The sequence below is a fragment of the Chryseobacterium sp. MMO-72 genome, assembly GCF_037146035.1.
GTDB lineage: Bacteria > Bacteroidota > Bacteroidia > Flavobacteriales > Weeksellaceae > Chryseobacterium > Chryseobacterium indicum.
In genome coordinates, this window is the sequence record NZ_JBBCWG010000005.1 from 115,344 (window position 1) to 171,652 (window position 56,309).

A 56,309-nucleotide genomic window follows, 5' to 3' on the forward strand; every position below is an offset into this window, starting at 1 on the left:
GAAGTGGACTCATTGTTCTTTTGGTTGTTGGTTATCAGTTGCCGGTTGATGATCTTGGTTTCTAACTCTTTTTTCTTGGCTCTCAGTTCTATCATCCTGCTTATTCTTTTTCACTTTCACTTCATCGGATTTTTTTATCTTATACGGTATCAGACAATTTAAGGATTGCTGAATATGAGCATTGTGAAGCGTATTTACATACATCTCAAAATTCTTTTTGTACGTGTACATCTTGATCTGTGTAACTTCGTTCTGCAAAAGTTTTTCGATTTCTTTTTTTCTGAGCTGCTTGGCAAAAAAAGATTCACAATTAATCGGATATTCGTTTTTTAAGGTGATGACTTCTCCCGATTTAAACTGAATGTCCACATTTTTTTCTTTTTTAATGCAGATATTGTCTTCAAGAATCCGCAGGTACAAATACAGTTTATTTTTCCTTTTACCAAACTGCAAAGTAACATACACCAATTCTTCGTTATTTACCCTCAACTCTATGGGTGGAGTGCTTGCAAAAAAACGCTTATCCAGACGTTGTTTAGTCTGGGTAATTTCGCAGTCAAAAGGGACAAACGATGCAGAATCTGCAGGCTTGCTCTGAGCACGAAAAAGAGATGCCCAGAATAGAAAATTCAAAAAAAAGAAATGATGGAATTTCATAGGTATATTATTGTGCCTGATACAATTGTCTGCAAACCTCCAAATCTGTTTTCATTTTGTCATATTCCGCTTTCAGAGTTTTATTGATGGTACTTAAACTATCCATTAAAACCTGATTGCCCGAAAGCTGCTTGATTTGTTTTTTCGCATCAATCAAATCCTTGTACGTCATAATGGTATTGTTGTACATATTTTTATTTTTCAGGGTATCTTTCGGCAACTGTTTGTACATATCTGCCAAAATAGAAAGAGAGAGTTTTTCGTTGAAAAAATCATTCTGCTTCGGCATTCCCATAGAATCTACCGCTGCTTTTACTTTTTCCAGCTGAAAGGAAAATTTATCCTGAATCTCCATTTCTTTTTGCATTTTAACATTTTCTTTCTTAAGCAAACTGTTTTCCTTAAACGGAAAGTAAGCATTGAAAAATACCGCCGAAACCAAAACAGCGACAGTAATGATGAAAAATAATACGAAAAACCAATAGGCGCTCCTCCGCTGTGTCTTATTTAGAACTTCCATAATTTATGATTGATAATTGATAAATAATGATTGATGATTAAACCTTAAACCTTGAATTTTAAACCGTCTAGTCTGCCAAAAATGTACGGCTTCGTTTGGCATGAATAACGGCTTCCTTATCGTCTGTATTTTCAGATACAAAGATGCTTCCGTCCCGCTTTTTACCAATGTAATCCAGTCTGCTTAAGATTGAAAACAGGTCTTCCAGTGTTTTCATAAACCTTGTAATTTTTGCAATCACGATATCCATCTGGTTGTGGTTGTAATCGGTATTGATGGTTTCTGAAAAAATCACTTCAAAATCTCCCTGGCTTACATTGCACCATTCCGCGAAATAATTCAGCAGCTCTTCTTTGCCTGCTCCACTGCGGGCATCAATAAAATTCTTCAAAACCCTTGCTAATGCAACTACAGATAATAGCATATTGGCCGGTGGTGTATGGGGAGACATCCATCGAAGCCTGTTAATTTCCGTTCCAAGATAGTTCAAGGTTTTATCGGACATCTTTTCCATCATCAGCGCTAAATCTGTAGATTGCTTTTTGGAATGAATTTTCTGGGCTATCTGTACCGAATACAATTCAATCTGTCCGTAAAAACGATCAATCTCGGTGTACAGTTCCTGCAATTTCTGATGACTGGAAACACTTGTACTTGGCGGAATATAATGGTCATCAATTTTAGATTCTCCTGCATTAACCAATATTTTTCCAATCGTCAGATAATTGGCTCCGAAACCAATCGTACTTTTCAGTTCATCTTCAGGGATTAAATTAAGAGAATATTCCGGATGAGTATAAGGATAACGAGGCGGATTTTCTTCAGGATCCGGCTCTCCATAAGGTGTTCTTTTAAAGTGGTTCACCGAAATACACGCAAGTAAAACAGCACTTTCATTCTCTTTCAGTTCGCGGACTGTTTCAGGATAGGGAATGGATAAACTCAAACTTTCTGATGTTCCGATGTCTATTCTTGAACCATTGGGCGTGATGGCATGACATTCTTCTACTTTTATTCTTAGTAATTTGTGGTTATCTATAATAAGATTCATCTTAATAGGCTCTGCCACCGGCAATAACCCATAATTTATCATTGAAGTATGAATTCCCACAGAATCCCGGACGGAATCGCTCACAAAATTCTGTACTTCTAAAAAGTGGTTTTTATTGATTTTCATCCCGTCGATCCAGTTTACGGGAAAATGGTTTAATTTTTCTATCATTTTGTTTATGGTTTAATTGTCTTTTACACGTTCATTATCCTTCTCCTGATCGTATTCAAAATCTGTTTTCCGGTTTACTTTATTTTCTCCTAAAACCTGGTCGGTCCTCATACAGAAAATAACACTGTTTTCTTCAATGCCGTTCATATAAAGCGTCAGATTAGGATCGATATATTTGGTCGTTTCATACCATTTGGGTTGCAGGAAGAACACCCATTCAAATAATCCGTTTTCGTCTTCGACCTGTATTTTTTCTTCCGGATGCCTTTCGTTATAATCTATTACAAAATTGTAAAACAATCTTCCAAAGTCTATTCTCGTAGGTCCCTTTCCCCGGTAAACACTATATTTGGAAGCGTTTTTATCTTTGTCCATCAGAAAGGTAAACACCACCAGATCTCTCATTTCTTCATCGCTTACCCCCGCTGCTTCTTTGTAATTTTCAGGAAACTGCCATGTAACATACACTTTGGGAGGAATAGCCATAGCTCTGTTAAAGGTATCATTCAAAAATGTAGGAATAAAAAACACAATAAAATGCCCCAACATAAGATAGGTAAGTTCCGTTCCGTTAAGAAATGAATAAATGAGCATAAACGGAACTGACGAAAAGAATACAGCAAGCAAAGCAAATAAATATTCCATGCCGGCTTTTTTGAAACCAAACTTGTCAAAATAGGCTCTGTAAGCATAACAGTGAATAATGCCGATAATCAATGAACAGATTTGATAAAAAATAAATTCATATAAATGATTGTCTGAAAAGAGTTTGTTGTATCCCAATAATGAAATAATAGCATATACAAATGTCATCGAAAACAGATAGATGTAGAATTTTGATTTGTATTTCTGCTTAAACTCAGCGGTTTTCTGTGAGAAAATCATGGAAAGTATGATGCAGAATGCAATGGCAACGAGAACGATGACCAAAAGCTGCGGATCGAAAAGATTGGTGAAATATTTTTTTATCTTGCTCATATACATGTGTTATATCCTAAAATAGGTCCGGTTTGGTGATCAAATTCAAATTTTTGTTTTTCTTCGGGAAGCAAAATGATTGTCTTTATTTCTACTTCTATAGGAAAGAAATGTTCATAAAACATGTCTAAAAACTTTTTCTTGTTTCCCTTATGGATAAATTCCGTGAAGGCAGCATTTTTTAAAGGACCTATGGTAATATCCAAATGCCTGGAATAATCGTCGTAGCTATTTCCGGTAATAAAATCCAGCCCCAACCTGCTTTCGCCTAGTAAGATTCCCTGATCCTCATCAGAATATTCCTGATATTCACGATCTCCTATTTTTACCTCTTCTTCCAGTAATACAGAAAGGATTTGACCAGCCAAAGGGATGTCTCCAACAATTTTATAAGCGAAAGGCAGTAATCTGATGAACTTTGAAACCAAAAATGGTGGAAAATCCCGGCTGATGTTCCAAAAGTCATAGAACATGGCGGGAGCGTGACTCCCATTGAGCTCATGAAGAAAAGCGCTTTCGAATGTTTCTATCTCTAAGCCATATCTAAAGTATTCGTTCTCGAAAGGCTGAAAAAAATTTCTTGCCGCCTTTTGCTGCTTTTTTCGATTCCTGTATTCTTTAATCATCGAATCGACACCTTTACCGGGTGTGTCGTTTTTTGATTGATGCGTTACTCCTTCAGGAAGCATATCGTAAATGCTGTCTCTCGAAAGAATGAATTTTAGCAGCTGCGTAGTGTCATAATCAAAATCCACAACCTCGGTATTCAAAATATCAAAGCGGTAAGCACGACTGAACTGCCCGTCTTTTTGAATAATATACTGGTCAGAATCAATATCACCAGCTCTTAACAAATCGCTGATGATCACTTCCGCTTTTACGTCATGATTAAATCCGGTGATCAGTTGTGAAAGGTATTCTAAATGCTCCATGGTTATTCCTTTTCTTTGAGTCTTCCTGCTGCAACGTATCTTAACTGAAAATATTCATCATTGAAGTTATAAATATTTAAACCTCTAGCCGTACACGCCAGAATACGATCATTATGAAGATAAATTCCTACATCGGAAATAGGATGAAATTTATCATACCGGAAGAATAAAATATCTCCTTCTTTCAAAAAAGTACGCCCTGTAAATAATTGTAAGGATTTGGAACGGAAAATCCCGTCCGGAGTTTTAGGAAAAGTTTTCTTGTAAATATCACTGTAAAGTGCCTGAACGAAATATGAAGCCTCCACGCCGACCTGTTTTTCCAGTGTCTGCTTCCGGTAAGGGGTTCCAATCCATTCATCCAGATAAGAATACAATTTGTAATCCCTGATTTCCTTAGGCATTACTTCCATAATAATGGAGTATTTTTCCTTTATACGAAGGGTATCATCGTTTAATCCCTGCGGATTATCATCGACCACAGAATAAGCCAAAGACGTTTTTTCTTTCTCGTTAGATTTCGAAGTGGCAAAATCCTCCGATGAATATTGGTACGGTATTTCGTAAATGTATTTTTTGCTGTTACAGGAACTCAAAACGATCCCCATAAAAAGAATAAGAAATAATTGTTTTTTTTTGCTATTCATCTGTCTATATATTTTATAGTTCAGATGTCACGCCTATCATCCTTGTTTTAATATAAAATCATGGCCCATAGTCGTTTCATCATTTTTAAGTGTTTTAACAAATGTATTAATTTTTCTGAATAAAAAAACACTTTTTAGTGAAAAAAGTTGTGCGAAATTAAAATGCTGAATATATTTGTATGAATACAAAAAGCATGATGAAAAAAATAAAATTCAACTTTCTTCCGAATATTGACCCAAGAATCTATCTCAGTTTTGGTCTTGTATTTCTTTTAAGTCTTATCTTTTTTATTTACCAATACTTCCGCCATATCGATTGTGAGAACGCAAAATATATTATTCATGCAGACGAGTTCTTAGTGAATCGTGTCGTAGAGTTTTATGACAATACGGAAGGAGCAACTTCATGGAAGTGGGATTTTGGAGACAGCACCACTGTGGACAACCGGCAGAGAACTTTCCACCAATATAAAAAACCCGGTCAGTATATTGTTAAACTGACCATTAACGGATCGTGTACTCACGAAAAACTGGTAACCATATCAAGCATCAGCCAACAAAATGGATATTTGCCTGTTATTATGGCTCCCGATGTTGCATTTGTAGGAGAAGCTGTTCAGTTTAACGCAGAAAAAGAAGATGGGGAATCGTGGGAATGGAGTTTTGGAGAAACGGCGGCAACAGATGCTTTGGGAAAATCTCCTGTTTATAAATTCAAGACAGTGGGAGACAAAAAAATAACCCTCATCGTCAATGGTGATGTTGAGCATACTGCCGTGAAAACGATTTATGTAGCTCCCAAAACCATCCGTGCAAAACAAAAAATTGACATGAAGTCTTATGAATTCGAAAAACCTCATGCCGCTTTTTCTCTTCCGCAGGGAGAAGCTCAAAAAGATCCTTTGGTAGATATGCTACAATATATTCCGGTTTCTCCAAAGACAAAATCGAAAAAAGACTCCCTTATTGCAGAGAAAAAGGCTCCGGAAATTTCTAATGAACAGTTTCAGCTGTTGCTGAACCAAGTGGCTGCACAGACCAAAACCAAAGATGATTTCAAAGAGTATCTATGTGGAAAATATGACATTCCTGTAGTGGTTAATAATGACAAATTAGTTCCTTTTGATCAGTTCTGTCAAAATATTACAGGTAAAAAAATTAAAATATCGGCGCTAAGGCTCAATAAAAATAAAAAAAACTGTATTCAGAATATCAACATCCAATATAAGGTCAAAAAATATCTGATCTGGATGAAAGAGTAAAAAATTAAAACACAAAAACGATGAATCACGAAGAAGTTACCTATAATCAGGAAGTTACCAAAGCAATCAATATTGCACAAAAAATAGGAAGAGAAAACCTAAACGCTTATTACACCGGAGCACATCTTATAAAAGCCATGCTTACCCGAGATTTGTCCTTACAAAAACATCTGGAAGCTCTCGGAGTTGATGTGTTTTATCTCGAAGAATGGGCAGAAGTACGAATAGAAGAACTCCCGAAATCTCCCAATAAATATTCTTGCGAACCCGATGAAATTATCGACGAGATTTTCGCAGAAGCCGATTCGGTGAGAGAATTACTCGCCGAAGAAGAAATCTCACTGTTTGCCGTGATGGTTGCCATCAGCTCGCCCGGAGTCGCCTTCAGCTTCGATCAGATGAAAACTTTCCCGGTTTCAAGAAATGAATTATTAAAAGACATCTCCACTTTTGGAGCTTCAGAAATAACAGGAACCACAGAACTTCCAAAAAAAACAAATAAAGGGTTTGTTCAAAAATACTGCATCAACAAAAAAGAGCAGGTAAAAAAGAAAAACAAAAAAGAACTTTTGGTCGGTAGAGATACCGAAATCAATAAAATCACCGAAATTCTTTGCCGTTTCAGCAAACAAAATGTACTGATTATCGGTGATCACGGGGTGGGAAAAACCGCTTTGATAGAAGGTTTCGTGCAGAAAGTTTTATTGAAACAAATTCCGGATATTCTTTCCGGTCTGGAAATTTTTGAGCTGGATATGGGAGCACTCATTGCAGGTGCTTCATACAAAGGCGAGATAGAAGATCGGATTAAAAACATTGCCCAGGAATTAAAATCGATCCCCAAATCGGTGCTCATTATTGAAGAATTTCATTCTCTTTTCGGAAGCCACGGAAGCGATTCGGGCATTGTCAACCTTTTGAAAAGTGAGCTTTCCAATGGTTTAACGCTTATTTCTACTTCAACCATCGAAGAATACACCAAAAAAATTGAAAAAGAACAAGGGTTGGCAGGAATGTTTGAGTTGTTGAAACTCGAAGAATCCAGTGATGAAATTCATCTCAGAATGCTGAAACAGACTTTGGAAGAGTATCAGATTCATCATAAAATTACCATTGATGATCAAACCATGAAAGAAGCCATTCGTCTTTCCCAGCGTTATATGAAGGAGAAAAGTTTGCCCGCGTCTGCAATTGATTTAATAGATCACACCATGTCTGTCCTTAAAACGGCAGGAGAATCTTTTTTAAAGGAAAGAAACCATTTGGTGACTAAAATCATACATCTGGAAGACAATACCCATAATTATATAGAAGAAGAACGAAAAATGCACGCGGATTGGTTGTTGAAAGACCTTATTGAAAAAACAAAATACCTGATCAGCACTGCCGATGCGCAGCAAGAAGAAAACGAACTTCCAAAATTTGAAAATGCCGATGAAATCTTAAAATTTTCCCGGGAACTGATTGAAAAAACAGAAAAAATTGCTCAGGAAAAAAGAACGCATATCACAGAATTCGATTTGGGGTTAATTATTTCTCAAAAAACAAATATCCCGATTGGGAAACTGAAAGAAGAGGAAAAACAAAAACTCAACGATATGGAAGGTGTTCTTGCCAAACGTGTGGTAGGACAAGACCATGCCATTACCATAGTTTCGGAAGCGGTTTTGGAAACCCGATCCGGATTGAGTAAAGCCGGACAACCCATCGGTTCATTTTTCTTTTTAGGACCAACAGGAACAGGAAAAACTGAATTGGCAAAATCGTTGGCAGAATTTCTTTTTCAAGATGAAAATGCCATCATCCGTTTCGATATGTCAGAATTTAAAGAAGAACATTCTGCTGCGCTTCTTTACGGTGCTCCTCCGGGATATGTCGGTTATGAAGAAGGCGGGCTTTTGGTGAATAAAATCCGCCAGAAACCCTACTCAATTGTTCTTTTTGATGAAATTGAAAAAGCACATGCTTCAGTTTTTGATGTATTTCTTCAAATTATGGATGAAGGAAAACTCCACGACAGACTCGGAAAAGAAGGTGATTTCTCCAATGCCATTATTTTATTTACCTCGAATATCGGTTCAGAATTTATTGTAGAATCATTCGGAAAGGGCGAAATCCCGCCATCTTCAAAATTATTGGAAATGATGAGCCGCTTCTTCCGTCCAGAATTCTTGGGAAGATTAACAGAAACCATTCCTTTTGCACCAATAAGCAAAGATAATGCCCTGAAAATATTTGAAATCCACCTGAGAAAAGAGTTGTTGGATTTAGCGAAAAATCTGAATATTGAACTCATCATCAGTCAGGAAGCGAAAGAGTATCTTTCTACAGAAGGGTACGATATAAAATACGGCGCTAGACCTTTAAAAGGGGTGATTCGTGAAAGATTAAGAAGACCCCTGGCGAAAAAAATCGTTGCCGGAGAATTTAAAGAGGGAGACAAAGTGGAAGTTACTTTGGAAGGAGAAGAAATTGTATGGAAGAAAATTCAGGAGAGTCTTGAAAAAGACAGCAATCAGTAATTTTGAAACATTAAGCGCATTATTGTAGTTTAGGTGAAAAAGATCAGAATCAGGTAAAAGCAAAAAGCTATAAACAAAAAGAGTCAGTCTCACAACTTTATGATGTGAATTAAGATTCCATTGTAAGAAAACTATTCTCCATCATGGAATCAAAAAAAACATTAAAAAAGATCGTCTTTACCAGTTGTGAGACGAATTCTTTATATATCAAAACACAGTAATCCAGATCCTTATTTTATTCTTTTATCAAGGATAAAATAAAAATAGAAAAATGTAATTGTAATGTTGTTCTTTCTGATTTTTGCATTTCAATCTATTATTCAACTAAAAATCTCCCATTGGAAAACCAAGGGAAATCGTGTTCATGTAAGGCTATTCTTTAAGACAGAATTCATGCAGATAGTATTCTATGGTATCCCAGTTGATGCCTTCTTCAGGGTTATATTCTGCAATCATCCGGTATAGGGCTTTCATAAATTCACCCCTTTCAAACAAAGACTGTCCGGCAATTTTTTCCAGTTCTTTTGCCTTCTCTTCAAAATGCTCTTCTTTCCAGATGAAAACAGTTTCCAGATGGGAGAGTCTTTCTACAATCTCCTGATGTCCCATATTCGGAAATACAGAAGTTCCCACTTTTTCAGAAACAATAATAAACTACCCCGAGGCAAGCCTCGAGGTATTCTCTTCGAATAAAGATGAAAATGGTATGAAAATTCATCGTTTTTCCTTGCAATCGATGTGCAAGATTGTGTGTCGAAATAAACTTAGTTAAAAATCAAAATTTTTTGGTTCTCCATTCAGTTCTCTCCCTCTCAGAATAGCTTCTTTCCATACTTTGCTTATGTCCATATAGGTTTTAAAGCGTTCCTTTTCCTCTTCTGTACCTAGTGCAATTCCTATTTGCTGGGTCATTTTATATTTTTGAAAGGCTAAAGGTAAATGTTCAGTAATTTTTTTTAGTTTGTAATTTTCTACTGCCTTACTCAAGGCGATGCGGTAATCTTCGTGGGCTTCTATAGGAATCAGCTCATCTTTTATCTCGGATAGATATCGCAGATTTTCATCTGTCCGTTCATTTTCATAGGTATGATGATGTTCTGTCCCTTTTATATATTCTGTTATAAGCCTTTGGGTATGTTTGTCTTCTATGAGCCTGGCTAAATCTCTATGCAAAGAGGTATCAAAGTAATTCATATAAGGTTTTTCCCATTCAGGATCTTTTACATAAGGAGCAGAAGGAGGGTTTTTCTTTTGCTCATCTTCACTGCACAATTTTCGATAAAATTCTTCTTTTTTTCCTTTTATATCGGGAAGAGTAAGAAGGACGCCATTGCCTGTTTTCCCGTTATGATAATCATACCATTCGGGAAAGTTTCGATTTTCGTTATTAGTCTCGTAAGCTTCTTTTATCTCGTCATAATCTTGCCAATCTTCAAACCAATCTTGTTCTAGTTCTGCATTGTTTTGTAAGAGGGACTGGCAATACCAATCTACTTCTTGCTCGGTAACGGCGTCTATAAAAGGGCAATTCAATACATCTTCTTCCCATGCTCTAAAGTCAAAAGCAACTTCCACTTCTTTTATTTCCAACTGTTCGGCCCGCCAAAGACATTGAGCGTCAAAAAGTTTTTTTTGTTGAATGATAGAGAGATGTTCGAATGCGAGATCAATCCATTCGTTTTGCTTTTGCTCATTTAATCTTTGGTACATTTCGCCCCATTGTAAACCAGATGCTTTTGTATTCGCATAGGCTTTACAAAAATCTTCTTTGGAAAATTTTTGATAGGGCTTGCAGTATTCCTGTACAGCCGGGTTTTCCATGAGCTCTTTTACCCATTGTTCACGAAATTGCTGGTAATCTGTTTTCTTTTCTTCACTCATCGTTTGTTGGAATTAACGGTTAGGCAGAAAATAAAAAGAGTTGAAAAATTCTTCTTTGTTTTGTGCTTCTGACCCTCGCCTTCATTTATTCAAATTTATACATTCTTATTATTAAATGTATAAAAAAATAAAACACTTCACTTTTGTATAAAGCCTCCATTTTTATCAAAAATAGTTACAGGATTTTTTTGTACAACAATTCTGATTTTCTGAAAAGAAACCAAAGTGTATCATTTTGAACCAGTTAGAACCAAAAAATGTTGTACCCGAGATTTTTAGGCATAAAAAAAGCCCTCTTAAAAAGAGAGCTAAACCGCTGAAAATCAGCTTGTACCCCAGGCGGGACTTGAACCCGCACGCCAAAAGAGGCACAGGATTTTAAGTCCTGCGTGTCTACCAGTTCCACCACCAGGGCAGGCGTGGAGCGAAAAACGGGATTCGAACCCGCGACCCCAACCTTGGCAAGGTTGTGCTCTACCAGCTGAGCTATTTTCGCATACTGTGCGGATGAAGGGACTCGAACCCCCACGCCTCTCGGCACCAGATCCTAAGTCTGGCGTGGCTACCAATTACACCACATCCGCGTTGATTATGATGAAAACTTATTTTTTAAAAGAACTCGTTTCGTTTTGTCGTTTTCAGTGGTGCAAAGATAGGATAAATTCTTTTACCTCCAAACTTTTCAGGAAAAAAAATTAAAATTTTTACATTTTTTTTTTCACGTAGCCTTTATTACGATTGATTTTCTTACTTTTACAGCGTTAATTAATATGATATGGAATTACAAGGAACGGTAAAGAAAATATTTGATGCTCAGACTTTTGCGAGCGGTTTCCAAAAGAGAGAAATGGTGATTCTGACGCAGGAGCAGTATCCACAACCGATAAACATAGAATTTTTGTCTGACAAGATCAGTTTATTGGATAATTTAAGAGAAGGAGAGAATGTGAAAGTAGGAATCAATATCAGAGGAAGAGAATGGGTTTCTCCACAGGGCGAAACAAAATACTTCAATTCCATTACAGGATGGAGAGTAGAAAAAGTATTTGATAATGCTTCAGAACCTACACAGGCAGCACCATCGCAGTCTGCTTCCCCGGTTTCTAACGAGAATCCTTTCGCAGATGACGAGGATGACGATCTGCCTTTCTAATACAATAGATAACACTGAAAATACAAATCCTGCTTTATCAAGTGGGATTTTTTTTGAAAATGGTTCGATTAGACGAAAACGAAATTTCATTTCCCGATCCGCAGGTTTATGACGGACATGAGGGCGTTATTGCTTTTGGCGGTGATCTTTCGATCGACAGGGTGTGGTTTGCCTATCAGTTGGGAATTTTTCCATGGTATAATCCCGATGAAGAAATTCTCTGGTGGTGTCCCGATCCGAGATTTGTATTGTTTCCGAAAGAGGTCAGAGTCTCAAAGTCAATGCGGAAAATTCTCAACAGGAATATTTTTACTTTTTCGGAGAACAAAAACTTCAGAGAGGTTATCAGAAACTGTCAGGAAATTAGCCGGAAAGGACAAACCGGAACATGGCTTTCGGATGAATTAATGGATGTTTTCATCAGACTTCATGATTACGGACTGGCAAAAAGCATTGAAGTATGGCAGGATGAAGAACTGGTCGGTGGTTTTTATGGTTTACAGATTGGAAATGTTTTCTGCGGCGAAAGCATGTTTGCCAAAGTGAGCAACGCTTCCAAAGCCGGATTTATTTATTTCGCTGAAAAATACCAGAACAGCATCGAACTTATTGACTGCCAGTCTCACACAGATCACCTTGAAAGTCTGGGAGCCAGAATGATTCCTAAAAAAGAGTTTTTAAAAATTTTATACGAAAACAATGAACGCAGATAAAGAAAAATGGATACTCCTGATTGTACTCAGCATTATTTGGGGATCGTCATTTATTCTGATCAAAAAATCTTTAGAGCATTTCAGTCCCTATCAGGTCGGAGCTTTGAGGGTATTAATCGCAGGAATTATTCTGATGCCTGTTGCAATTTCAAAATACAAGCTTTTTCCCAAGAAGCATTTAAAATGGCTGATTTTAGCGGCTTTTACGGGGAATTTTTTCCCGATGTTTCTGTTTCCGATTGCAGAGACAAAAGTAAGCAGCAGTATTGCGGGAATTATCAATTCTATGATGCCGATTTTCGTGATTATTGTGGGTGCTCTGATCTGGAAGTTTGAAACAACAAAGAAACAGCTTATCGGGACTTTAATTAGTTTCAGCGGAGTCTGTTTACTGGCTTTTGGCGGAGACGGAGAAGGCGGAAAATTTAAACTGATTCCTATTGTACTTCTTCTTCTGGCTACTTTTTGCTATGCTTTAAGTACAACAACGGTGAAATCCAAGCTTATGGAAGTTTCGTCAACTGTTTTATCGGCTTTTGTGTTTGGATTTGTTTTATTTTTTCCTTCGTTAATTGCTTTAACTTTTACCGGATTTTTCTCGACATTCAGTTTTGATGAAAGTAATCTGACGGGACTGTTTTTTGTAAGTCTTCTATCAATTTTCGGAACCGGATTGGCTATGATGATGAATTACCGTCTGTTAAAAGTTTCAACGCCATTATTTGCATCAACCGTAACTTTACTGATGCCTATTGTTGCGATTATCTGGGGAATTCTGGATGGTGAAAAGCTTTCGGTTTTACAGTTTGTGGGTGCAAGTATTATTATTGCCGGACTCATCTTTTTAAGAACAAAATCTAATGTAAACAAAAAATAAATCCTACATTTCTGCAGGATTTTTATTGTGTCATCAGAAAATCAAATGACTAATTTTTCTTTTTAACTTTTGCCTTCGCTTTTTTAACCTCATCTTTAATGAAAGGATACTTTTTCTGCATATCCGTTACTAAAGAAGGATCAAGCTCCAGTGCATTCTGAAGAGATTCAACACCTTTTTCCTGATCTTTAAGATTGAAATAACAATTGCTGAGCTGATAATACAATTCGGCTCTGTTATGCGATTTTAAAGCTTCCTTTAAAACGATGATCGCTTCTTCATATTCTCCCAAAAGCATTAAAACTTCTGAGTAAGCGTACCAGTTGTAGAATCTTGAAGGTTCTACATCCACCAGCTTTTTAAGGCATGAAAGGCTTTCCTCAAACTTACCTGAATCAATGAACAGAAATGCTAATCTTTTCTGATAATCAAGGTTATTTTCGTTAAGATAAGTTGCTTCTCTTGCAAAATGCAATGCTTCCGTCATTCCGCCCATTTCCTCGTAAAGATACGACTGCTCCATCATGGAAAGGTAGAACTGCGGATCTTCTCTTAAAGATTTCTGGAAAAAGTTTAAGGCAACGATAGGCTGCTTCAAAGCTTTATAACACAGCCCGATTTTATAGAAGGTAAATGCTTTGGTATATTCCAGTTCCAGCATTTCTTCATAAACTTCAATAGCTTTCTTATAATGCCCTAAAGCTTCATAACAGGCTGCTTTATTGGCATAAACACCTACAGAATTGGAGTTGATCGCCAGCAAATAATCATATCCTTTTATTGCTTCTTCGTAATTTTTTCTGTTGAAGTAGAACTGTCCGTACTCGAACCACGCTACTTCAGAATAGGCAAATTCATCCAGATATTCATTCAGAAAGGCTATAGCTTCCTCACTCTTATTAAGATCTGCAAAGCACACCATGCAGTTTTCCAGCGAATATTCATCCGTAGGATCTTCTTTCAGTGCTTTTCTGTAATGTTTAAGAGCGTTAAAAGGGTCTCCTAAATTAACATATTCGTCCGCAATAAAGTTGTGGAGGAAATTTTCTTCTTCCTTCAGCTCCAATGCTTTTTTACAAATTTCTATGGATTTTTTAGGATTTCCTAAATTCGAATAATACTTTGCGTAGCATACCAAAAAGTCTGTGTTTTCCATTGAAGAACCTTTCAACTCATCGATAAGGTCTTTCGCCGCATTATAATCTTCCCATTCTAAAAGAACTTCAAGTTTTTTAATCTTAATGTCCAAAGAATTGGGATGAAGCTTCAAACCGTAATTCACCGCCATATCGGCGTAATTAAAGTCTCCCAGCTCCAGGTAGTAAACAATAATGTCTTCCAATTCTTCTGTATCAAAGTAGAATTCATCATTATTTTCCATCATTTCTTCGAACTTCTTCACAAGTTCATTTCCAAAATACTCTTCCAATACTCACATCCTTCGTCGGCCAATGTCTGAATATGCTTACAAACCTCGACAAACTTTTTTAAATTAATATTACTTCTGAAATTTATGATTCAAAATGTATGCAAAGTTGCGAAATTTTTTTGACATTTATTTTCGTAAATTTCTATCTGAAAGATAGTAAAAAGATCATTATCATCAAAGAATTGTGGATAAAAAAGGAGGAGTTATTGTTAATTTAACATAATGATGAACGCTTTTTGCGAAGATTCAAATCTTCAATAATTTTTGAAGTTTTCAATTTTTAAACATAAAAACGGAGCTAAAAAGCTCCGCTGTTATTTCAAATTAAATCAGACTTTTAATTTTTGCGATGATATCGTCTCCTAATTTATCTGCTTCTTCCTGAGATTTTGCCTCCGTATAAATTCTGATGATCGGCTCTGTATTTGATTTTCTGAGGTGAACCCAGTTGTTTTCAAAATCAATTTTCACACCGTCTACTGTAGAAACTTCTTCATTCTGATATTCTTTTTCCATTTTGGATAAAATATCATCTACATTAATTTCCGGCGTTAATTCGATTTTCTTTTTACCCATGAAATAGCTTGGATAGCCTGCTCTCAGTTCGGAAACCGTTTTATTTTCTTTTGCTAAATGGGTTAAAAATAAAGCAACTCCAACTAAAGAATCTCTTCCGTAGTGAAGATCCGGATAAATAATTCCTCCGTTTCCTTCTCCTCCGATCACGGCATTTTTTTCCTTCATTAAGGTTACCACATTCACCTCTCCTACGGCACTGGCAAAATATTCGGAATTGTGGGTGTTTGCCACATCTCTTAAAGCACGACTTGATGAAAGGTTGGAAATTGCCACTCCGTTTTTATTTTTCAGCAAATAATCTGCAACGGCAACCAATGTATATTCTTCGCCAAACATTTCGCCTTTTTCATCGATTAAAGCTAATCTGTCTACATCCGGATCAACAACGATTCCGAAATCTGCACCTTCTTTTTTTACCAGCTCACAAATATCTCCCAAATGTTCTTTTAGCGGTTCCGGATTGTGCGGAAAATGACCGGTCGGTTCACAGTATAATTTTACCGTTTCGCAGCCTAGTTTATCCAAAAGCATCGGAATTGCGATTCCTCCAGTAGAATTAACCGCATCCAAAACCACTTTGAAATTTTTAGCTTTAATGGCTTCTGCATCTACCATCGGCAAATCTAAAATCTGCTGAATATGAATATCAAAAGCATCTTCTCGTGTCTCATATTTTCCCAAATCGTCCACTTCTGCATAGTTGAAATCTTCGCTTTCTGCCAAAGCCAAAACTTCAGCTCCGTTTTCTCCGCTGATGAATTCTCCTTTATCATTCAGCAATTTCAAAGCGTTCCACTGTTTCGGATTGTGGGAAGCGGTGAGAATAATTCCTCCGTCTGCTTTCAGTTCGGGAACCATAATTTCTACAGTTGGTGTTGTGGAAAGTCCTAAATCTACTACGTTAATTCCAAGCCCCTGTAAAGTTGCTGTTACCAGAGAAGAAACCATTTGTCCGGAGATTCTTGCATCTCTACCGATAACCAGAGTTAAATCTTTTTTATTTTTATTGTTCTGAAGCCAGGTTCCGAATGCGGAAGCAAATTTTACCACATCAAGCGGCGTTAAATTATCGTTTACTTTTCCGCCAATGGTTCCACGGATTCCTGAAATGCTTTTTATTAGTGACATATTTCGCTCTGTTATAAATTAGTATCATTTTATCATAAACATCCTCTAAAATTTTATTGATCTAGATACGTGTTATCTGATATTTTCTTGACAGATTTAATAAAATCTTTTTGATTTAATATTTCAAGTTGCTGCTTTGCAATTCTATATAAATTATTAAATCTGGTTTGTTTGTCTAACTTAGATTTAATTAATTCTGAATTAAATGATTCCAGATTTGAAAGCACTGTTAATTCATTAATACTTGCAAAATCGCGCATATTTTTTCCCTCCAAAGTTTGTTGAGGATTTGCTTCTCTCCATTGTTTAGCAGTGTAACCAAATAATGCGACGTTTAATACATCGGCTTCTTCTGCATAAGCCAGCCATTCACTGTTTTTTGCATAATTTGATGAGGGTATGATATGATTTTTTACGGCATCGGTATGAATGTGATAATTTATTTTGCTCAAAATCCGTTTTACATCCCATTCTAAATTAAACTGATTTGCTTCAATTTCTTTTAATCGTTGAAATTCCTTTATCAATAAAAGCTTAAACATTGGGCTAATCCATGCCCCAAATTCAAAAGCAATATCTCTGTGAGCATATGTTCCTCCCTGTCTTCCGCTTTTTGAAACAATACCAATAGCATCAGTAGCTTCTATCCATTTTTTAGGTGTTAAATTAAACGAGTTTAGTCCCGCTTCTTTTTTAAAGGTGTCGAATTCGACACCTTTAAAATTAGGGTTATAAAGCTGTTCCCAAATTCCTAAAAACTCAACGGTATTTCGGTTTCTCATCCAGTTTCGAATGTGGTCATTTCCTTCTTCACCTCGAACCATGTCTGTGAGACAAATATAATCTTCGTCTTTGTATGATGTTATAGCAATTATCTTATCATCAACTTGAATTTTTTTCATTCACAAAAATTTTGTGTTCCGCTCGTAAAAATACAAAAATTAACTTTTGAAACTTAGATTATATGGGATTATTGCTAACTTAAAATTCTACGAACACCCGCAGTCTTTATCGCAACTACTTCTTTTGGAACTGAACTTTTTCGGTGCGAAATTCTTTTTCAATATTCTGAATAAAGAGTAGCACGCGAATGCAACGATCAGTAAAACAATGATATATTGTAAAAGTAAGGAAGTATCCATTATTTTAAAATCTGATATACTATCATCGACACAAAATATGCCAAACCGGTCATCATCGCCACCTGTAAGCCGGTCCATTTCCAGCTTTTGGTTTCTCTGTAGACTACTGCGAGTGTAGAAACACACTGCATTGCAAATGCATAAAATAAAAGCACGGAAACTCCGGTTGCAAAGCTGAAGACTTTCTCACCGTTCGGTTTTACGTCGCGTCTCATTTTATCGATTATTTTTACTTCGGGAGCATCATCTTCAAGACTGTACAAGGTAGACATGGTTCCTACAAACACTTCTCTTGCTACAAAACTTGTCAGAATTCCGACACCCATTTTCCAGTCATAGCCTAAAGGAGCAATTACCGGCTCAATTCCTTTTCCCATTTTGGCAAGGTAAGAATGATCCAATTCCACATTGGTTGCCACAAACTGATCCGGTTTCTGTTTGGGTCCGAAATAGCTTAAAAACCAGATGATGATGCTTACAATGAAGATAATCTTTCCGGCCCCTGTAATGAATTCCCACACTTTGCCTAAAACCATTTTGAAATCATACGCAAAAAGTGGTTTTTTATAGGTCGGTAAATCCATCACAAGATAGGTTTTCCCTTTATTTTTGATAAATCTTTTGAGAATGGCTGCGGAAAATAATGCGACTAAAAATCCTAGCAGATACATTCCCATTAAAACCAAAGCTTTGTATTTTATTCCTAAAAACGTTCCGTCTGAAATAATAAGCCCGATAATGATGCTGTACACCGGAAGTCTCGCAGAACACGTCATAAAAGGTGTTACTAAAATGGTAAGCAGCCTTTCTTTTAAATTTTCGATATTTCTCGTTGAGATAACTGCCGGAATTGCACACGCTGTTCCTGAAACTAAAGGAACGATACTTTTACCGTTCAGTCCAAAAGGTCTTAAAATACGGTCCATTAGGAAAACCACTCTCGCCATATATCCCGAATCTTCCAAAAGATAAAGGAAGTACAGTAAAATTCCGATCTGTGGTGCAAACACTACAATTCCGCCGATTCCAGGAATAATTCCGTTTGAAATTAATGAATTAAGCGGTCCTTCTGGTAAATGTTCTGAGGTGAAAGCGGTTAGCCATGAGAAGAAACTGTCGATCCAGTTCATCGGATATTCGGCTAAGAAAAATACACTCTGGAAAATGATTAATAAAATCAAAAGGAAAACGACGTATCCCCAGAATTTATGAACCAGAATTTTGTCTAATTTTTCTGTTAAAAGTTCTTTGAACTGCGGTTTTTTAGAAATAACATCAGACAGAATTTTATCTGCAAACTGATATCTTCTTACCGTTTCCTGCACCTGCAGCCTTTTGGGAACCAGACTTTTGGAGTCCGGCTCGTTGATGAGTCCTACAATAGATTCCAGCTTCTCCAGATCTGTTCCCAGAGAAAGACTCATCCACGCTTTATATTCGTTTTCAAATCCTTTGTGAAGGGATAGTTTTCTGATGAAATCTTTGTGCTCGGAAGGGGTTTCAAATGAGATCTTTTGGGATGTTACGAATTGATTGTTGCAAACGGCTTCTTTTATTTCCTCAATCCCGATCTGTTCTTTAGCATTGGTCTCAAAAACTTTTATCCCTAAAGACTCAGATAATTTTTCAATATTGATGGTAATTCCTCTTCTTTCAGCCTGATCAATCTGATTAACCACCAGAATCATCGGAATTCCCAAATCCTGAATCTGCTGAAACAAAAGCAGTCCCCTTTTTAAGCTTAACGCTTCGAGAATGTAGATAACTCCGGCATAATTTTGCTGTTCATCAATAAGAAATTTAGAAAAAATAGCCTCATCTTCCGAACTTGGATAAATGCTGTAAGAACCCGGCAGATCGATGATTTCTACCTCTTCATTTTTGTAACTGTATGTTCCGGAATGGCTTGCTACGGTAACTCCTGCATAGTTTCCGGTCTTTTGCTTTTTATTGCTCAAAGCATTGAAAACCGTGGATTTTCCGACATTTGGATTTCCGACTAAAAGGATCTGTTTTTTGTGAGCGCTCTGCATTAATTCAATTCTTCAACAATAATATAATCTCCTTCTTCTTCACGAAGAGCAATACGGCTTTTTTCATCTCCAAATTCTACGTACATCGGACCGCGGAACGGAGCCTGATACAAAATTTTGAAGAAAGTTTCCGGAAGAAGCCCCATTTCAATGATCTTATTGGGCATTTTCAGGCTGTCGTTATCATACCCTACAATTTTTCCCAGTCTGTTTTTGGGAAATCCGCTCAACTTATGTAAATCCTTATGTTTCAAAGCCGATATTTTTGTACCTGCAAATATACGCTATTTAAATTTAATCTAAATAACGTATATCATGAAAAAAATCAACCCAAATGCGTGATAGCATTTGGGTTGATTCAAATATAATTTAGTAAATATGAATGTTACTTTTTCTTTTTGTCTGTAGAAGCAGACTGGGTAAGCTCGATAGGATTGTTGTTGGCATTGAAGAAATCCTTATACATTTTTTCCTGCTTTTTCATCATATCTCCGATTGTCCCATCCATTCCCGGAATTGTTTTAGACATGATCTCCTGCGTCATCATTGGTCTTGCAGTAGCGAAAGGGTCTTTCTTGAATTCGTTAAACGTTTTTTCGAATTTTTCTCTCGGCATGTCGGTTACTTTTAAGCTCATGTTGGAAATTTTTTCTGCATAAGAAAGTTCTTCCCAGTTTGGCACTTTTCTGTTTCCCTGAAGCACCCATGAATAGTTTTTTGCATCATCTTCTATTTTAACGATCAGGCCGGGAAGTCCTGAAAACTTATAAGGACCATCCTGAAATGGCAGTTCTGTAGTGAACCAAGCTGTCCATTTTCTTCCTCCGAATTCAGCCGTTGCTTTTTGTGCATTATAGGCTCCGATTTTTTCTTTTTCGTTAGAAATTTTCCAGTCGAATTTCGGAGTTTCCGTATATGCAATTCCCATTGGAGAAAATCCGCTTGCAATTCTTTCGATATACTGGATTTTCATATCAGGATATGTTTTCACCACTTTTTCTGAGAATTTTGGCATTCTGATAGACTTGGACATATCTTTAAATACTCCCGATTTCTGCATTGCTTCAATCTGAACTTTCATGATAGAATCCTGAGCAAGCATCGTATAATCTCTGTAAATTGATCTGTCTTTTACGATATCTAAAACTGTCATTACCTTTTCCAGCTTTGCAGAATCACTTTTCGGCTTGAAAGTAAGTTCATAAAAAAAACGGTTGGCAGTTTCTTTAGAGTCTTTGTCCTGTGCACTTACCAATGCAAAAAATGCAACCAGAAGTATTGAAAATAGTTTTTTCATTTTAAATAGAATGTTTATACAATTAGTTAGCGGTTTCAGATTTTTGTTACAGATTTTTTTAATTTGTTTCTGAATTTTCTTTTATCAAATAAAAAAACCAGCCTTTGAAGACTGGTTTTGATTTTATTTAAAGTTGAACTTTACAGTAAACATGACCTGACTTGGCCGAAGCTGAATTCTTGTGTAATTGGTATTTGTTGCATTAATTTCATACGTTTCAAATACCCTCTTATTTGCGATATTCATCCATTTCAATTCGAAATCGATTTTCTTTTTAGCCCATGTGAACTGATAAGAAAGATCATAGAATCCATTATTGTATTTTGCATTAGCCGCATTGGTATTCACCTGATCCCAATTAAATCCAATAGTGTGGTTTTCTATAGGATAGAAGAAAAGTCCTAAATTATGGGTAAAACCTCTTCTTGCTGCATTGGAAACTACATCTCCCGTACTTGTCTGCTTTGTTCTGGAGAAACTTGCATTATAATCAATGCTCATCCAACTGAAATAGGTGTTGTTGAATTTTACTCCAAAAGACTGGCTGTTGTTCTTGTTCGTATAGGAAGCATTATCCAGGAAAGCGTCAGATTTTGCTGTATTATTGCTGTAGCTAACAGAAGCATTTGTTTTGAATTTCGGGAAATATTTTCCTACTTCTACATTATATCCATTATTCAGAACATGATTGTCCTGTTCCTTATACTGCATAATAGTATATCCTGCTTCGTTGATTGTAGGATTGGAAATTAAGTTTCTCTTTGCATCAGAAAATCTGTAGTTAATGTTAAAGAACAAATTATTCAACGGATTTCTGTATTCGATTCTCGTTCCTGCAGATTTATTATTATTCTGAGGAATCGGATTGTTAATATCCATCGCACTGATTCCCGCTGGAGAAGTCATTAAAAATCCTGAATAAGCAGTGTTTATTTCACCAAAATTATTATTAACATTAGCATTTACGGAAGCTTTCCAGAAAGATGCAAATGTATATTGTGCAAAAATACTTGGTTCAAATGTCACTTTATTCACTTCTTTGGAAACCAGTCTTATCGGATCATCTGCTTTAATATTATTCGAGTTCACCGGGAAATTAGCATACAACATCCACGAATCGCTCTTATAATTCACCCCTAAACTTCCATAAGGTGTCGCTGTAGTATACTTTAAATCATTACTGTACTGCGAAGCAGGCGTAGGATTTGAGCTGGTAAAAGGATTTGTTATAATATTTGACAAACTCGAAACTAAATTAGTCGATTTAAAATTAAATCCAACTTCCGGAGTAAACGTCCATCCTTTTGTAGAAAAACCAATATTTGCAGAATGGTTGGCTTCAAAAGTTTTAAGTCTTAAATTCTGACTTACAAAAGATGTAGATGTAGGAAGAAAACCTGGAATTGCCAGATAGGAAGACGGTGAAACATCCAAAGTCTGTCTGTCTGTCTGGTAGCTGATGTACGATAATACATTTACCATTTTTTCTTTCCACGGAATAATGGTACTCAATGAGTTTTGGAAAGAAGTTGTAGGCGATTCTACAGCTTCATCTCCATGCGCTGTATAACTGCTTGCAGAACCTTTTACTGTTCTGTCAACAATTCCTCTGTCGGCGTTCCAATACTGAGAAAAGCTTGTCGTGTTTTTAAAGAATCCTTTTTTAGCGTTTTTAGTAAAAATTAATTCTCCTTTTGCTTTGTCTGTATAGAAATTATTGCGGATATTCTGTAAAATTGTGGATGCCGGTCTTTTAGGCGTTGCAAAAAGATCCTGTTCATTATAAGATTCTCGTTCCACCGCATTGTTGGTATAATTGGCATTCGCTTTCAGCTCCCATTCTTTTTTCTTATCGATATTGGTAAGATAATTTGCAGATACATAATGAACACTGTTCATGAGATATCTTTTTACCGGAAGATTCGGAGTACTTGCATTTTCTACATTCAGCCAGTCGTTTTGGGTTGCGTTGATTCTTCTTCCTTCAAATCTGTTTCCGAAAGATAAAATATTTCCTTCGTTTTCTACCTGTTCGCCGTTATTGTTGGATTTGTAATTAACCACCCACTGACTTTTCTGTCCGAAGAACATCGGTGTAAGTTTTACATTCCATAGAAGCGGGCTTCCTCCAACTCCTACTTCTCCTCTCCCCGTCATCGTCACAGAATTCTTCAGCTTGATATTAATGGCTGCCTGATCGGAAGGAACCTTATCCTGTAAGATTTTTACCGGCTGGTGATTTTCCAGTACCTCAACTTTCTGTACCGCATCTTTCGGAAGCGAGTTGTTGATGGTTCCGTAACCGCCTTCCATTAAGTCTTTTCCGTTGACGTAGAATTTATTGATCGCGTTACCCTGATAAAGAATCGTTCCGTCTGTATTGACTTCAATTCCCGGCATTTTTTTCAAAACATCGGCTAATGTTCTGTCGCTTTTGCTGTCGAAAGCCTTAAGATCGTAGGAAATGGTATCTCCTCTTGCCGTAACCATTTTTGTTTTAAGCTTCACCTCTTTAATTTCCGTTGCTTCGCCTTCCATTTTGAAGTTGAGCGTCTGATCGCTGTTGCTGATCTGCTTCGTTAAAGGCCGCTGGTTGAAAGCCTTTACTTTAAGGTCTACATTAGATTCTCCGGAAGTGAAGGTGACTTTGTATTCTCCTTTTGAGTTGGTAATTCCGTAGGCAAGAATAGCATCTTTTCCCGGCTCTTCCACCGTTACACTAGCACTCGGGATTCCCACTCCGTCTTCATCCGTGATCTTCCCTGAAACTGTTTTCTGTCCAAAAGCAATTACAGAGAAAAAAATCATCAGGAATAAAGATATTCTCTTTTTCATAATTTATTATTTGCCTAATTAGTTAATGGTTAAAGCGTTTTGTTACACGAGTATAAAGATTGTATTTATAGCAAAAAGTTAAAACCTTTTTATCACTACAAACATAGTGATATTTTTTTGATGTGTTGAAATTTATTTTTTAAAGTAAAGTTCCTTTCCTGATGAAAAATTTTCTATGCATTGTGCTCTTAAATAGTATTTAATGAAAAGACCGAATTTTTGAAGTGTTTTATTGTTAATTCTTTGGCTAATTGTATACATTTGTAAAAAACAATTTCATCTATGGGAGTAGGAACTAATCTTAAAAAGCTGAGAAGCAAAACAAAACTTTCTCAACAGGAAATTGCCGATATGTTGGGATTAGACAGAAATACATATACCAATTGGGAAAATGAAACAACAGACATAAAGTCTCATTACATTCCGAAACTGGCTGAAATTTTTCAGGTAAGCATTCTTGAACTTTTTGGTGAAAAGTCAAAAAGTGAATTTGTCAATAATAATTACGACAATAAAGAATCTTCAATTGGTCAAAAAGATATTCAACAGGGAATCATTATCAATATAACAGATTCTGAAGCAGCAAAAGTAATCAGTTCTCAGATTCAAGAACTGATAAAAAGTCTGAAAAAATAAGTCGGTTTTTTATCTGACATTTGTGTTTTGAGCCTTAGTTTTTAAGGCTCTTTTTTTATCATTTTTAGAAATATAAAAATTGCAGGCTTGTAGCAAACTTTTTTAATCCTAAATGACAAAATTATCATTCAAAAGGTTTTAATTCGAGAGGATTGTTATATTTTTTTTGTTTTCTTTTCATAATGTCATCAAATTCCTTTCTCATTTCTCCCTGTAAAACGGGCAAAGAAGCTGAAGTAAACCTGAGATTAAAAGAAGCCTTTAAGTAATCTTGTTTGTTATATTTTTTAAATGCTCCTATATTAAAACTAAATTCATCATCAAACTTTTCTACTTTAGATGCCGTAAAATGATAATCATCCCGAGTATCATACAATTCAAAAATTAAACCTGGTAATCCATTAAATTTATATGGACCTAAAGACTGAGAATATTCTTTAGAAAAGTACGCAATCCATCGTCTTCCGAATTTGTTTGTTGCAGCCATTTGGCATTTAATTCCGTTTATTATTTTAGTATCAGAATAAAGAACCCATTGTAATTTTAATGTTTCCTGATATCTTATTTTATTTTCGGTAACCGTTAAAAAAGTATTGATTATTCCATTTTCCACAACAACTCTTTCTTGAAAATAATCGCTAATTGCTCTTAGATCAACTCCTTTACTTTCGTATTGCCCTGTATCATTTAAATAATTTTGATTTGCTCCAAAATAGTAATTCTGCGAATTTCCTATTAAAACAAATCTTTGCTCTTTTTTAAAATTCTCTCCCAAATTTAAAGTAGAATCGTATGTAACCCTAATAGAAGGAACAAAAGAAATCTTTTGTGAAAAAGAAAAAAAACTAAAAAAGATGGCAAGTAAAACAAATATTTTTTTTGATTTCATCGTTTAATAATTTGAAAAGTCTGTCTCAAATAATGATATTTGAAACAGACATTTAATTTAAGGATTAAAGGTTACACTTGATGGATAATTACCACATTCGTCTGCATTTTTTTCTGCAATCCAAAAAGCCATATCAGATTGACTCCAATCTCCAGTAAATGTTGTAATGTGCTTAATCCCACAAGTTGAAGTCCATGTCGCTTGTATCGTTCTCGCAAACGCCATAACGGAAATTCCGAACATGGCGCAAAATAAAATTTTCTTTTTCATAGAATTTTTTCTTTTAATTGTTAATAATAATTTTTCCCTAGCTATACAATTTTATCTAGAATAAATGTATAGTTCGGATGATGCATCATTATGACTTTAAAGAAATACATTCTGCAATCGTATCACAAAATGTTTCGCGAATTTCCATTTGTGTCATATCACAAAACTATGAATAATAATGTAAAACTATTGCATAAGAAAATCGGCAAATTAAGCCTCATTTTTTAGGCAGGACAAAAAAAAATTTTATTTTAAAAATTAATAAAATTCATTAAATTTTATTTTGCGTTTTATAATTGAATACCTTTCATTGCTTTTTTTAGAATGAGATAGAAAAAATTCTATCTTTTCCCTTATATTATTCTCTTCAGGGTAAAAACCAGTTATAAATATTTTTTTATTTTAGCAGGAAGAAATGAATTTTTATTCATCAAATTGTGTTTTTACCCTGCAATTCTTTTTTGCAGGGTGTTTTTTTTAAAAAATTGTGCTTATAGAAATATTTCGCATTACTTTATCTTAGTCTAAATAGTTAAAAATGATTTGAATCATAGATTAAAAAAAGCTTAAATCTGTTAACATATATTTTTATTTAATAATTTTGTAACATTAAATTTTAAGAAATGGGAATTAATTTAAAGCCTATAGATATTGTAGATGATATTACTCAGGAAGAATTCATTGAAAAGTATCTGAAGCCGAGAAAACCTGTTGTCATTAAGAACATGGCAAGAAAATGGCCAGCGTACCAGAAATGGACTATGGAATACATGAAAGAAGTAGTAGGCGATGTGGAAGTTCCATTGTACGACAGTTCGAAAGCAGATCCTGCAGCTCCCATTAATGCTTCTGCAGCCAAAATGAAATTCGGAGATTATATAGATCTTATCCAGAGAGAACCTACCGATCTTAGAATTTTCCTTTTTGACCCGATAAAATTTGCCCCGAAACTTCTTGAAGATTATATTTCTCCTAAAGAATTAATGGGAGGATTTCTGGACAAATATCCCAATATGTTTTTCGGAGGTAAAGGCTCTGTAACGTTCCTGCATTTCGATATTGATATGGCGCATATTTTCCATACCCACTTTAACGGAAGAAAGCATATTCTCCTTTTCGATTACAAATGGAAAGAGAGACTTTACCAGATTCCTTATGCAACATATGCGCTGGAAGATTATGATATTGAAAATCCTGATTTTACAAAATTCCCTGCCTTAGATGGTGTAGAAGGTATTGAATGTTATCTAGAACACGGAGACACTTTGTTTATGCCAACCGGATGGTGGCACTGGATGAAATATCTGGACGGAAGTTTTTCTATCTCCCTGAGAGCTTGGGACAAATCCTGGGCGGTGAAGGCACATTCTTTATGGAATCTTACGGTGCAGCGTAAATTTGATGACATCATGAAGAAAAATTTCAAGAAAAAATACATGGACTGGAAGGAAAAAGTCGCTGTAAAAAGAGCAGAAATCGCCCTGAAAAGAGGCTTACCAAGATAAAAAGAAGACGTTTCGGCTGAAACGTCTTTTTTATTGATTAAAATTACCTGATTATTTTCTCAATATTTCCTTTTGCACAGTTAAAAGCTTCTTCTGCTTCTTCGTAAAATATCTTCATTGAGATCTCAAACCCGCTTGCCATAAAAAAAGTAACGTGACCTTCAATATTGTAGCTCAAAAAGCCAATATGGTTTACATTAATTACCAATGGCTGCCCCATAACCTTTGCTCCTTCCAGTGCATTGGGCTTTTTAACATGGATAACGCTCGACGCTTTAACATAGATCAAACCGTCTGATGTTGTTTTAATTATATAACCCACAACCTATTTTTTTTGTAAAGGTATCAAATAAAATCACATGAAAAAATCCCCGAAAGATTCGGGGATTTAGTCAAAAGTATTAATATTTATAGTGATTGGTGTTTTTCCTTTAAAAAGTGATAAAAAATATTCCCGAATTGCTCCGGGAAATATTTTAGATCCCTTATTTGTTTATTTTTTAATAGTTGCGTTTTAGTATTCAACTACTATGCCAAGAATATCAAAGAAATTAAAAAAAATATTTTTTTTGTTTTTGATACCTCATTAGAAGATTTACCCTGAAAACGGCATATTTTTAGATTAGCTCACTGTAACACACCAAAAAATATACATATGAAAGCAACTGCACAATCTGAAAACATCAATTCTCATTTTAACAGGGAAGTTGAACGTCAAAAAGCTCTTAAAGCTCTGGAAAAAGCAAAAAGCATTAAAAGAAAAGTTGTTTTTCTTCCGCAGGGAGCAACAGGGAATCTAAACTACAGAGATTCATTCTAAATTTACTATCAAAAAAAATGAGCTGCAGAAAATCTGCAGCTTATTTTTTATATCAGTTTTGTAAGTTCTTCCACCAAAAGCTTTACCTGAAGTGGTCTTTTCTTTTTATCAACATCTAGTCTGTTGTAAAATCCGGTTTTCACGATCACCATCTTTTTTTCGGGAATCATAATGATGAACTGTCCTAAAAATCCGTAAAAGAACCTGCATCGATAATCATTTTCGTCATCTGCCCAGATTGTGTAACAAAATGCATCGTTCTCTTTCGTGGGCGATAAAAGTTTTTCACAATATTCTTTACTGATGAGTTGTTTTCCTTCCCACTCTCCTTTCTGCAAAATGAATTGTCCGAGTTTTGCAAAATCTCTTGCTACGGCATGAATACAGCAGAATGCTTTTTCAACGCCTTTTTCGTCTATGCTCCATTTTGCATGAGATTCCATTCCCAAAGGCTGCCATATTTTTTCTGAAAGATAGGCTGCAAGATCTTTTCCTGTAGCTTCTCTTAACGCAAGACCCAATAATTGTGCTGCAACACTCTGGTATTCGTACTTTTCGCCCGGCATTTCTTTAAAATCTATCCCAAAAGCCTGCTCCGCAAGATCGTCTACAAAATACTGTCTGGAATTCTCTGCGAAAGGATGATGGTATTCTTCTTCCCAATCCAATCCCGCCTGCATCGTCATCAAATGTTTAAAGGTGAGATATTTTCCGAAACGGCTGTTTTGGTATTGTGGAAAAACGGTGGAAATCAACTGGTTTTCAGATTCAATATATCCGTCATCAATCGCGCAACCCGTTAAGATTGAAAGAACGCCTTTCGCCATAGAAAAGGAATTCATTAAAGAAGAAGCATCATGATCTTTCCAGTATTCTTCGTGCAGGAGTTTTCCGTCGTGAATTATCAGAAGAGAAGATGCTCTCGTCTTTTTTAACTCTTCCAAAACTCGTGCTGAAAGTTCCTTTTTATTGTAACTGATGTGTTTCTTCCATCGTTTCGGATGTCTGTTGTGAATAACCCGTGAAGGAAATTTTTCCTCATCGTCTATTGAAGGAGTAAAAGGTCCTTTTTTTAAATTGATCGCTAAAGCTTTAAAAATATATCCGTATCCCGAAAGAAAAACCACAGCAACAAATGCTGAAATTTCGGCGATACCTGCGGTTAGAAGTTTCCTCATAGTAAGTTTGAAAAATTGATATTCAGATAAAATCTTAATAATCAACTATTCAAAGTATATGCCGCCAATTTTATGGTTGGATTTTTTATTGTGCTGCATTATTAGCAAGCAATTCTTCCATATTTCGGGTGACTTCGTTGCAGGAAAAGCAGGCTTCTTTGCCATCCTGAGAAAACCATCTGCACTGGGAACGGATCGGACAAAATGATAATTCAGTATTTTTTGGAAAATTCAGATCCTGAACTTTTTTAGACAGAGAACATCTTGATTCCTCATGGTTCCATTGTCCGCATCCTTTTTCCACACATTTTCCGGTGAAACGGAATCGCTGTTCCAGATTTTTATTCTGTTCAATAAAATCTTCTGTGACGGTAAGCGGAGTTATAAACTGAACTTTTCCGTCTTTATTGACGACTCCGAAAAGCTGCGCCCCAACTTTTCCAACGTAGCTGGGACACATCTTTTTTGAAGAGTTAAAACTAGCCTCCATAAGCTTTTATCTGATTATGGATGTCTGTAACCTGCTTGGTAATATCAATTCCCGGCTTGAAAATAATGATTCCCCAAGGAAACCAGTCTTTCACTTTTAAGGGTTTAGTAAGTTCTCTGAAATTTCTGTGTGCACCGAAAGCCTGAGTGTTGTCTACTTTGGACAGTTCGGAAAGCACTACATTCTGAATTCCCTTGTCGATGTTTTTTAATTGTTCGTCGGTAAGGTCTACGCCTTCAAGAGAAACGAAAAATTGTTTTTTGGTTGCCATAATTGTCGTTTTTATTGGTTTTGTTTACCAAATTTCGATTTATAAAAATGAAATCCTGTCCGTAAAAACAACAATTTTACATGGGAAAAATACGGAATTTAAACACTGATTATCAATGAATTAAATTAATTTTTAAAATTTATAAGATTCTGTAAACCGGATATTGTCTGAATGTTTTTTCTTCGAAGTAAGGAGAATTTCTGTAGATCCAGTCGAGCTGGGCAGTTCCGTCATCCGCAAACTTTTTATCGGCTGCTTTTCTGGCTTCGAATTTCTGTTTTAAATCTTTATCTTTTTTCAGCAATTCTGCGGCGGTATCTTCGAAAATATAGGCTGAATAATATTCTTTCTGGGCTAAAATCCCATCAAAGAAATTCCAGTTGAAAAAGGAATCCAGTGCTTCCGGTTCAAGGGTTTCAATGATGTATTTTACCCCTTCCTGATCGGTTGGAACCATGTAATCTCCTGCTGAAAAAGCCATTTTTTTATCCGCTTTATCTACGGTTGTTTCGAAATGCAGATAATGTCCTTCATATGGATTTTTAACGGTTTTAAAATCATTTATTCTGTAAGATTCCACCGCAATCGTGCTGTCTTTCTGAATGGTCTTCATCTGAATTCTATTTCTTTTAAATTCCTCAATAACACGATATTGTGACTGTGGAATGACGTAATATTTCGGAATGGTGATGTAACCTGTAGGAACTGCAGTTGTAAACAGCCTGATGTTTTTTGTGAAAGGTTTGCTTCTGTCGTAATAGAGTCTCGGTTTTCCGGAAATTTCACTGGGTTTGTATTTTCCCTCAAAACCTTTAAAATCCATGGTGGTATATTTTGCAGAATCTATTTTCCAGCGGATTCCGTACTGTTTTCCGGCTTGGTACTGTTTTAGATTTTCAATTCTGAGTTGTTTTATTTTCTGATAATCCTGATCTAAATTCTGAAGATTCACCAACATATATTTGTACGTTGCATCCACTCTTTTGTCATAAGGTTTCAGCATATGTGTTTCAGGAACGGTTCCCAGAGAATTGAACAGGGAAGTATATCCTGTAGAATATCTCGGAGAATCTTCAAAAGAAGCAAAGCCAACTTCCGGAATATCACCATGAATATTAACGTAAGGCGTACTTTCGTAACCCAGTTTTTTTAAGTCGTTTAAATTTTTAGCCTGATAATTGTTGTAAAAATATTCGCCCAAAATATTTCCCAGACGTTCTTTAAAAGTAGAAATATAAGTAAATGTATATTGATAATCTGCTCCGTTACTTACGTGATTGTCAATGAAAACATCGGGTTTCAGCCACTGATAAATTTCCTGAAAACTTCTGGCATTTTTGGTATCTGCTTTAATAAAATCTCTGTTCAAGTCATAATTTCTGGCATTTCCTCTGAAACCATACTGTTCCGGACCATTCTGGTTGGCTCTGGAAAATGATCCGCGATTGAGCATTCCGCTTACATTATACGCTGAAACGGCTGCAACAATGAAATTTTGCGGTGTTTTGATTTTCTTAGTTGCCAGATTTTTCATCAGCATCATAGTCGCATCGATTCCGTCGGGTTCGCCGGGATGAATTCCGTTATTGATGAATAAAACGGCTTTGTTTTTTCTTAATTTATCAAAGTCTTTTTCGCGAAAAGGGTTGTAAATGACCACATAAATTCCTTTTCCGTTGTCGTCTTCTCCTTTTTTAAGATACTGAATGGTATTGAAATTTTTTGCTAAATTCTGATAATAGCTGTTCATTTCATCATAAGTAACCGTCTGATTTCCGTTTCCTTTTTCAAAAGGGGTCCGAAATTGAGTTTGGGCAAAAAAGAATGAAGAGGTAAGCAGCAGGAAAAGATATGTCAGTTTCATTGAGTGGTATTTTGGGCTTTAAAATTACTTAAAGTTTGTGAAACCTATTATTTTTAACGCGGAGACCGCAAAGATTTTATTAAAAAAAATTGAAAATATTCTTCGCTCGCAAAGGCGTTTTACTCAGCAAAGATGTTGCTTTCCAGAATTGTCATTCACTTTGCTAAATCTCATGAAGAAAGGATCTATCTCTGAATAAGCTTTTTCACTCTCCTTATGAACTACGCTCATAAAAATACGGTTTATATTGTTAATGACATTACCAATGTGTATTTTGCTCCCGCTGATTTTGTTGATGGCGCTGATTTTAAGTATAAAAAAATATCTTCCCAATTTAGAGAAGATATTTAGCGGTTTTTGGGTTTAACAGTATAGTTATTTCTGCCTTTTTCATTCGGATAAAGCTCCGGAAGGGGATCGCTTTGCCAGAATTCTTTGGAATCGACATCCATGATTGTTAATGCTCCGGTGAATGCGGCTCCTGTATCTATATTCCATACATTCGCTTTATTGATGGGTTCTTTACTTCCCAAATGCAGTGTGGGTGTATGACCGATGAAAATTTCATGGTATAAAAGCAGCCTTTTCGGATAGAATTCTGAGTCTTTCGCCAAAGTTTTATCCATTGCAACGGCTGTTTCCCACAATGTTCTGTCCCAACGGTAATTGCTGGAATAGACTTCCTTTTCGGGACCGTGCATGGACGAATATCCTGCGTGAATAAACAGTCGGTTTTTATCGTCGACATAATAGTTTTTCATCCGCTGGAAAAATTCAAGATGAACTTCAAGTTCTTCCAAAGAGAAATCTGAATAGCTTTCTACCGTACTTTTTCCGCCATTGAAAAGCCATACATCTTCACTTTTCCCGAAAGCAAGCCAGTCTTCCGTCCATGCATCATGATTTCCTTTGATAAAAATACATTCCTGCTTTTCGGCAAGTTCAATTAAAAACTGAATGATCTGCGAAGATTCACTCCAGCCATCAACATAATCTCCGAGAAAAATCAGGGTGTCGTTTTCTGTAACAGTGGCTCTGTCCAAAACCTGTGTCAATGCTTTGAATCCTCCGTGAATGTCGCCTATTGCTAATGTTCTTTTCATATTTATCTCCAAACAGTAAATTCATATCTTATAAAATTCCGAGAGCAAAATTTTTTAACTTTTTCAATACAGTTTTCGCCCGAAAAATTTTTAATGAAGAATTCTTTCAATTCCTCAAAAGATTTTAAGCCTTTCTTTAATTTCAACTGAATCAGATTTAATCTATTTATTGTTAAATAATACTCATAATCAAAATTGCCCGTAATTTCCCTTACAACATCTCCACTTTCACATCCATAAATTACAATTTTATCTTCTATTGAAAAGGTAATTATAATATTAAAATGTTCTGTTTTTAAGCTGTATAATTCAAATTGGCAATCTTTCATTTATTTAAATCTGTTGTGATAATTCGGGCAGGATTCCACAATTTCCATTGCTTCAACTAATCTGCAATTCTTATGTTCAACAATAAAGTATAAAATACGTACGGTTCCCGCTCCTTTTCCAAATAATTCATTAACTTTTTCTTTTAAATCCTCTTTCTCAGGAGAAAAGTCTTTTACGGCTTCATCAAATTCCTGAGCTGTCATTTCGAAATATATTCGGCATCCACAAAATCAGTCAGCCAGACTTTGTTTTCGGAAAGGTAGAATACGATTCCTTCTTCGTGCATTTTTCCGGTTTCAATGGTTAAAATAACAGGTTTTCCGTGACGCATTCCGACTTTGGTTGCGGTTTCTTTGTCCTGACTTAGATGAACATGCTGTCTGTTTCTCTTTTCAATTCCTTTTTCAAAAATGGATGCAAGATTGGCTTCTGCGGTTCCGTGGTAAAGAAATTCCGGTGGCTGTTGTGGTTTCAGCGCCAGATCAATATCAATCGAATGTCCCTGATTTGCTCGGATTCTGGTTTTATCCTCGTTTAAAATAAAGCGTTTTTTATCATTGGTTTCGACTACCTCATCCAATTCTTCCAGTGTGAAAGCACGATTTTGTTTTGCACATTTTTCCTGTAATTCTTCCACATCTGCCCATCCGTTTTCGTCTAAATTCAGCCCGATAACTTCGGGTTTGTGTCTAAGCACCAAGCTTAGATATTTGCTTATTCTTTTTTTATGTTGTTCGTTCATTTTATTTCATATTTATTGTTTCTCCATTTGCATTATAATAGTAATATTTAAATTCAAATTCATCATAGTCTTTTAATACCGCTATCATATATACACAATTTAAACTTTGCTGAATATAGCTTTTAATAGCTTTTGGAAAATATTCTTCAAAATATCTTATATCATCTTCTCCATTTTTATGACAGCAAATCATCAATTTTAGTTTAGCATCAGATTGTAATAGTTTTTCAAAATCATATCTAATATCATCATATCCATAACTCCATTCAGATTCCATAATGAATGGTATCTCAGAAAGATAACCTTCATCATTATTTTTATACCAAGTTAAATCATATAGCCAAGCTGCATTAAAATCATCTGGACAAGGACACCGCAAAAAATCATAACTTTTCCCTAATTCTGAAAGTTTTTGAATAATATATTTTGTCCATTTTCTATTTCCAATGTTATATACATAATCTTTTTTTGCTAATTGATTTAATATATTTTCTATTTTTTGAGTTACCTCAATAGTGTTAAAATGTGTTTCCATTTATTTCGTTATTTAATTTTTTCTAATTTCTCACACAATTTTCCAATATCATCTTTCCTCGCCAAAATATCAACCCACTCTTTCGGAATACTTTCAAAACCATAATACAGTCCGGCAATTCCGCCAGTGATGGCTCCGGTTGTGTCGGTATCTTCTCCCAGATTGACGGCTTTTAAAACGGCTTCAGCATAATTTTCAGAGTTCAGAAAACACCATAATGAGGCTTCGAGACTGTGAAGAACGTAACCTGATGAACTTATTTCCTCTTCCTGTAAAGTATGTAATGGAGCAACATCATAATCGCCAACTTTTAATTCTAAAATTCGATGGAACTTATTCATTTCCTCCTGAGAACAAACCGGATTGTTATCCAAAAATTCTCTGACATTCCTCTGCATATTTCTGTATGCTTCCCATTTTTCTTTTTTGTTCAGGATTTCCAATGCCAGTTCAAGATAAATGAAACACGCTAAAACAGAACGGATGTGTCCATGGGTAATACTGGAAACATCTTTCACCGTATCAAAACGTTTTGCAATAGGAAAATCTTTGATATAAAACAATAATGGCAAAATTCTCATTAAGGAACCGTTTCCGTTATCAAATTCCGTTGTTCCACCACATAAAGTTGGGGAAACTCCTTTGCTGATTCTATGGATTGCCTGTGAAGTGGCAATTCCGATATCGAAAACAGTTCCGTGAGGTGTCCAGATTTCTTCATTATACCATTGTAAAAATTTCAGCGCAATATTCTCAAGATCATACTTATTACTGAGACTTTCTGCAAGACATAAAGCAAGGGAACTGTCATCGCTCCACGTTCCCGCAGGTTGGCGATGCGTTCCGAAAGCTCTCATGGTTGTCACCGGAGAACGTTTCAGTTGTTCTCTGCTTCTGAATTCCACCGGAACGCCTAAAGCATCACCCACGCAAACTCCGAAAATTCCAGATTTTACGATATTTTCCATTATACAAGATTTACCAGTTTGTCAAAAAGCAGTTTCATTCCCTGCGTTGCGGTTTCTTTCATCACAACGGCTCTCTGTCCGTATCCGAAACCTGTTTCGTTAGGGTTGATGACGATTAAAAGACAGTCATCCTTGATATCATGAATTAATCCCGCTGCAGGATACACCTGTAAAGACGTTCCGATTACTAAAAATATATCGGCTTCTTTTGCCATTTTGGTTGCTTCTTTCATCAGGGGAACATCTTCTCCGAACCAGACAATAAATGGTCTTAACTGCGCTCCGTCTTCTGCTTTATCGCCGATATTAATGTCATTTTTCTGCTCGTAAATCAGGTTTTTATTGCTGCATGAACAGGATTTGAATAATTCGCCGTGTAAATGTAAAATATTGGTTGAACCAGCTCTTTCATGCAGATCATCGATATTCTGGGTAATGATCTGAACTTCAAAATGCTTTTCTAATTCTGCCAATAATCGATGTGCATCATTCGGTTCGACTTCGTGAAGCTGTCTTCGTCTCTGGTTGTAAAATTCAAGAACTAAAGCTCTGTCTTTTCGCCATCCTTCCGGACTTGCCACATCTGTGATGCTATGATTTTCCCAAAGACCATCTCCGTCTCTGAAGGTTTTTATTCCGCTTTCGGCACTGATTCCGGCGCCGGTTAATATGGTTAGTTTTTTCATTTGTTTTAGTTTTTTTTGTTTTTGTATATTTTTAACGCAAAGACCACAAAGTTTTTTTTGTTACTACTAAACGTTTTTAGTTCGCAAAGCCGTTTCACTTAGCAAAGCTCACAAAAACTATTATTCTGTATTATTCTTTTAACAATGTTCTGTAAATTTCCTCATTTTCATCATCAAAACATACGAAAATAACTTTTTCAATGATCTCCGATGTAAAGTTTCTCACCTCATCTATGGCAATTTTAGCCGCCAGTTCTTTTGGAAACCGATAAATTCCTGTGCTGATGTTGGGAAAAGCAATAGTTTTCACCTTTAAGCTTTCCGCCAACTTTAATGAATTATGGTAACAATTTGCCAATAATTTCGATCCTTTTTCTTCATCTCCATTCCAGACCGGACCAACCGTATGAATGACGTATTTCGCAGGGAGATTTCCGCCGGTTGTAACGACTGCTTCTCCTATTTTGCATTTGCCTTGTCGGTTTCGGATTTCTATACACTCATCAAGAATTTGTTTTCCTCCTGCCCGATGAATGGCTCCGTCTACTCCGCCACCGCCCAATAAGGAAGAGTTGGCTGCGTTAACGATAGCGTCTGCTTCTATTTTGGTGATGTCTCCTTTTATTAATTCAATGTTCATAAAATTTGCTTTTTTTCCAATTCTCAACATTCTTTGTCCAATCCGCAATTGACTCTTCATTGCAGCTTAAAACACTTATTCCTCCAACCATTGCACAAGTTGTGTCTCTGTCGCCTAAAGCTGAAACGGTATTCCAAAGACATTCTTCAATATTGTTCCGGTATCTAGAAAGCATCCAGAGTACAATCGGAACGGTGTCCTGAGCGGTCATTTTTATTCCGTTTCCTAATGTTTTGACCAATAACTCAATACTTGGATTTCCGTCTAAATATAAGACTTTGTTCAGTTTACTTTTCATATCAGAATCCTTCAATTCAGACTGAATTTTCTGAATAAATTCCTGCTGATTCAACTGTATCAATCCTAATTTTTCCTGAATGACCAAAGCTGCGGCCAATGCAATGGCTTTTGTGCCTTCCATCGCTTCTTTGTTGGCATGGGTAACTTCACAGGACAGTTCTGCATTTCTTTTAAGCTGATCCAGATCATCATAAAAATAAGCTCCGATTACAGAAGCTCTCATCGCTCCTCCGTTTCCCATAGAACCCTGTCCTCCAAATTTTGAATAGGAAACTTTTTTCCAGTTTTCACCATCCTTTACTGCTCTGAAATATTGATGCATTGAAGGTCCGTAACCTCTATTAATATCAAGATAATAATTTTGGGTAAACTCTTCCGCCAGAAAATCCTGATTGATTTGTCCGAATTTTTCCAATGATCTGAAAACAGCAATTGCCATAATGGTATCATCCGTAAAATCCAGAGTGCTTTCAGGAATGATTCTTTGATGGATGAACATTCTGATCATACTTTCTTCACCAAAGAAACTTTCCCCAAAAGCATCACCAATGGAAATCCCCGTAAGTGATTTTGAAGCGAGTAAGAGTCTATCTTTCATTATTTTAACCTTAATTTCTTATTTAAATCCTCATCATCAAACAACAACGGTTTTTCTTCAGGAAGAACTAAATTGTCTAAATCGTCATTCAAAACAAACTGATGCTGTTCTTTAACAAAATCTGAAATATCTTCAATGAAAAGGAGATCTTCTTTTGCAAAGGTTTTGATGAAATCATTTCTCAAACCAATCTGAATGGCTCTTCTTTCCAGTTTGTTTCCGAAAGGATCGTGATCCGGATCCCATTGCAGTCTCACGGAAGATTCTTTCACCTGATTCTTCCATTCTTCCCTTGAAATTCCTAATTTCTCATTGTATGAAGAATAGACTGAATTTTTCAGATAATTTTTAAAAGCATCCATCTTCAAATGAATGGCGAGAACAGATTCCTGTCCTTCTTTTGTTCCCCAACCGTTTCGGAACATCATCCAAAGGAAGTTTGGTTTTATCCAGGTCATTCTTTCTAAACTGAATCCACCTCCGAAATATTGATTTTTAACGGCAAATCTGCCTATTTCTTTCCGGTACGATTGGTAGACAATAATTTTATCTTCATCATACTGAGCCATGATGTGATAGCCTTTTTCCGGCCAATCCTGTAGCTGTTCTTTATATTTTTTTAATTTAAAATCCATTTTCATTGTAATATTCTTCCCACTCCTTTTTATCAATTGCCCTATAATCTTCTGTCGGAAAATTGTATTGATTAATTAAAATATCCATATCAAAATCTTCTGTGTTGGGAAATAATAAATAGGTAATTGTTTTATTTATTCTTTCAACAATCAGATTAATATCATGTATATTTTCAAACATTATTTTTTCAGAAACTCTTTCTTCAATGGAAGGAATTCCCATAAGTCTTACTCCTCCAAAGAAACCTCTCACTAAATTCAGATAGGCTTTTCTAAAATATATTATGCTTTTTAAAATTTCTTTAAGATTTTCAGTTTTTATATCTTCAATCTTATAAAAACCGTTAATTGAAGATTCTATCATTTCTGCAATTTCTTCTGCAAACTCATAATCTTTAAATTCATTAATAAATTCCAAATCATAAAAGTGTTTTAGATCTTTGATCTGTATATTCAGATATGCAAAAACAGAGCATATTCTCCTGAATCTTATTTGTTTAGAAAGTAAGAGCTTTGTAGGATCATTAAAATAAATATCTGATTTTTGATGTTCTAAAACATATTGAAAATCATACAGCAATTCTAAAATTTCTAATGTTATTTCTTCTCTTGTAATCTTCATGATATTCCTTCAAACGGCTTTATCATTTCCTCTTTTTTCGAGAGAATGGCAAAGACCACTCTTTTAAATTTATTTTTATACTTCCCAAGAAGATGCTTTTTGAATAATTCGACAATTTCTTTCGGATCATTTTTGAAAACTCCGCATCCCCAAGCTCCTAAAATTAAGGTTTCATTTCCTTTGTTTAATGCTAAAGCGAGCATTTTATCTGTTCTTACATCCATTGCTCCGAAGATTTCGTGGGCTCTTTCCGGTTCCTGACGTTTTACAACACCTGCGTTCACTGCGGGAGAGGTGATGAAATTGCAGAAAACAGGCTTATCCAGCAATTCTCCTTTGTCTTTCCTGAAAACGGGAACTTTCGGGCTGTAAATCATCATATCTGTGTAAAAACACGATTCCATGGCACGGTGGGTTTCGTAATATTCCCAACCCTGAAGCAGAGTGTCGTGAAGTCCGGAAGTTCTCGCCAGACTTTCTTCCTGCGCTTCGGCTCCGTTGATGAACCCACCACCGGGATTTTTCGCTGATGCGAAATTCAGGCACATCAATTTCTCCTGATCTTCTTCTGCGGCTAACTGTAAAATGGCTTTTAGGGAACTGCATCTCCAGACTTCAAACTGAGTCTCGAAGTGGGTTTCCGGAAGTTTGTTTTTTGTCATTTCCGACAGTTCTTCCGAGGAATACAAAACGGTTTCTTTAATACAAGTTTCCATTTCGTTTTCGATGCTTATTTTTTCGTTATTTTCGTTGATATAATATTTTTTAGCTAAGATTTCCAGTGTATCTTTCGCCATTCCTTTATTTGTCATGGTTTTTTTTATTTTTTTTTAACGCAAAGTCCGCAAAGTTTTTTGTTACTACTAACTGTTTTTAAGTTCGCAGAGGCGTTCTACTCAGCTAAGATCTCAGAGTTCTGCTATATTTATAATTTTGAATAATGATCTGTTCCCTTCTGAATGGGGTTTGCTGCGTTGCATTTTAAATATTTTATTGTTTTTAATCTTTTTTTAACGCAAAGTCCGCAGAGTTTTTATTTTACTACTAAACGTTTTTAAGTTCGCAAAGGCGTTCTACTCAGCGAAGCTCTCAAAGATTTTCCAATTATTCGAAATCATAAACGAATACTTCTACATTGTTTTTCAGCAGTGTTCTTTCAATAATCGGCTCGATTTCTTCCCATTTTCCGCCTGCCAAACCGCAACCGATTCTCGGCATATGAACTCCTGCGTTTAATTTCTTTGCTTCTTCAGAAAGTTTTTCAAGGCATTTTTCAACGGCTTCATAACGAATCGGGGAAATTCCTTTTAAATTGGTTTTAATTTTATGCTGACCAATCATGTTGCAAACCCAAACGTTTTCTTGAACCTGAACGGTTTGGATTTCTCCAAGATTAAAATTTTCAGCATCCTGAAACCATTTTCTATATTCGTTTTCAGGCTTTTTCCACCTGTTTGAAATGGCTAAGACAAAACCTTTTCCCCAACCTCCGATGTCGTTGCAAATGTGTGCAATGATTTTGTTCCCTTCAGCTTGAGGGTTTGTTGCGTCGCCTTTTAAATATAGTATTGTTTTCATGGTTGGTTTTTACATCTAATTTTTAAATAAACTATTGATTTTTAATGCTTTTTTTTTTAACGCAAAGCCCGCTAAGTTTTTTGTCACTACTAAATGTTTTTAAGTTCGCAAAGGCGTTCTACTCAGCTAAGCTCTCAAAGAGTTTTTCTACATAAGATTTCAAATTTCTGATAATACCTAATTTGTTGTGTTATCTTTCAAATATTTTATTGTTTTCATGGTTGTTTTTTATTTTTTTTAACGCAAAGCCCGCTAAGTTTTTTTTTACTACTACCTGTTTTTAAGTTCGCAAAGGCGTTCTACTCAGCTAAGATCTCAGAGTTCTGCTATAGAATAATGATTTATTCTCTTCAACTTGAGGGGTTGTTGCGTCGACTTTTAAATATATTATTGTTTTCATGGTTGTTTTTTTAATTTAATACTAAAACGGCTTCATCGTCAGAAAGCCTGATTTCTGCTGTTGCTCCGCTGTTGAACTGTAGAAAATCCTGCTCAATTCCGTCGCTAAATATAAAACCATTATTCGGCATTAGTGATTCGATGATTAATTTGTTTCCTTTTTTCAGTTTTCCGCTGCAGATATCGGTTTGCGTCCGGATGCTTTTAAAAGGTTCTCTTACTGCAAAATACAAATCTTCTTCATTCAGCTGCGGATATTTTAATGCGGTTTCGCCTAAAATTCCGAACGCCATATTAAAAATGGAACTCAGCCAGCCTGTGCTTCCTGTTTTTGTGGAAACTATGATTCCGCTGGAAGAATGGGTTTCTTGTTTTCCGTTCAGCATAATTTTGTATCTCGCGGAAGAATGTGAGGAAATTCCTACAAATAAATCATTCACTGCCCGTAATTTTTGTCCGTCATTCAGCACGGCTTCGGCAAACTTCATTTTTTTTGAACTAAAATTTCCGTTCATCACAGCTTGCACTCCTTTTAAAAAGTTTTTTGCTGTGAAGGGAAGCAAAACACCGTCATATCTTTCGGGATCGGGATTCACCGCAATGATTGGAATGTGTTTGGAATATTTGGCAACATTGGCTACCAAACCGTCCTGTCCGACTACCACAATCAGATTGTTTTCGGAGAAAATATAAGAAGGAATAAACTCTCTTTCAATCACTTTATTTTTAATGATTTTGGAAAGCTGGGTCTGAACTTCCAGAAATGACTGACCGAATTTTTCGTGTTCATCCACATATTCCTGAAAATTTCCTCCGGAACTTTCAATATAAAACTTCGCCTGAGCCTGCGTGTTGAATCTTTCGACCAGAGACTCAAGGCGGGTTTTATTTTTGATGATGATGGCGTATTCTACTTTCATTTTTTTAATTATTCAGAAGTTTTTATTTTAACGCAAAGTCCGCAAAGTTTTTATTTTACTACTAAACTTTTTTTAAGGTTCGCAAAGGCGCTCTGCTTATCAAAGACGATAACCTATTTTATCTTTTTGAGACTGTTAACAGCTTCCAACTTCGCTCTTCCTTCTTCCGGCCTCTTACTTTTTCAAAATACTATCCAACAAATCCGGACTTATATTCAGGTTTCCGATTTTCCCTGCGTTTTCTGCCAATTCCCTGAATGCTAAAGCGATGTTATTTCTCGCATCCTGTCTTCCGCTCAAAGCAGTGAGGACTTTCCAGTCGATTTCTTTGTATGGTTTTAAGGAAGTTTCCAGAATATAACCTTGTGTTTCTGCTTCTTTTCTGTCGTTTTCCGTTTTTTGCTCGATCAGTTTTTTTCTCTGGTTTTCTACAGAAATATCGGCGGCAATTTTCATTTCACGAAGGATCCTGTTGTTTTCTTCCTGCTGAACTTCGGTTTCCATCCTTTTTTCTTCAATCTGCTTTTGCTTTTCTTCAACCGCAATTTCTGTATTCAGTTCAGATTCTTTGATCTTTCTTTCCTGTTCCACTCCAAAATTTCTTCTTTCATAAATCGCTTCATCGGCTTGCTGCTGGAGTTTTTCCCTTGTTTCCGTTTCCAAAGCTCTTGCCATTTCAGGAGTGGTCTGAACCGCTAAAATATTGGCTCCCAAAATTTCAATTCCCATGCTTTTAATGGATTCGGAATCTATTAATCCTTTCAGAATATGATCTTCAATCTGTTTGGCAGAACGAATTGCTTCTTTTAAACTAAGATTGTGTACAAATGATGAAGTCGCTGTCTGTGCGAGATTAATGATTCTCTGGTTAAGCTTTTCGATATCATTCTTTTTATAAACTCCTTCTCCGTCCACGGTAAAATCCAGTGTGTTGGAAAGTGCTTTCGGATCGGTCACTTTATAGCTGATCTGTCCCTGAATTTTCACGGTCTGATAATCGTTCGTGTTCTCATTAAAGATAAACGGCAGATCGTTACTTCCCAAAGGAATCGCCACAATAGACGAATTAGGAGCGAAATAAAAGAACGATAAACCTCTTCCTTCCTTGGCGATCTTTCCATTTTTAAAATGAAGAACGTACGTCATAGAATCAAATTTGATGTGTGTAAATCCAAACATAGCTTTATGATTTTTAGTGAAACAATTTGTTAATTTTCGTGTATTTTTTACGCAAATTATGGGTAAAATTTTTTACACTTTTATTTTATTTAAAGCAAAACACTTTTCGATGTTTTTTAATGTTCCGCTTTTTCTTTTTTCATCGGTATTGAAATCAACCGCCAGAAAATGAGTGCATAGATCAATTCCAAAGGTATCTCTTTCATAATTTGAAGTAAATCCTCCGATAACTTTCCATTTTTCTGCCTTTGTTTTAAAAGAATTGGCAAAATATCTAGGTCTTTTTCCAACATGCAGAATGGTTACGTTCTCTGTTTTATCTTTTAAAAATTCCATCATTAATGTATCGGTTCCCGAAAAATCTCCGATGATAAATTCACACTCATCAAGGCTGAATTTTTTTAACGGTTCGATATAAAACTGCTGAAACTTTTCCCAGGATACATTTCCGTTTCCTGAAACATAGATCTTTTTCATTTTTAAGTCTTTAAATACATTACATCTGTTCTTAAAACATACTTTTGTCCGCTGATCAGTGTTTTTCCTTCATGTCTTAGCGGATGATAGAAAACCAATGCAGAACCTTTCTTTGGAGCTACAGTGAACAGATTTTCAAACTCTGTTTCTCCGCCTTCGAAATCATCATTCAGATAGATTAAAAAAGTGTAAAAGCTTTTTTCATTCTCATTTCTGATGTAGCTTCCGTCATGATGCATTTTAAACTGCTGTCCCGGAGAATATTTATAAATCCTGAACATTTCATTAAAACCCGAAACTTCATCATTTTCATGAATCTGAGGAAGAAATTCAACCGCTCTTAGAAAAAGATTTTCGGCTAAGTTTTCATCGAAAATCATCAATCTGTCGTTGTTACGGATTCCTTTGCTCATCACCTGCCTTCCTCTCATATTGATTTTCGCTTCCTCAAAGACTTTATCCTTTGTCATTTCAATATAATGATCGCATTCTTGGTCGGAAAGGAAATTTTCTATTAAAAATATCTGAGGATGGAGTTCTGTTTTTTCATGATTCCTAATTGGTTTACGGTTATTGTGTTTTTACCCTCTTAATTCGTCTCTTACTTCCATTAAAGCAAATCCTAATAAATTTTCACCATTCCATTTTGAAGGATCTTTTGCTTTTGCATTGGTTTCCAGCATTCCGATTCCCCAGATTTTGTCGTACGGACTTGCCTCTACTAAAATTGTATCGTCTGTTGAAAGCAGAAATTCTTTAAATTTTTCGTTTTGTGAAAATTTCAGAAAATTTCCCTGTTTCACGATCTCATATTTATGTTCGTTCCAGATTTCCGGATCAAAGTTTCTGACTTTTCTGCCTAAACTTTTTGCCTGATTCGGAGTTTCTGCTTTTAAAATTTGCTCTAAAATTTCATGATCATTAAATAATCTCGCTTTTCCGGCCATCATATAATGTTCTGCTGTTTTGTAAATGTTTCCGTTTTCTTCAAACTCAAAAGGAAACCACTGGCTGAAGCAGGCTTTTGTAATTTCATCTTTCACGGTATGTCCCCAAAAGAAAAGAAATTCCGGATTTTCTTTTTGATGAAATCTTTCGATGGTATTATTTAATGTATATTTCATGATTGCGTTATTTTTACACAAATTTAAAGGATTCTGATTTTATCTTCCAAATTTATTTGTGTTATTTTTACGCTAAATATTTTAATTGATTGATTTTCAGTGTTAAAAATTTATTTTATTGAAACACAAATCGCGCAAATGTTTTTCACAAATGGCGCAAATTTTAATTATGCTTTAGATTTTGGCTAAAGTTGGTCTGAAATTATTTTATTTAAACACAAGGGGCGCAAATGTTTTTCACAAATAGCGCAAATTTTATCTATGCCTTATATTTTGGCTAAAGCCAATTGAAATTTTTTAATTGAAAGAACGGACTAAAGTCCGTTTCTATTGATGTTGAAATTGGAATCGTATTGACTTGGTAAGCTGATTTTTTTTAAACACAAATGACGCAATGTTTTTCACAAAGGACTCAAATTTTAATCAATTAATATAGAGGGTAAAATATACACACATTGTATCATTCTGACACAGCCTGAAGGGATGCGAACGAATTTCACAGAATCTATTATTATGTTTGGTCTAAGTGTAAAGATTCTTCATTCCGCTTCGCTTCATTCTGAATGACACCGAACACAGAAAAGAAATTTTCGTGAAAATTCGTGTAAATATTTGTGCTATTCGCGTTTAAAAACACTATTTGATTTCGAAATAAAATCCCTGCTCTTCGAGTTCCCTGTATTTTTCCTGATTGAAAGTGAAGAGTTTTCCGGGTCTTCCGCTGCCTTCTTTTTTAAGATTATTGGTTTCGTTAAGCAATCCGTAGCTCATGATCTTTTTGCGGAAATTACGGCGGTCTATTTCTTTACCGATGATGGTTTTGTATAGGTTTTCAAGATCTGAAAAAGCAAATTCATCATTTAAAAGATTAAAACCGATCGGCTGATACTGGATTTTCGTACGAAGTCTTTTTAAGGCAATATCAATAATTGTCTGATGATCAAAAGCCAGTTTCGGAAGCTGATTGACGCTGAACCATTGTGCATCTTCGGCATCAGAATCGGCAAACAACTCATGATAGGATGGATTGACAAGTCCTAAATAAGCAATGGAAACCACGCGGTTTCGGGGATCGCGGCCGACGTTTCCAAAAGTGTACAGCTGCTCCAAAAAATCGGGCTTTATTCCTGCTTCTTCGTGGAGTTCGCGTTTTACGGCATCATCAAGGTTTTCATCATCCAAAACCAGACCTCCGGGAAGCGCCCAACCTCCTTTGAAAGGCTCAATGTTTCTTTTAATGAGAAGGATTTGTAAATCTTTCTTATCAAAATATCCGAAAATTACGGCATCTACAGCCACTTTTATATCCTGTAATTTTTTTGGAGACTCCATTGTTTTAATTTGCGTTATGAATACACAAATTTACGAATTCATATCTTAAAAACAAAAATCCGCAGAAATAATCTGCGGATTTACTTTTATCTTTTGCCTTTTTACTTGGCTCTTTCACTAATCATTCAGCTTCAAAACAGCCATGAACGCCGATTGCGGTACTTCTACCCTACCAATCTGCTTCATTTTCTTTTTACCTTCTTTCTGCTTTTCCAAAAGTTTACGCTTTCTGGAAATATCTCCTCCGTAACATTTTGCGGTAACGTCTTTTCTTAACGCTTTAATGGTTTCTCTTGCAATAACTTTCGTTCCTAATGCTGCCTGAACGGCAATATCAAACTGCTGTCTCGGGATCAGTTCACGAAGTTTTTCACACATTTTCTTACCGATGTGATAAGCGTTCGAATCGTGAATCAATGATGATAAAGCATCTACCATATCTCCGTTGATCAGGATATCCATTTTTACAAGCTTGGAAGCTCTGAAACCGATCGGATGATAATCGAATGAAGCATACCCTTTAGAAATAGATTTCAGCCTGTCGTAGAAGTCGAAAACCACCTCAGCCAAAGGCATATTGAAGATTAATTCTACTCTGTCTGAAGTCAGGTAACTCTGGTTAACGATTTCTCCTCTTTTTTCGATACAAAGTGTCATTACAGAACCTACAAAATCAGATTTTGTAATGATAGAAGCTTTAATATAAGGTTCTTCTACTCTGTCCATCGTGGTAGGATCCATCATTTCCGAAGGGTTATTGATCATAATCGGAACTTCAGGTTCTTTTTTGGTATACCCGAAGTAAGATACGTTGGGAACCGTTGTAATCACGTTCATGTTGAACTCTCTGTCCAGTCTTTCCTGAACGATTTCCATGTGAAGCATTCCTAAGAATCCGCAACGGAAACCAAAACCAAGTGCTGCAGAGCTTTCAGGTTCGAAAACCAGAGAGGCATCATTCAGTCTTAATTTTTCAAGAGAGAATCTTAATTCTTCAAAATCTTCAGAGTCAATCGGGTAAATTCCGGCAAAAACCATTGGCTTTACTTCCTCAAAACCTTCAATCGGTCCTGCTGCAGGTTTTTCAAAAGAAGTGATTGTATCCCCTACTTTTACTTCTCTAGCATCTTTAATTCCGGAAACCAGATATCCTACATCTCCACATTCTACCGATTTCTTAGGAACCTGTTTCAATTTCAGTGTTCCAACCTCATCAGCTCCGTATTCTTTTCCGGTTGCGAAGAATTTAATTTTTTCGTTCTTAGAAATACTTCCGTTTACCACTTTGAAGTAAGCCTCAATTCCTCTGAACGGGTTATAAACCGAATCAAAGATCAAAGCCTGAAGCGGCGCATTCGGATCTCCTACCGGAGCCGGAATTCTTTCTACAATCTGCTCAAGCAAATGGTGAACTCCTTCTCCTGTTTTACCGGAAACTCTTAAAACATCTTCATAGTCGCAACCGATCAGGTTCATGATTTCATCGGTTACTTCTTCAGGGTTTGCGGAAGGAAGATCAATTTTATTCAGAATAGGTATGATGGTTAAATCGTTTTCCAGTGCCAGATATAAATTACTAATCGTCTGTGCCTGAATACTCTGTGCTGCATCTACAATTAGAAGCGCTCCTTCGCAGGCAGCAATGGAACGGGAAACTTCGTAAGAAAAATCTACGTGTCCCGGTGTATCAATAAGGTTTAAAATATATTTTTCTCCTTTATATTCATAATCCATCTGGATCGCGTGGGATTTAATGGTAATTCCACGTTCTTTCTCCAAATCCATATCATCCAGTGTCTGAGACTGCAGTTCTCTCTGAGTCACCGTATTGGTATATTCCAAAAGACGATCCGCCAAAGTACTTTTACCATGGTCGATGTGGGCGATTATGCAAAAATTTCGTATGTTTTTCATTTAAGAATCTTGTAATTTGCAAAGATAACAAAATGCAGGATAATTCCTTAGTCTTAATTTTTAAGAACAAAAATTTAATTCTGCCCTTTTTTAATTTCCAAAATTTACGAAATGCGGGATGTCTGTTGTAAAGCTGTTCATTGGCAAAAGATTGTTCCGGTTGCTGTTGAAATCAAACAATGAATTATTGTCAAAAGGAACTTTTGGGTAATAGGTGAAGGAAATCTGAATCCGGTTGAATACCAGAAAAGGATTATTAATGAGAACGCCGATTCCTATTTTTGTATTAACGTTTGTTTTTAACAATTTTTCATCCGGTCCCGCCAACCAGCCTGCTGCAGCTGTTAAGTAAGGACTGAAATGAAAGTTTTTCCATGTTTTGTTTACGAAAAGCTGAAGCTGATAGCGCAGAACGAGTTTTTTTGTCCCGATATAATCTGCACTGTACACCGGAAACTCATCACTGGAAGAAAGATTGATGCGGTCTCTGTAGGAATAGTTTTGCTGTGGGTTTCCCAAAGCTAATGTGGGAGAAAAAAAGTGTCTCGCACTGGCAAACTTCCAATCCATAAGATTGGTAAAATAGGTAGCATCCAATCGGAAAGATTCGCGGTTTTGTCTTTCCTCATTGAAAAATTTCCCGAACTGTGCTTTCACACTGAAATATCCTATATTGGTAAAATCTCCGTGTGCTACAGAAATTCCGGCATACGGAATGATTCTGTTGTTTCTGGACAAGCCTCCCGCTGTAAGGCTCGCCGAAGTTCCGTACGCAATATCTTCCGGAAGATCGTACTGAAAGATATTTTTCTGAACAGAAAATTTTCGTTGTATAAATCCTACAGACGCCAGAAAACTGCTGTAAGAGGTAAAGTAATCGTATTTGTCTATTGCCGGATTATCCTTGTACTGATAATTCTGAAATCTTCCGATTAAAGCAATATTGCTGGAAACTTTTTCTGAAGATCTTGAGGCTATAGGAATCTGGTAACCTCCCCACAAATTCTGACTGTACACTTTAATCTGAGCTTCGGGAAAAACGGTTTCGGATTCGATCGGCAGCAAAACGCGGCGCATGAAGTATTCAAAATTAAATCCTCCCGCCCATTGGGTTAATGGGGAGAAAAAATCGCGCGTTGCACTGAGACTTATTTTTTCATTTTTAGCAAAATCCCGCTCTCCCAGAATCTGTGCATTGATGTAGGAACCCCATAAATTGTATGCGGTATAGCTTCCCAGTAAGTAATTCTGCTTTTCTTTAGAATCGTTACGGTAGAGAAAACTTAAATCATGCCCCAGTCCGAGAAAATTTTCTTCGGTAACGCCTAATCCGATTTTACTTCCGGAATAGCTTGCTCTGGGTTTCAGACTCCATGAATCCAGCACTTTTACGATAACATCTATAGAATCTCTGGTGGAAGTACTGTCGGAAATACTGATGTTCACTCTGTTGATAAAAGGCATTGTTCTCAGCAGACGTTCAGACTCGTAGATTTTCTGGGCATTGTATTCTTCTCCTTTTTGGAAAAGTAAATAATTGTTAACCGTGGAAATTCTTGTATTGGAATGAAGATGATTGGTAAACCAGTCGTACCATCTGGATTTTTCTTTTTTATCCCGAGAGCCATATCCGAAAGGATCTATGGTTTCTATTGTAATATTTCTGATGTATTTTCCGTCATATGTTTCCTGCGCTACTTTTTCGGTGGTTGTTTTTACGGAAACGGAATCTGCTTCTCTACGAAATATAAAGCGGTGAAGGAATTTTGTAAATTTTCTCTTATCTGAAAATTTTTCAATTTTGTAATAGATCGAATCCTTTTTTTCCTGTGCCTGGAAAAAGAAGAAACAATTAAAAATAAGAGCTAAAATTACGATAGACTTGTTCATTTACCTTCTGAAGTTGCAGTATTTTTTAGTATCAATTTATAAGCCAATAAAATTAAAATTTAATTTCGTTTCTACTTTCATAAACATTAGGACAGATCCGGACTGTTTTCAAAATAATTTTACTTTTTGATGTAAAAATGGATTCTTAAAAACGACAAATACGGAGCATTCTCTTTGCTGATGAATACCGCTTCTTATTCCTTTCATTTATAAAAAGAGAAAAAGAGACGCATTGTCTCTTTTTTATAAGCAATCTATTTACTTTTATCAAAGTTTGCAGGTAAAATATATTCTCCTGTTAGCATATCTATTCCAACTCTGTAATATTTTGCATTCTGCTTTCTGATTCTTGAAATAGCCAGATCTATAACTGAGACAGCCAAAGCTGTTATTAAGCCTCCTCCTGCTGCTCCTGCTACATAGTAATTGGTTTGTTCTGGAAATAATTCTTCCGCAGCGGCAGTGATAAAATACCCTTCTTCATCCTTTTCGATTTCTATAAGGCTTGTTGGTGTCTTTTTATAAGCGATTCCGTTATCTATTACGGCAAAATAATCTTTGAAATTATCATACCCGTCAATTCTTTTAACCCCTTTTATTTTACCTTCATTATTTTTTCTGACAATAAGTTCCATATCTTTTTTCTGATCTACAAATGATCTGAAGTCCATATAAACTCCGTTCGTAAGAGAATCTGCTTTATAAATCGGCATTTTTTCCGTTATATTCTTTTCATACTCTTCCAGTTCATTTTCGGCTATAGGATAGTTTAGAGCCTTTACATCGTAAGAATCATTAATAATATTGGATAATTCAGCAGATATTCTGGCTGCAATAGCTCTAGTAATATAGGCATGATCTCTCTGCATATAGTCTTTGGAAATATTAAACTTTTTTAAAAAATAATATTTATCATTTCTTTTAAGAAAAGTAACCATTTTCATTTGCAGATGCCCCATTTGTGATCTTTCGGTTGGAATATCTTTTACTGCAAGTTCTTCGAGAATAAGATAATAATCCGTTTTTCCTGTTTCTTTATTATTTTCCGCAAACCACTCAGTAAATAATTTTTCAAAATCATCTTTTTCAAATTTTACTTCATAAGGATCTTTCCTGTGCGATACAATTCCAATAGTTTTGTCTTTTCTTTTATCTAATAGAGTAAAAGATTTAGCAATATGATTTTTGTCTTTGATATTATTTTTAAGTTCTATATACTGAATTTTCTGTGCCGTTAGAAAGCACGAAAACATCAAAAACAGAATTATTTTTTTCATAGTTAAAAATTTCATTAAAAATAAAGTTTTAATTTAAAATTAAACAACCCTCACAAATAAATTGCAAGGGTCATCCAAGATTAAAAACAAGTTTCCGACATTGGCAACCTGTTTTGAATCTGTAAAGTTATTTATCTCCTAATGATTAAATATGACCAAAATTCTTTTATGGTAATTGATCAAAAATATCATTAAAATCGTACTCGCCTGTCATCGGATCAATGTAAATTTCCTGAGGATTATGGCTCAGCTTATTCGGATTAAAAAGTAATGCATCTGCAATTCCGCCGACCAATCCAAACATGATTCCTAATCTAATATCATATTGAGGCGGAAATAAACTTGAAGGTTTTGCAACAATATAAAATCCTTTTTCGTTTTTTAGCAGCTCCTGAAATCCGGAATAGGTATTTTTAAACGCTTTTCCGTTTTCTACATAGATAAACATTTTACGGGAAGGAATTTTCATCTTCTTTCCATTTTCGGTTTTTACAGCCCTGTCTAATGTTCCATTTTCCCATCGCTCCAAAGCGTAGCCTTCTTCTGGAGTCTGCCTGAAAAACGAATTGTAATCCAGATAAATTCCTTCTTTCAGGGTTTGATTTTTAAAAGCAGGATAATTATTTACATAGCTTTGATAGTTGGAAATATCATTCAAGGTAAGATCATATTTTGAAGGTTTGGATTTGTATGTTTTTTCAAGATACAAAGAAAAAAGATGATGCATATTTCTTACCATCGCATCAGCAACATCTCTGTGGCTGAACATAAATGTGGTGTCTTTTTTATACAGAAAATGATATTTATCTCCTTCTTTCACAAAACTTTGCAGGGAAAATTTCATGGTTCCGATGTTTTTCCTTTCGTAGGTTTCTTTTACAGATAATTTAAGATCATTGAGAACTAACACAAGATCCTGCTTCCCTCCCTTCAGATTGCTTTTACGGTACCATTCGGAAAGATCATCCTCCACACTGTTCTGAAAGGAAACTTCTCTCATTTCTTTGCCATCTCCAAAAGGCAGAACTCCGATGGTTTTATCTTTTCTGTTATCAATAACAATTAATGTGTTGTAATCTCCTTCTCCATTATTAGGAATATCCCCTTTCAGTTTTATTACTTCTTTATTCTGGGCAAAAGAAATAATCATAAGACAAGTCGTCACAAGCTGCAAAAATTTTTTCATCATTAAATTTTTTAAATTAAAATTACTCGGTAAAAATATATTCTCCGGTAAGCGGATCAATATAAATGGCAGACAGATTTTCCGGTATATCTGTTTCTGTTTTTCCGGAATCGAGTGCTGTCTTCTGTTCGGTTAGAAAGCACGAAAACATCAAAAACAGAATTATCTTCTTCATCGTCAAAAATTTTCGCAAAAATATAGTTTTAATTTAAAATTAAACGACCCTTACAAATAAATTGCAAGGGTCGTCCAACATTAAAAAAATAAACTATTATGGGTTTTGTCTTGGTCTTAGAGCGCTACCGCTGCCACTATTCCCAAAAGGTTTTCTTTCATTCATTTTATCTCTCATCATTCCTTCAGACTGAAAAAGTTTCAAAACTTTTTGGCAAGGTATTACCTTCTGCATTTTATCTGCGTATTTTTTTCTGTTATCAAGCAGCTTCTGCCCTACTTCGAAACTCTGCTGAAGCTTGGCTTTCGCTTCTTCATCGGATAGATCTTCAGGATTAAAATCTGAATTGAACTGACTTTTTATCTGCTTCTGGCTTTCCAGATATTCATTATAAATATCGGTAAATTCATCTTTATCGTTAGGATCAATATCAAGATTTTCCATCACCATATTGTTTCTGAATTTCATCAGAAGTGCCTTTCTTTCCTCAGGAGAAAGATTATTGATGATCTCCTTTCTCTGCTTGGGATCCATCTTTTTCCAGTCATAATCTGTCCTTTGGGCATTCAGACCAAAACTATAGATAATAAAAAGCGTAAATAATATCTTTTTCATTTTCTTTTAATTATATAAGTCCAGATAAACGTCCTGTGTAGAATTGCTTGCCAGTTCCGATATTTCGGAATTTGAGAAAGAATCCAGATACTCGTTTATCTGAGCCTCATTTTGTTTCGAAACAGATGGTGAAGATTTTGGTTTCACTTCATCTGCTGTCTTAGCCGGTTTTTCTTCTTTCGCTAAAGACTTATTATTATCCTGACTGCTATCTGTGTGATTAGTATTTTCAACAGAAGTTAAATCCGATTTTAAGGTTTCGTAAGCAATCTGGCTCTCCGTTTTCGGTTCCTGATGGTTTACTGCAACCTGTTCCTTTGCCGGATCTGCGGGATCTCCGTTATTGAAAACAAATGTCGCTCCAAAAACCAAAGCAATAGACGCCGCTGCTGCATATGCCCAGTTCAGTTTAAAAATCGGTGCTTTTTTAGCAGGCAGAATACTTTTCACAACGTTATCCTGAACGGTTTCAAATATATTTTCCGGAACAGTGTAAATATTCTTACGTTCCAGTTGCTCAAGATCAAAATCATTGATCCCGCTCAATACGTTCCCCTGAATATTTTCAAACAAATTTTCAGGGACTTTGTATATATTTTTGCGTTTCAATTTTTCCAGATCAAAATCTTTCATGCTGTTGTTTCTCAAAAATTATCTTTCGTAATTCTCTTTGATATATTCTTCTATCTTCTGTTTGGCATAATGATAATTTGTTTTTAATGTTCCTACCGACATATCCACAATTTTGGATATTTCTTCGTAAGGCAAATCATCATAATACCGCATCATAAATACCAGTTTCTGCTTTTCGGGCAGGCTTTGTATGGCATTCTGCAGCAAAATCTGTATTTCTTCCGCATCACCGTCTGTATTGTCTGCAATAAGATTCTGCATATGGTACTCCGGATCTTCATCCGTTTTCTGCATTTTTTTCAGTTTGTTCACCTGCTGCAACGCTTCATTGGTGGCGATTCTGTACAGCCATGTGTACAACTGGCTGTCATTTTTAAACTGATGAAAATTCTGATAAGCTTTAATAAAAGTTTCCTGCAAAGTATCCTGAGCAAGATCTCCGTCCACAATAATTCTTCTTATGTGCCAATACAATCTACTCTGATAAGCATCCATTAAGGCACGAACTCCTTTTTCCTGAGTTCGCGGATCTTGCATCAACGAAATAATCTCCGTGTCTTTAATCTTCATAGGATGCTTTCATTGTTTTGGATTACAAAAATAATTGAAAGTTAAATTACTCCTTCAATTTTTAGTCCAAATATCATAATTAAATATATGAATTATTTGAAATCTTTACCGTGTATTGCTTACTATAAGAAACTATATATTGGCAGAAATGCTTTATCAAAGAACATTTATTATTAAAATATTGATCTTTATAGTAAAAAACTATGGAAAAATATTTATTTTAAATCCCGATTCTCGAACGTTAAAATTAATTAATTCTGCTTTTAAGAATAAAGTTTCGTGTTTCAAATCACCGTAAAAACTTATATTTGTTTTATGCAAATTGTAATTATCGGTTCAGGAAATGTTGCCTATCATCTGGCAAAAGCATTTGTTGAGAATAACATTCCTCTGGCTCAGATTTTCGGCAGGAATGAAGAGGAGTTAAAAAAAATTTCGGAAGAATTAGAAATACCCTATTCAACTAAAATTTTAGTCGATTCAGATTTATACATCATTAGTGTAAGTGACAATTCTGTTGAAGAAGTTTCGAAAATGATTACTAAAAAAGACAGTCTTGTAGTGCATACTTCCGGATCTTTACCTAAAGAAAGCCTGAAAGGCGACTATCGAAAAGCAAGTTTTTACCCTTTGCAGACCTTCTCAAAACTGAAAGAACTGGATTATTCTAAAATTCCGTTTTTCATCGAAACAGAAAACGAACAGGATAAAAGGTTACTTTTTGAAATTGCTTCCAAAATTTCAAAGAACGTCATGGAAAGTACCCATGAAAAAAGAAAGTATATTCATCTTACTGCAGTTTTTGCCTGCAATTTTGTAAATCATTTGTTTACAAGGGCTAAAGAGATTTCGGATTCGCAGGAAATTCCTTTTGATTATTTTTTACCGCTGATTGATGAAACTGTACAGAAAATTTACGAAATTGAGCCGCGATCTGCCCAGACAGGACCCGCAGTAAGAAATGACAAAAGAATACTGGAGCTTCACGAACAATTACTGTATGGGGAAAGCCTGGAAATTTATAAAACAATGAATCACTCAATTCAGAAAATGTATGAGTTATAAGGAGAAACTAAAAAATATCAAAGCGTTTGTATTCGATGTAGATGGTGTTTTCACCGACGGAAGCGTATATCTTATGCCCGGCGGAAATATGTGCCGGGTAATGAATGTTCTGGACGGATATGCCGTTGTAAAGGCATTAAAAAACAATTATCTGATCGGAGTAATTACCGGCGGGAACGATGAAATGGTAAAACACAGAATCAATTACCTTGGTATTGAAGATTATTATGCCAAATCTCACAACAAGATGGCAGATTTTGAAGATTTCAGAAAAAAACATCACCTTAAATACGATGAAATTTTAACAATGGGAGATGATCTTCCTGATCTTCAGATCCTGAAGAATTCTGCCATTTCTGCCTGTCCGGAAAATGCAGTACCCGAAATAAAAGCCATTTCCGATTATATTTCGCCCATCAAAGGAGGAAGCGGTGCTGTACGTGATGTAATTGAACAGGTGATGAAAGTTCAGGGAAACTGGCACGATGACGACGATACACAATCTACTTAATTTACTGTAAATGAAATTATTATTAGCCTCGCAATCTCCGAGAAGAAAAGAACTTCTAGCAAGTTTAGGATTTGAATTTGAAGTCGTGAAAATTGATTGTGAAGAAATTGTTCCTGAGCATATTAAAGTAGGGGAGTCTGCTGCTTATTTATCTGAACTGAAAGCAGATACATTCCGAAGTCTTGAAAAAGATGAAGTCTTACTGACGGCAGATACCGTTGTAGCCATTGATGATCAGTTTTTGGGAAAACCACAGAATGAAGAAGAAGCAGGAAAAATGCTAAAACTGCTTTCCGGAAAAACCCATCAGGTTTACACAGGAATTACCATAAAAACCTCAGATAAAACCATCACGAAGACTGATGTTGCCGATGTGGAATTTGATGAAATCACAGATGATGAAACAGACTATTATATCCGGAATTATAAACCTTTCGATAAAGCAGGAAGCTACGGCATTCAGGAATGGCTCGGAATGGCAAAAATCAAAAAGATAACCGGAAGCTACTATACGATTATGGGACTTCCTACTCATTTGGTTTACAAAATTTTGAAAGAAATAGAACAAGTTTCCC

At 35.7% G+C, this 56,309-nt stretch carries 61 protein-coding genes and 3 tRNA genes (2 of these 64 cut by a window edge); 11 read left to right on the forward strand and 53 right to left on the reverse strand.

What is annotated here, in order from left to right; all coding sequences use genetic code 11:
• The 7 genes from WFH39_RS09200 to WFH39_RS09230 all read right to left on the reverse strand — a co-directional run.
• Positions 1–13, reverse strand: the beginning of a protein-coding gene (locus WFH39_RS09200; RefSeq protein WP_268052743.1) for a hypothetical protein. It extends 689 nt beyond the left edge of the window; the window shows 13 of its 702 coding nt (coding positions 1–13); the start codon lies at positions 11–13; the stop codon falls past the left edge of the window.
• The gene (locus tag WFH39_RS09205) at positions 10–657 is read right to left on the reverse strand and encodes a hypothetical protein (protein ID WP_336689673.1); all 648 of its coding nucleotides are present in this window, start codon (positions 655–657) and stop codon (positions 10–12) included. The genes WFH39_RS09200 and WFH39_RS09205 overlap by 4 nt, the downstream gene beginning before the upstream one ends.
• Before the next feature lie 7 nt (positions 658–664).
• The gene (gene tssO / locus WFH39_RS09210) at positions 665–1,177 is read right to left on the reverse strand and encodes a type VI secretion system TssO (RefSeq protein ID WP_336689674.1); all 513 of its coding nucleotides are present in this window, start codon (positions 1,175–1,177) and stop codon (positions 665–667) included.
• A gap of 67 nt (positions 1,178–1,244) precedes the next feature.
• Entirely contained in the window at positions 1,245–2,399 is a 1,155-nt protein-coding gene (locus WFH39_RS09215; RefSeq protein WP_336689675.1) for a hypothetical protein, read from the reverse strand.
• A 12-nt stretch (positions 2,400–2,411) separates the two neighbouring features.
• Positions 2,412–3,377: a TssN family type VI secretion system protein gene (locus WFH39_RS09220; RefSeq protein WP_336689676.1), complete on the reverse strand. Its 966-nt coding sequence runs from the start codon at positions 3,375–3,377 to the stop codon at positions 2,412–2,414.
• Positions 3,374–4,309, reverse strand: coding sequence for a type VI secretion system baseplate subunit TssG (locus tag WFH39_RS09225; protein WP_336689677.1), 936 nt, complete (start codon positions 4,307–4,309; stop codon positions 3,374–3,376). The genes WFH39_RS09220 and WFH39_RS09225 overlap by 4 nt, the downstream gene beginning before the upstream one ends.
• Before the next feature lie 2 nt (positions 4,310–4,311).
• Entirely contained in the window at positions 4,312–4,956 is a 645-nt protein-coding gene (locus WFH39_RS09230; RefSeq protein ID WP_336689678.1) for an NlpC/P60 family protein, read from the reverse strand.
• A gap of 179 nt (positions 4,957–5,135) precedes the next feature.
• Here WFH39_RS09230 and WFH39_RS09235 point away from each other — a divergent pair, with 179 nt between their 5' ends.
• Both WFH39_RS09235 and WFH39_RS09240 read left to right on the forward strand, forming a co-directional pair.
• The gene (locus tag WFH39_RS09235) at positions 5,136–6,218 is read left to right on the forward strand and encodes a PKD domain-containing protein (protein ID WP_336689679.1); all 1,083 of its coding nucleotides are present in this window, start codon (positions 5,136–5,138) and stop codon (positions 6,216–6,218) included.
• 20 nt (positions 6,219–6,238) lie between these two features.
• Positions 6,239–8,740 carry an ATP-dependent Clp protease ATP-binding subunit gene (locus WFH39_RS09240; protein WP_336689680.1) on the forward strand — a complete coding sequence of 834 codons (2,502 nt, stop codon included), beginning with the start codon at positions 6,239–6,241 and terminating at the stop codon, positions 8,738–8,740.
• A gap of 372 nt (positions 8,741–9,112) precedes the next feature.
• On the opposite strand, the gene WFH39_RS09245 is transcribed toward WFH39_RS09240, so the two are convergent.
• The 5 genes from WFH39_RS09245 to WFH39_RS09265 form a co-directional block, all read right to left on the reverse strand.
• A complete protein-coding gene (locus tag WFH39_RS09245) occupies positions 9,113–9,373 on the reverse strand; it encodes a hypothetical protein (RefSeq protein WP_336689681.1) in 261 nt (86 codons plus the stop codon).
• Between the two features lie 135 nt (positions 9,374–9,508).
• Positions 9,509–10,621: a hypothetical protein gene (locus WFH39_RS09250; RefSeq protein WP_336689682.1), complete on the reverse strand. Its 1,113-nt coding sequence runs from the start codon at positions 10,619–10,621 to the stop codon at positions 9,509–9,511.
• Between the two features lie 331 nt (positions 10,622–10,952).
• Positions 10,953–11,036, reverse strand: a tRNA-Leu gene (locus WFH39_RS09255).
• Positions 11,037–11,041: 5 nt separating this feature from the next.
• Positions 11,042–11,117: transfer RNA gene (locus WFH39_RS09260), tRNA-Gly, on the reverse strand.
• 6 nt (positions 11,118–11,123) lie between these two features.
• Positions 11,124–11,205: transfer RNA gene (locus WFH39_RS09265), tRNA-Leu, on the reverse strand.
• A gap of 191 nt (positions 11,206–11,396) precedes the next feature.
• Between WFH39_RS09265 and WFH39_RS09270 the strand changes: the two genes are divergently transcribed.
• From WFH39_RS09270 to WFH39_RS09280, 3 genes are read left to right on the forward strand one after another with little or no spacing between them, the layout of a single operon-like run.
• A complete protein-coding gene (locus tag WFH39_RS09270) occupies positions 11,397–11,774 on the forward strand; it encodes a DUF3127 domain-containing protein (protein ID WP_076391131.1) in 378 nt (125 codons plus the stop codon).
• A 59-nt stretch (positions 11,775–11,833) separates the two neighbouring features.
• Positions 11,834–12,487 (forward strand): leucyl/phenylalanyl-tRNA--protein transferase, encoded by a 654-nt coding sequence (gene aat, locus WFH39_RS09275; RefSeq protein ID WP_336689683.1) that lies wholly within the window; start codon positions 11,834–11,836, stop codon positions 12,485–12,487.
• Positions 12,474–13,364 (forward strand): DMT family transporter, encoded by an 891-nt coding sequence (locus WFH39_RS09280; RefSeq protein WP_336689684.1) that lies wholly within the window; start codon positions 12,474–12,476, stop codon positions 13,362–13,364. The genes aat and WFH39_RS09280 overlap by 14 nt, the downstream gene beginning before the upstream one ends.
• A 49-nt stretch (positions 13,365–13,413) precedes the next feature.
• On the opposite strand, the gene WFH39_RS09285 is transcribed toward WFH39_RS09280, so the two are convergent.
• The 7 genes from WFH39_RS09285 to WFH39_RS09315 all read right to left on the reverse strand — a co-directional run bounded on the left by WFH39_RS09285 (position 13,414) and on the right by WFH39_RS09315 (position 23,807).
• On the reverse strand, positions 13,414–14,793 hold the full coding sequence (locus tag WFH39_RS09285) for a tetratricopeptide repeat protein (protein ID WP_336689685.1): 1,380 nt from the start codon (positions 14,791–14,793) through the stop codon (positions 13,414–13,416).
• 324 nt (positions 14,794–15,117) lie between these two features.
• The gene (gene glmM, locus WFH39_RS09290) at positions 15,118–16,500 is read right to left on the reverse strand and encodes a phosphoglucosamine mutase (protein ID WP_336689686.1); all 1,383 of its coding nucleotides are present in this window, start codon (positions 16,498–16,500) and stop codon (positions 15,118–15,120) included.
• 53 nt (positions 16,501–16,553) lie between these two features.
• Positions 16,554–17,402 (reverse strand): KilA-N domain-containing protein, encoded by an 849-nt coding sequence (locus tag WFH39_RS09295; protein ID WP_336689688.1) that lies wholly within the window; start codon positions 17,400–17,402, stop codon positions 16,554–16,556.
• Between the two features lie 239 nt (positions 17,403–17,641).
• Positions 17,642–19,675 carry a ferrous iron transport protein B gene (feoB, locus tag WFH39_RS09300; RefSeq protein WP_336689690.1) on the reverse strand — a complete coding sequence of 678 codons (2,034 nt, stop codon included), beginning with the start codon at positions 19,673–19,675 and terminating at the stop codon, positions 17,642–17,644.
• Positions 19,675–19,929, reverse strand: a complete 255-nt coding sequence (locus WFH39_RS09305) for a FeoA family protein (RefSeq protein WP_214587840.1) — start codon at positions 19,927–19,929, stop codon at positions 19,675–19,677. Before WFH39_RS09305 ends, feoB begins: the two co-directional genes overlap by 1 nt.
• Positions 19,930–20,060: 131 nt before the next feature.
• Positions 20,061–20,972, reverse strand: coding sequence for a GLPGLI family protein (locus tag WFH39_RS09310; RefSeq protein WP_336689692.1), 912 nt, complete (start codon positions 20,970–20,972; stop codon positions 20,061–20,063).
• A 123-nt stretch (positions 20,973–21,095) separates the two neighbouring features.
• Positions 21,096–23,807, reverse strand: coding sequence for a hypothetical protein (locus WFH39_RS09315; RefSeq protein WP_336689694.1), 2,712 nt, complete (start codon positions 23,805–23,807; stop codon positions 21,096–21,098).
• A 282-nt stretch (positions 23,808–24,089) separates the two neighbouring features.
• Between WFH39_RS09315 and WFH39_RS09320 the strand changes: the two genes are divergently transcribed.
• Positions 24,090–24,443: a helix-turn-helix domain-containing protein gene (locus tag WFH39_RS09320; protein ID WP_336689695.1), complete on the forward strand. Its 354-nt coding sequence runs from the start codon at positions 24,090–24,092 to the stop codon at positions 24,441–24,443.
• A gap of 124 nt (positions 24,444–24,567) precedes the next feature.
• On the opposite strand, the gene WFH39_RS09325 is transcribed toward WFH39_RS09320, so the two are convergent.
• The gene (locus WFH39_RS09325; protein WP_336689696.1) at positions 24,568–25,332 is read right to left on the reverse strand and encodes a GLPGLI family protein; all 765 of its coding nucleotides are present in this window, start codon (positions 25,330–25,332) and stop codon (positions 24,568–24,570) included.
• Positions 25,333–25,389: 57 nt separating this feature from the next.
• Complete coding sequence (locus WFH39_RS09330; protein WP_336689697.1) at positions 25,390–25,602, reverse strand: hypothetical protein; 213 nt, start codon at positions 25,600–25,602, stop codon at positions 25,390–25,392.
• Between the two features lie 623 nt (positions 25,603–26,225).
• On the opposite strand from WFH39_RS09330, the gene WFH39_RS09335 reads away from it, so the two are divergent.
• Complete coding sequence (locus WFH39_RS09335) at positions 26,226–27,107, forward strand: cupin-like domain-containing protein (protein ID WP_087706597.1); 882 nt, start codon at positions 26,226–26,228, stop codon at positions 27,105–27,107.
• Between the two features lie 43 nt (positions 27,108–27,150).
• On the opposite strand, the gene WFH39_RS09340 is transcribed toward WFH39_RS09335, so the two are convergent.
• Positions 27,151–27,429, reverse strand: coding sequence for a hypothetical protein (locus WFH39_RS09340; RefSeq protein WP_214587834.1), 279 nt, complete (start codon positions 27,427–27,429; stop codon positions 27,151–27,153).
• Positions 27,430–27,762: 333 nt separating this feature from the next.
• Between WFH39_RS09340 and WFH39_RS09345 the strand changes: the two genes are divergently transcribed.
• A complete protein-coding gene (locus WFH39_RS09345; protein ID WP_157967254.1) occupies positions 27,763–27,927 on the forward strand; it encodes a hypothetical protein in 165 nt (54 codons plus the stop codon).
• A gap of 47 nt (positions 27,928–27,974) precedes the next feature.
• Here WFH39_RS09345 and WFH39_RS09350 read toward each other — a convergent pair whose 3' ends face one another.
• The 31 genes from WFH39_RS09350 to WFH39_RS09500 form a co-directional block, all read right to left on the reverse strand.
• On the reverse strand, positions 27,975–29,105 hold the full coding sequence (locus tag WFH39_RS09350) for a serine hydrolase domain-containing protein (RefSeq protein WP_336689698.1): 1,131 nt from the start codon (positions 29,103–29,105) through the stop codon (positions 27,975–27,977).
• An 85-nt stretch (positions 29,106–29,190) separates the two neighbouring features.
• Positions 29,191–29,565, reverse strand: a complete 375-nt coding sequence (locus WFH39_RS09355; RefSeq protein WP_336689699.1) for a hypothetical protein — start codon at positions 29,563–29,565, stop codon at positions 29,191–29,193.
• Positions 29,566–29,584: 19 nt separating this feature from the next.
• Entirely contained in the window at positions 29,585–29,866 is a 282-nt protein-coding gene (locus tag WFH39_RS09360) for a hypothetical protein (RefSeq protein ID WP_123891980.1), read from the reverse strand.
• A 139-nt stretch (positions 29,867–30,005) separates the two neighbouring features.
• Positions 30,006–31,730 carry a hypothetical protein gene (locus tag WFH39_RS09365; RefSeq protein ID WP_336689700.1) on the reverse strand — a complete coding sequence of 575 codons (1,725 nt, stop codon included), beginning with the start codon at positions 31,728–31,730 and terminating at the stop codon, positions 30,006–30,008.
• Between the two features lie 347 nt (positions 31,731–32,077).
• Positions 32,078–32,833: a metallophosphoesterase gene (locus tag WFH39_RS09370; RefSeq protein ID WP_336689701.1), complete on the reverse strand. Its 756-nt coding sequence runs from the start codon at positions 32,831–32,833 to the stop codon at positions 32,078–32,080.
• Positions 32,834–32,835: 2 nt separating this feature from the next.
• Positions 32,836–33,162 (reverse strand): hypothetical protein, encoded by a 327-nt coding sequence (locus WFH39_RS09375; protein WP_336689702.1) that lies wholly within the window; start codon positions 33,160–33,162, stop codon positions 32,836–32,838.
• Positions 33,163–33,366, reverse strand: a complete 204-nt coding sequence (locus WFH39_RS09380) for a hypothetical protein (RefSeq protein ID WP_235132231.1) — start codon at positions 33,364–33,366, stop codon at positions 33,163–33,165. It lies immediately after the preceding gene.
• Complete coding sequence (locus tag WFH39_RS09385; RefSeq protein ID WP_336689703.1) at positions 33,363–33,905, reverse strand: RNA 2'-phosphotransferase; 543 nt, start codon at positions 33,903–33,905, stop codon at positions 33,363–33,365. The genes WFH39_RS09380 and WFH39_RS09385 overlap by 4 nt, the downstream gene beginning before the upstream one ends.
• A 1-nt stretch (position 33,906) precedes the next feature.
• Positions 33,907–34,440 (reverse strand): hypothetical protein, encoded by a 534-nt coding sequence (locus tag WFH39_RS09390; RefSeq protein ID WP_336689704.1) that lies wholly within the window; start codon positions 34,438–34,440, stop codon positions 33,907–33,909.
• Positions 34,441–34,448: 8 nt separating this feature from the next.
• The gene (locus WFH39_RS09395) at positions 34,449–35,408 is read right to left on the reverse strand and encodes an ADP-ribosylglycohydrolase family protein (protein ID WP_336689705.1); all 960 of its coding nucleotides are present in this window, start codon (positions 35,406–35,408) and stop codon (positions 34,449–34,451) included.
• Positions 35,408–36,094, reverse strand: coding sequence for an SIR2 family NAD-dependent protein deacylase (locus WFH39_RS09400; RefSeq protein WP_336689706.1), 687 nt, complete (start codon positions 36,092–36,094; stop codon positions 35,408–35,410). The genes WFH39_RS09395 and WFH39_RS09400 overlap by 1 nt, the downstream gene beginning before the upstream one ends.
• Positions 36,095–36,224: 130 nt before the next feature.
• Positions 36,225–36,734 carry an O-acetyl-ADP-ribose deacetylase gene (locus WFH39_RS09405; protein WP_336689707.1) on the reverse strand — a complete coding sequence of 170 codons (510 nt, stop codon included), beginning with the start codon at positions 36,732–36,734 and terminating at the stop codon, positions 36,225–36,227.
• Positions 36,724–37,632 carry an ADP-ribosylglycohydrolase family protein gene (locus tag WFH39_RS09410; RefSeq protein WP_336689708.1) on the reverse strand — a complete coding sequence of 303 codons (909 nt, stop codon included), beginning with the start codon at positions 37,630–37,632 and terminating at the stop codon, positions 36,724–36,726. The genes WFH39_RS09405 and WFH39_RS09410 overlap by 11 nt, the downstream gene beginning before the upstream one ends.
• Positions 37,632–38,267: a DUF4291 domain-containing protein gene (locus tag WFH39_RS09415; protein ID WP_336689709.1), complete on the reverse strand. Its 636-nt coding sequence runs from the start codon at positions 38,265–38,267 to the stop codon at positions 37,632–37,634. The genes WFH39_RS09410 and WFH39_RS09415 overlap by 1 nt, the downstream gene beginning before the upstream one ends.
• Positions 38,257–38,889, reverse strand: a complete 633-nt coding sequence (locus tag WFH39_RS09420) for a hypothetical protein (protein WP_336689710.1) — start codon at positions 38,887–38,889, stop codon at positions 38,257–38,259. The genes WFH39_RS09415 and WFH39_RS09420 overlap by 11 nt, the downstream gene beginning before the upstream one ends.
• Complete coding sequence (locus WFH39_RS09425) at positions 38,886–39,701, reverse strand: TIGR02452 family protein (RefSeq protein WP_336689711.1); 816 nt, start codon at positions 39,699–39,701, stop codon at positions 38,886–38,888. Before WFH39_RS09425 ends, WFH39_RS09420 begins: the two co-directional genes overlap by 4 nt.
• Before the next feature lie 292 nt (positions 39,702–39,993).
• Positions 39,994–40,467: a macro domain-containing protein gene (locus tag WFH39_RS09430; protein ID WP_336689712.1), complete on the reverse strand. Its 474-nt coding sequence runs from the start codon at positions 40,465–40,467 to the stop codon at positions 39,994–39,996.
• Positions 40,468–40,877: 410 nt separating this feature from the next.
• Complete coding sequence (locus tag WFH39_RS09435) at positions 40,878–41,786, reverse strand: sugar kinase (RefSeq protein WP_336689713.1); 909 nt, start codon at positions 41,784–41,786, stop codon at positions 40,878–40,880.
• A 174-nt stretch (positions 41,787–41,960) separates the two neighbouring features.
• Entirely contained in the window at positions 41,961–42,965 is a 1,005-nt protein-coding gene (locus tag WFH39_RS09440; RefSeq protein ID WP_336689714.1) for an SPFH domain-containing protein, read from the reverse strand.
• Between the two features lie 72 nt (positions 42,966–43,037).
• A complete protein-coding gene (locus tag WFH39_RS09445; RefSeq protein ID WP_336689715.1) occupies positions 43,038–43,442 on the reverse strand; it encodes a hypothetical protein in 405 nt (134 codons plus the stop codon).
• 2 nt (positions 43,443–43,444) lie between these two features.
• The gene (locus tag WFH39_RS09450) at positions 43,445–43,912 is read right to left on the reverse strand and encodes a 2OG-Fe(II) oxygenase (protein ID WP_336689716.1); all 468 of its coding nucleotides are present in this window, start codon (positions 43,910–43,912) and stop codon (positions 43,445–43,447) included.
• A gap of 111 nt (positions 43,913–44,023) precedes the next feature.
• Positions 44,024–44,566 carry an NADAR family protein gene (locus WFH39_RS09455; RefSeq protein ID WP_336689717.1) on the reverse strand — a complete coding sequence of 181 codons (543 nt, stop codon included), beginning with the start codon at positions 44,564–44,566 and terminating at the stop codon, positions 44,024–44,026.
• A 636-nt stretch (positions 44,567–45,202) separates the two neighbouring features.
• Complete coding sequence (locus WFH39_RS09460) at positions 45,203–45,898, reverse strand: NUDIX hydrolase (protein ID WP_336689718.1); 696 nt, start codon at positions 45,896–45,898, stop codon at positions 45,203–45,205.
• Positions 45,899–46,015: 117 nt separating this feature from the next.
• The gene (gene lepA, locus WFH39_RS09465) at positions 46,016–47,812 is read right to left on the reverse strand and encodes a translation elongation factor 4 (RefSeq protein ID WP_336689719.1); all 1,797 of its coding nucleotides are present in this window, start codon (positions 47,810–47,812) and stop codon (positions 46,016–46,018) included.
• A 90-nt stretch (positions 47,813–47,902) separates the two neighbouring features.
• Entirely contained in the window at positions 47,903–49,702 is a 1,800-nt protein-coding gene (locus WFH39_RS09470) for a hypothetical protein (protein WP_336689720.1), read from the reverse strand.
• Positions 49,703–49,956: 254 nt separating this feature from the next.
• A complete protein-coding gene (locus WFH39_RS09475) occupies positions 49,957–50,979 on the reverse strand; it encodes a hypothetical protein (RefSeq protein WP_336689721.1) in 1,023 nt (340 codons plus the stop codon).
• 166 nt (positions 50,980–51,145) lie between these two features.
• Positions 51,146–52,165 (reverse strand): hypothetical protein, encoded by a 1,020-nt coding sequence (locus WFH39_RS09480; protein ID WP_336689722.1) that lies wholly within the window; start codon positions 52,163–52,165, stop codon positions 51,146–51,148.
• A gap of 22 nt (positions 52,166–52,187) precedes the next feature.
• A complete protein-coding gene (locus WFH39_RS09485) occupies positions 52,188–52,340 on the reverse strand; it encodes a hypothetical protein (RefSeq protein ID WP_336689723.1) in 153 nt (50 codons plus the stop codon).
• A 96-nt stretch (positions 52,341–52,436) separates the two neighbouring features.
• Positions 52,437–52,955, reverse strand: coding sequence for a hypothetical protein (locus WFH39_RS09490; protein ID WP_214587808.1), 519 nt, complete (start codon positions 52,953–52,955; stop codon positions 52,437–52,439).
• A 6-nt stretch (positions 52,956–52,961) separates the two neighbouring features.
• On the reverse strand, positions 52,962–53,588 hold the full coding sequence (locus WFH39_RS09495) for a hypothetical protein (RefSeq protein ID WP_336689724.1): 627 nt from the start codon (positions 53,586–53,588) through the stop codon (positions 52,962–52,964).
• An 18-nt stretch (positions 53,589–53,606) separates the two neighbouring features.
• Complete coding sequence (locus WFH39_RS09500; RefSeq protein ID WP_214587807.1) at positions 53,607–54,158, reverse strand: RNA polymerase sigma factor; 552 nt, start codon at positions 54,156–54,158, stop codon at positions 53,607–53,609.
• A 315-nt stretch (positions 54,159–54,473) separates the two neighbouring features.
• Here WFH39_RS09500 and WFH39_RS09505 point away from each other — a divergent pair, with 315 nt between their 5' ends.
• The 3 genes in view from WFH39_RS09505 to WFH39_RS09515 are tightly spaced (at most 10 nt apart) and all read left to right on the forward strand, a layout consistent with a single transcriptional unit that may run on beyond the window.
• Positions 54,474–55,223: a Rossmann-like and DUF2520 domain-containing protein gene (locus WFH39_RS09505; RefSeq protein ID WP_336689725.1), complete on the forward strand. Its 750-nt coding sequence runs from the start codon at positions 54,474–54,476 to the stop codon at positions 55,221–55,223.
• Complete coding sequence (locus WFH39_RS09510; RefSeq protein WP_214587805.1) at positions 55,213–55,734, forward strand: KdsC family phosphatase; 522 nt, start codon at positions 55,213–55,215, stop codon at positions 55,732–55,734. The genes WFH39_RS09505 and WFH39_RS09510 overlap by 11 nt, the downstream gene beginning before the upstream one ends.
• Before the next feature lie 10 nt (positions 55,735–55,744).
• Positions 55,745–56,309 carry the 5' portion of a Maf family nucleotide pyrophosphatase gene (locus tag WFH39_RS09515; RefSeq protein WP_336689726.1) on the forward strand. 5 nt of this gene lie beyond the right edge of the window, so 565 of the gene's 570 nt are visible here — the first part of the coding sequence; it begins with the start codon at positions 55,745–55,747; the stop codon falls past the right edge of the window.

What these genes read in the sequence shown, in the direction of transcription:
- tssO (WP_336689674.1), bottom strand. Translation starts at nt 1,177, where the DNA reads ATGGAAGTTCTAAATAAGACACAGCGGAGGAGCGCCTATTGGTTTTTC.
- WFH39_RS09350 (WP_336689698.1), bottom strand. Translation starts at nt 29,105, where the DNA reads ATGAGGAAACTTCTAACCGCAGGTATCGCCGAAATTTCAGCATTTGTT.
- WFH39_RS09410 (WP_336689708.1), bottom strand. Translation starts at nt 37,632, where the DNA reads ATGAAAGATAGACTCTTACTCGCTTCAAAATCACTTACGGGGATTTCC.
- WFH39_RS09405 (WP_336689707.1), bottom strand. Translation starts at nt 36,734, where the DNA reads ATGAACATTGAATTAATAAAAGGAGACATCACCAAAATAGAAGCAGAC.
- WFH39_RS09460 (WP_336689718.1), bottom strand. Translation starts at nt 45,898, where the DNA reads ATGGAGTCTCCAAAAAAATTACAGGATATAAAAGTGGCTGTAGATGCC.
- WFH39_RS09430 (WP_336689712.1), bottom strand. Translation starts at nt 40,467, where the DNA reads ATGAAAACAATACTATATTTAAAAGGCGACGCAACAAACCCTCAAGCT.
- feoB (WP_336689690.1), bottom strand. Translation starts at nt 19,675, where the DNA reads ATGCAGAGCGCTCACAAAAAACAGATCCTTTTAGTCGGAAATCCAAAT.
- lepA (WP_336689719.1), bottom strand. Translation starts at nt 47,812, where the DNA reads ATGAAAAACATACGAAATTTTTGCATAATCGCCCACATCGACCATGGT.
- WFH39_RS09360 (WP_123891980.1), bottom strand. Translation starts at nt 29,866, where the DNA reads ATGGCAACCAAAAAACAATTTTTCGTTTCTCTTGAAGGCGTAGACCTT.
- WFH39_RS09485 (WP_336689723.1), bottom strand. Translation starts at nt 52,340, where the DNA reads ATGAAGAAGATAATTCTGTTTTTGATGTTTTCGTGCTTTCTAACCGAA.
- WFH39_RS09295 (WP_336689688.1), bottom strand. Translation starts at nt 17,402, where the DNA reads ATGAAAAAAATTCAAGTTGATGATAAGATAATTGCTATAACATCATAC.
- WFH39_RS09480 (WP_336689722.1), bottom strand. Translation starts at nt 52,165, where the DNA reads ATGAAAAAATTTTTGCAGCTTGTGACGACTTGTCTTATGATTATTTCT.
- WFH39_RS09495 (WP_336689724.1), bottom strand. Translation starts at nt 53,588, where the DNA reads ATGAAAGATTTTGATCTGGAAAAATTGAAACGCAAAAATATATACAAA.
- WFH39_RS09420 (WP_336689710.1), bottom strand. Translation starts at nt 38,889, where the DNA reads ATGAAGATTACAAGAGAAGAAATAACATTAGAAATTTTAGAATTGCTG.
- WFH39_RS09390 (WP_336689704.1), bottom strand. Translation starts at nt 34,440, where the DNA reads ATGGAAACACATTTTAACACTATTGAGGTAACTCAAAAAATAGAAAAT.
- WFH39_RS09445 (WP_336689715.1), bottom strand. Translation starts at nt 43,442, where the DNA reads ATGAAAAAGATCTATGTTTCAGGAAACGGAAATGTATCCTGGGAAAAG.
- WFH39_RS09475 (WP_336689721.1), bottom strand. Translation starts at nt 50,979, where the DNA reads ATGAAAAAAATAATTCTGTTTTTGATGTTTTCGTGCTTTCTAACGGCA.
- WFH39_RS09240 (WP_336689680.1), top strand. Translation starts at nt 6,239, where the DNA reads ATGAATCACGAAGAAGTTACCTATAATCAGGAAGTTACCAAAGCAATC.
- WFH39_RS09330 (WP_336689697.1), bottom strand. Translation starts at nt 25,602, where the DNA reads ATGAAAAAGAAAATTTTATTTTGCGCCATGTTCGGAATTTCCGTTATG.
- WFH39_RS09235 (WP_336689679.1), top strand. Translation starts at nt 5,136, where the DNA reads ATGAATACAAAAAGCATGATGAAAAAAATAAAATTCAACTTTCTTCCG.
- WFH39_RS09435 (WP_336689713.1), bottom strand. Translation starts at nt 41,786, where the DNA reads ATGAAAGTAGAATACGCCATCATCATCAAAAATAAAACCCGCCTTGAG.
- WFH39_RS09365 (WP_336689700.1), bottom strand. Translation starts at nt 31,730, where the DNA reads ATGAAACTGACATATCTTTTCCTGCTGCTTACCTCTTCATTCTTTTTT.
- WFH39_RS09250 (WP_336689682.1), bottom strand. Translation starts at nt 10,621, where the DNA reads ATGAGTGAAGAAAAGAAAACAGATTACCAGCAATTTCGTGAACAATGG.
- WFH39_RS09355 (WP_336689699.1), bottom strand. Translation starts at nt 29,565, where the DNA reads ATGTGTCCCAGCTACGTTGGAAAAGTTGGGGCGCAGCTTTTCGGAGTC.
- WFH39_RS09370 (WP_336689701.1), bottom strand. Translation starts at nt 32,833, where the DNA reads ATGAAAAGAACATTAGCAATAGGCGACATTCACGGAGGATTCAAAGCA.
- WFH39_RS09400 (WP_336689706.1), bottom strand. Translation starts at nt 36,094, where the DNA reads ATGAAAAAACTAACCATATTAACCGGCGCCGGAATCAGTGCCGAAAGC.
- WFH39_RS09450 (WP_336689716.1), bottom strand. Translation starts at nt 43,912, where the DNA reads ATGACAAAGGATAAAGTCTTTGAGGAAGCGAAAATCAATATGAGAGGA.
- WFH39_RS09470 (WP_336689720.1), bottom strand. Translation starts at nt 49,702, where the DNA reads ATGAACAAGTCTATCGTAATTTTAGCTCTTATTTTTAATTGTTTCTTC.
- WFH39_RS09280 (WP_336689684.1), top strand. Translation starts at nt 12,474, where the DNA reads ATGAACGCAGATAAAGAAAAATGGATACTCCTGATTGTACTCAGCATT.
- WFH39_RS09380 (WP_235132231.1), bottom strand. Translation starts at nt 33,366, where the DNA reads ATGACAGCTCAGGAATTTGATGAAGCCGTAAAAGACTTTTCTCCTGAG.
- WFH39_RS09500 (WP_214587807.1), bottom strand. Translation starts at nt 54,158, where the DNA reads ATGAAGATTAAAGACACGGAGATTATTTCGTTGATGCAAGATCCGCGA.
- aat (WP_336689683.1), top strand. Translation starts at nt 11,834, where the DNA reads ATGGTTCGATTAGACGAAAACGAAATTTCATTTCCCGATCCGCAGGTT.
- WFH39_RS09395 (WP_336689705.1), bottom strand. Translation starts at nt 35,408, where the DNA reads ATGGAAAATATCGTAAAATCTGGAATTTTCGGAGTTTGCGTGGGTGAT.
- WFH39_RS09415 (WP_336689709.1), bottom strand. Translation starts at nt 38,267, where the DNA reads ATGGATTTTAAATTAAAAAAATATAAAGAACAGCTACAGGATTGGCCG.
- WFH39_RS09455 (WP_336689717.1), bottom strand. Translation starts at nt 44,566, where the DNA reads ATGAAATATACATTAAATAATACCATCGAAAGATTTCATCAAAAAGAA.
- WFH39_RS09510 (WP_214587805.1), top strand. Translation starts at nt 55,213, where the DNA reads ATGAGTTATAAGGAGAAACTAAAAAATATCAAAGCGTTTGTATTCGAT.
- WFH39_RS09345 (WP_157967254.1), top strand. Translation starts at nt 27,763, where the DNA reads ATGAAAGCAACTGCACAATCTGAAAACATCAATTCTCATTTTAACAGG.
- WFH39_RS09220 (WP_336689676.1), bottom strand. Translation starts at nt 3,377, where the DNA reads ATGAGCAAGATAAAAAAATATTTCACCAATCTTTTCGATCCGCAGCTT.
- WFH39_RS09375 (WP_336689702.1), bottom strand. Translation starts at nt 33,162, where the DNA reads ATGAAAGATTGCCAATTTGAATTATACAGCTTAAAAACAGAACATTTT.
- WFH39_RS09270 (WP_076391131.1), top strand. Translation starts at nt 11,397, where the DNA reads ATGGAATTACAAGGAACGGTAAAGAAAATATTTGATGCTCAGACTTTT.
- glmM (WP_336689686.1), bottom strand. Translation starts at nt 16,500, where the DNA reads ATGTCACTAATAAAAAGCATTTCAGGAATCCGTGGAACCATTGGCGGA.
- WFH39_RS09490 (WP_214587808.1), bottom strand. Translation starts at nt 52,955, where the DNA reads ATGAAAAAGATATTATTTACGCTTTTTATTATCTATAGTTTTGGTCTG.
- WFH39_RS09325 (WP_336689696.1), bottom strand. Translation starts at nt 25,332, where the DNA reads ATGAAATCAAAAAAAATATTTGTTTTACTTGCCATCTTTTTTAGTTTT.
- WFH39_RS09225 (WP_336689677.1), bottom strand. Translation starts at nt 4,309, where the DNA reads ATGGAGCATTTAGAATACCTTTCACAACTGATCACCGGATTTAATCAT.
- WFH39_RS09215 (WP_336689675.1), bottom strand. Translation starts at nt 2,399, where the DNA reads ATGATAGAAAAATTAAACCATTTTCCCGTAAACTGGATCGACGGGATG.
- WFH39_RS09335 (WP_087706597.1), top strand. Translation starts at nt 26,226, where the DNA reads ATGGGAATTAATTTAAAGCCTATAGATATTGTAGATGATATTACTCAG.
- WFH39_RS09320 (WP_336689695.1), top strand. Translation starts at nt 24,090, where the DNA reads ATGGGAGTAGGAACTAATCTTAAAAAGCTGAGAAGCAAAACAAAACTT.
- WFH39_RS09505 (WP_336689725.1), top strand. Translation starts at nt 54,474, where the DNA reads ATGCAAATTGTAATTATCGGTTCAGGAAATGTTGCCTATCATCTGGCA.
- WFH39_RS09310 (WP_336689692.1), bottom strand. Translation starts at nt 20,972, where the DNA reads ATGAAAAAACTATTTTCAATACTTCTGGTTGCATTTTTTGCATTGGTA.
- WFH39_RS09385 (WP_336689703.1), bottom strand. Translation starts at nt 33,905, where the DNA reads ATGAACGAACAACATAAAAAAAGAATAAGCAAATATCTAAGCTTGGTG.
- WFH39_RS09425 (WP_336689711.1), bottom strand. Translation starts at nt 39,701, where the DNA reads ATGACAAATAAAGGAATGGCGAAAGATACACTGGAAATCTTAGCTAAA.
- WFH39_RS09440 (WP_336689714.1), bottom strand. Translation starts at nt 42,965, where the DNA reads ATGTTTGGATTTACACACATCAAATTTGATTCTATGACGTACGTTCTT.
- WFH39_RS09315 (WP_336689694.1), bottom strand. Translation starts at nt 23,807, where the DNA reads ATGAAAAAGAGAATATCTTTATTCCTGATGATTTTTTTCTCTGTAATT.
- WFH39_RS09205 (WP_336689673.1), bottom strand. Translation starts at nt 657, where the DNA reads ATGAAATTCCATCATTTCTTTTTTTTGAATTTTCTATTCTGGGCATCT.
- WFH39_RS09230 (WP_336689678.1), bottom strand. Translation starts at nt 4,956, where the DNA reads ATGAATAGCAAAAAAAAACAATTATTTCTTATTCTTTTTATGGGGATC.